The organism is Serratia sp. ID 25-353 (assembly GCF_054792795.1).
On sequence record NZ_CM139236.1, the window covers coordinates 4996066 to 5053141 of the forward strand.

General features: G+C 58.5%; 51 protein-coding genes, 1 tRNA gene and 3 rRNA genes (2 of these 55 running past the window's edge). 28 read left to right on the forward strand and 27 right to left on the reverse strand.

Annotated features, from left to right (window positions below):
- On the forward strand, positions 1-801 hold the 3' portion of the coding sequence (locus ACYF6X_RS23890; protein ID WP_130017767.1) for a glycosyltransferase. 300 nt of this gene lie to the left of the window's left edge; 801 of the gene's 1101 nt are visible here — the last part of the coding sequence; its start codon lies off the left edge, out of view; it ends in the stop codon at positions 799-801.
- 44 nt (positions 802-845) lie between these two features.
- On the opposite strand, the gene ACYF6X_RS23895 is transcribed toward ACYF6X_RS23890, so the two are convergent.
- The gene (locus ACYF6X_RS23895; protein WP_406880202.1) at positions 846-1859 is read right to left on the reverse strand and encodes a glycosyltransferase family 9 protein; all 1014 of its coding nucleotides are present in this window, start codon (positions 1857-1859) and stop codon (positions 846-848) included.
- A gap of 125 nt (positions 1860-1984) precedes the next feature.
- Here ACYF6X_RS23895 and waaA point away from each other — a divergent pair, with 125 nt between their 5' ends.
- Genes waaA through coaD form a run of 3 tightly spaced genes read left to right on the forward strand, consistent with a single transcriptional unit; the run spans position 1985 to position 4525 of the window.
- Positions 1985-3262 (forward strand): lipid IV(A) 3-deoxy-D-manno-octulosonic acid transferase, encoded by a 1278-nt coding sequence (gene waaA / locus ACYF6X_RS23900; protein ID WP_060453241.1) that lies wholly within the window; start codon positions 1985-1987, stop codon positions 3260-3262.
- Positions 3263-4036, forward strand: a complete 774-nt coding sequence (locus ACYF6X_RS23905) for a glycosyltransferase family 2 protein (RefSeq protein ID WP_063991296.1) — start codon at positions 3263-3265, stop codon at positions 4034-4036.
- 3 nt (positions 4037-4039) lie between these two features.
- Positions 4040-4525, forward strand: a complete 486-nt coding sequence (gene coaD, locus ACYF6X_RS23910; RefSeq protein WP_130017769.1) for a pantetheine-phosphate adenylyltransferase — start codon at positions 4040-4042, stop codon at positions 4523-4525.
- 3 nt (positions 4526-4528) lie between these two features.
- Here coaD and mutM read toward each other — a convergent pair whose 3' ends face one another.
- The 4 genes from mutM to radC all read right to left on the reverse strand — a co-directional run bounded on the left by mutM (position 4529) and on the right by radC (position 6787).
- On the reverse strand, positions 4529-5344 hold the full coding sequence (gene mutM / locus ACYF6X_RS23915) for a bifunctional DNA-formamidopyrimidine glycosylase/DNA-(apurinic or apyrimidinic site) lyase (RefSeq protein WP_063991294.1): 816 nt from the start codon (positions 5342-5344) through the stop codon (positions 4529-4531).
- Between the two features lie 81 nt (positions 5345-5425).
- A complete protein-coding gene (gene rpmG, locus ACYF6X_RS23920; protein ID WP_002442576.1) occupies positions 5426-5593 on the reverse strand; it encodes a 50S ribosomal protein L33 in 168 nt (55 codons plus the stop codon).
- 11 nt (positions 5594-5604) lie between these two features.
- Positions 5605-5841, reverse strand: a complete 237-nt coding sequence (gene rpmB, locus ACYF6X_RS23925; protein ID WP_004931195.1) for a 50S ribosomal protein L28 — start codon at positions 5839-5841, stop codon at positions 5605-5607.
- A gap of 262 nt (positions 5842-6103) precedes the next feature.
- The gene (gene radC / locus ACYF6X_RS23930; protein WP_025304698.1) at positions 6104-6787 is read right to left on the reverse strand and encodes a RadC family protein; all 684 of its coding nucleotides are present in this window, start codon (positions 6785-6787) and stop codon (positions 6104-6106) included.
- A 183-nt stretch (positions 6788-6970) separates the two neighbouring features.
- Between radC and coaBC the strand changes: the two genes are divergently transcribed.
- The 3 genes from coaBC (at position 6971) to slmA (ending at position 9472) form a co-directional block, all read left to right on the forward strand.
- Positions 6971-8188 carry a bifunctional phosphopantothenoylcysteine decarboxylase/phosphopantothenate--cysteine ligase CoaBC gene (coaBC, locus tag ACYF6X_RS23935; RefSeq protein WP_165384376.1) on the forward strand — a complete coding sequence of 406 codons (1218 nt, stop codon included), beginning with the start codon at positions 6971-6973 and terminating at the stop codon, positions 8186-8188.
- Positions 8166-8624: a dUTP diphosphatase gene (gene dut, locus ACYF6X_RS23940; RefSeq protein ID WP_016929680.1), complete on the forward strand. Its 459-nt coding sequence runs from the start codon at positions 8166-8168 to the stop codon at positions 8622-8624. Before coaBC ends, dut begins: the two co-directional genes overlap by 23 nt.
- A gap of 251 nt (positions 8625-8875) precedes the next feature.
- Positions 8876-9472, forward strand: a complete 597-nt coding sequence (gene slmA, locus ACYF6X_RS23945) for a nucleoid occlusion factor SlmA (protein ID WP_025304700.1) — start codon at positions 8876-8878, stop codon at positions 9470-9472.
- A gap of 31 nt (positions 9473-9503) precedes the next feature.
- Here slmA and pyrE read toward each other — a convergent pair whose 3' ends face one another.
- Together pyrE and rph are read right to left on the reverse strand one after the other, a co-directional pair.
- Positions 9504-10145 (reverse strand): orotate phosphoribosyltransferase, encoded by a 642-nt coding sequence (gene pyrE, locus ACYF6X_RS23950; RefSeq protein WP_004931204.1) that lies wholly within the window; start codon positions 10143-10145, stop codon positions 9504-9506.
- A 96-nt stretch (positions 10146-10241) separates the two neighbouring features.
- A complete protein-coding gene (gene rph, locus ACYF6X_RS23955; protein ID WP_025160305.1) occupies positions 10242-10958 on the reverse strand; it encodes a ribonuclease PH in 717 nt (238 codons plus the stop codon).
- A 126-nt stretch (positions 10959-11084) separates the two neighbouring features.
- Here rph and ACYF6X_RS23960 point away from each other — a divergent pair, with 126 nt between their 5' ends.
- Complete coding sequence (locus tag ACYF6X_RS23960) at positions 11085-11948, forward strand: YicC/YloC family endoribonuclease (RefSeq protein ID WP_063991293.1); 864 nt, start codon at positions 11085-11087, stop codon at positions 11946-11948.
- Between the two features lie 55 nt (positions 11949-12003).
- Here the strand turns inward: ACYF6X_RS23960 and ACYF6X_RS23965 are convergent, their stop codons facing one another.
- Complete coding sequence (locus ACYF6X_RS23965; protein ID WP_130017771.1) at positions 12004-12393, reverse strand: hypothetical protein; 390 nt, start codon at positions 12391-12393, stop codon at positions 12004-12006.
- Positions 12394-12754: 361 nt separating this feature from the next.
- On the opposite strand from ACYF6X_RS23965, the gene ACYF6X_RS23970 reads away from it, so the two are divergent.
- On the forward strand, positions 12755-13939 hold the full coding sequence (locus tag ACYF6X_RS23970; protein WP_130017772.1) for a NupC/NupG family nucleoside CNT transporter: 1185 nt from the start codon (positions 12755-12757) through the stop codon (positions 13937-13939).
- Positions 13940-13973: 34 nt separating this feature from the next.
- On the opposite strand, the gene ACYF6X_RS23975 is transcribed toward ACYF6X_RS23970, so the two are convergent.
- Positions 13974-14408 (reverse strand): DUF3574 domain-containing protein, encoded by a 435-nt coding sequence (locus ACYF6X_RS23975; protein ID WP_063991291.1) that lies wholly within the window; start codon positions 14406-14408, stop codon positions 13974-13976.
- Between the two features lie 253 nt (positions 14409-14661).
- Here ACYF6X_RS23975 and ACYF6X_RS23980 point away from each other — a divergent pair, with 253 nt between their 5' ends.
- Entirely contained in the window at positions 14662-15279 is a 618-nt protein-coding gene (locus ACYF6X_RS23980; protein WP_025304704.1) for a trimeric intracellular cation channel family protein, read from the forward strand.
- On the opposite strand, the gene ACYF6X_RS23985 is transcribed toward ACYF6X_RS23980, so the two are convergent.
- Positions 15273-16169, reverse strand: coding sequence for a LysR family transcriptional regulator (locus ACYF6X_RS23985; protein ID WP_130017773.1), 897 nt, complete (start codon positions 16167-16169; stop codon positions 15273-15275). The genes ACYF6X_RS23980 and ACYF6X_RS23985 overlap by 7 nt on opposite strands.
- Positions 16170-16284: 115 nt before the next feature.
- Between ACYF6X_RS23985 and ACYF6X_RS23990 the strand changes: the two genes are divergently transcribed.
- The 6 genes from ACYF6X_RS23990 (at position 16285) to recG (ending at position 23876) form a co-directional block, all read left to right on the forward strand.
- Entirely contained in the window at positions 16285-17808 is a 1524-nt protein-coding gene (locus tag ACYF6X_RS23990) for an MFS transporter (RefSeq protein ID WP_130017774.1), read from the forward strand.
- 205 nt (positions 17809-18013) lie between these two features.
- Positions 18014-18637, forward strand: coding sequence for a guanylate kinase (gene gmk, locus ACYF6X_RS23995; protein ID WP_004931218.1), 624 nt, complete (start codon positions 18014-18016; stop codon positions 18635-18637).
- Positions 18638-18691: 54 nt separating this feature from the next.
- The gene (rpoZ, locus tag ACYF6X_RS24000; protein WP_004931221.1) at positions 18692-18967 is read left to right on the forward strand and encodes a DNA-directed RNA polymerase subunit omega; all 276 of its coding nucleotides are present in this window, start codon (positions 18692-18694) and stop codon (positions 18965-18967) included.
- A gap of 18 nt (positions 18968-18985) precedes the next feature.
- Positions 18986-21097, forward strand: coding sequence for a bifunctional GTP diphosphokinase/guanosine-3',5'-bis pyrophosphate 3'-pyrophosphohydrolase (spoT, locus tag ACYF6X_RS24005; RefSeq protein WP_004931224.1), 2112 nt, complete (start codon positions 18986-18988; stop codon positions 21095-21097).
- A gap of 5 nt (positions 21098-21102) precedes the next feature.
- Complete coding sequence (gene trmH / locus ACYF6X_RS24010; protein WP_130017775.1) at positions 21103-21798, forward strand: tRNA (guanosine(18)-2'-O)-methyltransferase TrmH; 696 nt, start codon at positions 21103-21105, stop codon at positions 21796-21798.
- Positions 21795-23876 (forward strand): ATP-dependent DNA helicase RecG, encoded by a 2082-nt coding sequence (gene recG, locus ACYF6X_RS24015; RefSeq protein WP_130017776.1) that lies wholly within the window; start codon positions 21795-21797, stop codon positions 23874-23876. The genes trmH and recG overlap by 4 nt, the downstream gene beginning before the upstream one ends.
- Positions 23877-23920: 44 nt before the next feature.
- Here recG and gltS read toward each other — a convergent pair whose 3' ends face one another.
- Positions 23921-25132: a sodium/glutamate symporter gene (gene gltS / locus ACYF6X_RS24020; protein ID WP_033649747.1), complete on the reverse strand. Its 1212-nt coding sequence runs from the start codon at positions 25130-25132 to the stop codon at positions 23921-23923.
- Positions 25133-25372: 240 nt separating this feature from the next.
- On the opposite strand from gltS, the gene ACYF6X_RS24025 reads away from it, so the two are divergent.
- Together ACYF6X_RS24025 and ACYF6X_RS24030 are read left to right on the forward strand one after the other, a co-directional pair.
- Positions 25373-26773 (forward strand): nucleobase:cation symporter-2 family protein, encoded by a 1401-nt coding sequence (locus tag ACYF6X_RS24025; RefSeq protein WP_130017777.1) that lies wholly within the window; start codon positions 25373-25375, stop codon positions 26771-26773.
- Positions 26774-26901: 128 nt separating this feature from the next.
- Complete coding sequence (locus tag ACYF6X_RS24030; RefSeq protein ID WP_130017778.1) at positions 26902-28563, forward strand: AsmA family protein; 1662 nt, start codon at positions 26902-26904, stop codon at positions 28561-28563.
- A gap of 35 nt (positions 28564-28598) precedes the next feature.
- Here the strand turns inward: ACYF6X_RS24030 and fabY are convergent, their stop codons facing one another.
- The 5 genes from fabY to typA form a co-directional block, all read right to left on the reverse strand.
- Positions 28599-29546, reverse strand: coding sequence for a fatty acid biosynthesis protein FabY (fabY, locus tag ACYF6X_RS24035; RefSeq protein WP_063991286.1), 948 nt, complete (start codon positions 29544-29546; stop codon positions 28599-28601).
- Positions 29547-29567: 21 nt separating this feature from the next.
- Positions 29568-30005, reverse strand: coding sequence for a D-aminoacyl-tRNA deacylase (dtd, locus tag ACYF6X_RS24040; RefSeq protein ID WP_025304712.1), 438 nt, complete (start codon positions 30003-30005; stop codon positions 29568-29570).
- Positions 30002-30895 (reverse strand): virulence factor BrkB family protein, encoded by an 894-nt coding sequence (locus ACYF6X_RS24045; protein WP_049201866.1) that lies wholly within the window; start codon positions 30893-30895, stop codon positions 30002-30004. Before ACYF6X_RS24045 ends, dtd begins: the two co-directional genes overlap by 4 nt.
- A gap of 51 nt (positions 30896-30946) precedes the next feature.
- Positions 30947-31537, reverse strand: coding sequence for a glucose-1-phosphatase (yihX, locus tag ACYF6X_RS24050; protein WP_130017779.1), 591 nt, complete (start codon positions 31535-31537; stop codon positions 30947-30949).
- Positions 31538-31703: 166 nt separating this feature from the next.
- A complete protein-coding gene (gene typA, locus ACYF6X_RS24055; RefSeq protein ID WP_004931243.1) occupies positions 31704-33527 on the reverse strand; it encodes a ribosome-dependent GTPase TypA in 1824 nt (607 codons plus the stop codon).
- Between the two features lie 370 nt (positions 33528-33897).
- On the opposite strand from typA, the gene glnA reads away from it, so the two are divergent.
- The 4 genes from glnA to ACYF6X_RS24075 all read left to right on the forward strand — a co-directional run bounded on the left by glnA (position 33898) and on the right by ACYF6X_RS24075 (position 38207).
- Positions 33898-35307, forward strand: a complete 1410-nt coding sequence (glnA, locus tag ACYF6X_RS24060; RefSeq protein ID WP_019452181.1) for a glutamate--ammonia ligase — start codon at positions 33898-33900, stop codon at positions 35305-35307.
- Between the two features lie 193 nt (positions 35308-35500).
- Positions 35501-36550 carry a nitrogen regulation protein NR(II) gene (glnL, locus tag ACYF6X_RS24065; protein WP_004931246.1) on the forward strand — a complete coding sequence of 350 codons (1050 nt, stop codon included), beginning with the start codon at positions 35501-35503 and terminating at the stop codon, positions 36548-36550.
- Positions 36551-36558: 8 nt separating this feature from the next.
- Positions 36559-37971: a nitrogen regulation protein NR(I) gene (gene glnG, locus ACYF6X_RS24070; protein ID WP_015379452.1), complete on the forward strand. Its 1413-nt coding sequence runs from the start codon at positions 36559-36561 to the stop codon at positions 37969-37971.
- A gap of 113 nt (positions 37972-38084) precedes the next feature.
- Positions 38085-38207, forward strand: coding sequence for a YshB family small membrane protein (locus tag ACYF6X_RS24075; protein WP_015379453.1), 123 nt, complete (start codon positions 38085-38087; stop codon positions 38205-38207).
- Between the two features lie 35 nt (positions 38208-38242).
- Here ACYF6X_RS24075 and hemN read toward each other — a convergent pair whose 3' ends face one another.
- On the reverse strand, positions 38243-39616 hold the full coding sequence (hemN, locus tag ACYF6X_RS24080) for an oxygen-independent coproporphyrinogen III oxidase (RefSeq protein ID WP_197817156.1): 1374 nt from the start codon (positions 39614-39616) through the stop codon (positions 38243-38245).
- Between the two features lie 182 nt (positions 39617-39798).
- Complete coding sequence (yihI, locus tag ACYF6X_RS24085; RefSeq protein ID WP_130017783.1) at positions 39799-40338, reverse strand: Der GTPase-activating protein YihI; 540 nt, start codon at positions 40336-40338, stop codon at positions 39799-39801.
- Between the two features lie 734 nt (positions 40339-41072).
- Here yihI and yihA point away from each other — a divergent pair.
- Positions 41073-41717 (forward strand): ribosome biogenesis GTP-binding protein YihA/YsxC, encoded by a 645-nt coding sequence (yihA, locus tag ACYF6X_RS24090; RefSeq protein ID WP_025304719.1) that lies wholly within the window; start codon positions 41073-41075, stop codon positions 41715-41717.
- Between the two features lie 278 nt (positions 41718-41995).
- Here yihA and spfP read toward each other — a convergent pair whose 3' ends face one another.
- Together spfP and polA are read right to left on the reverse strand one after the other, a co-directional pair.
- Entirely contained in the window at positions 41996-42043 is a 48-nt protein-coding gene (spfP, locus tag ACYF6X_RS24095; protein ID WP_071892919.1) for a small protein SpfP, read from the reverse strand.
- Positions 42044-42234: 191 nt separating this feature from the next.
- Positions 42235-45033 (reverse strand): DNA polymerase I, encoded by a 2799-nt coding sequence (gene polA / locus ACYF6X_RS24100; RefSeq protein WP_130017784.1) that lies wholly within the window; start codon positions 45031-45033, stop codon positions 42235-42237.
- A 504-nt stretch (positions 45034-45537) separates the two neighbouring features.
- Between polA and ACYF6X_RS24105 the strand changes: the two genes are divergently transcribed.
- Complete coding sequence (locus tag ACYF6X_RS24105; protein WP_063991281.1) at positions 45538-46434, forward strand: acyltransferase; 897 nt, start codon at positions 45538-45540, stop codon at positions 46432-46434.
- A gap of 42 nt (positions 46435-46476) precedes the next feature.
- On the opposite strand, the gene dsbA is transcribed toward ACYF6X_RS24105, so the two are convergent.
- The 3 genes from dsbA to ACYF6X_RS24120 all read right to left on the reverse strand — a co-directional run bounded on the left by dsbA (position 46477) and on the right by ACYF6X_RS24120 (position 48484).
- A complete protein-coding gene (gene dsbA / locus ACYF6X_RS24110; protein WP_004931264.1) occupies positions 46477-47100 on the reverse strand; it encodes a thiol:disulfide interchange protein DsbA in 624 nt (207 codons plus the stop codon).
- Positions 47101-47129: 29 nt separating this feature from the next.
- Positions 47130-48116 carry a serine/threonine protein kinase gene (locus tag ACYF6X_RS24115; protein ID WP_130017785.1) on the reverse strand — a complete coding sequence of 329 codons (987 nt, stop codon included), beginning with the start codon at positions 48114-48116 and terminating at the stop codon, positions 47130-47132.
- A gap of 98 nt (positions 48117-48214) precedes the next feature.
- The gene (locus tag ACYF6X_RS24120; protein ID WP_004931268.1) at positions 48215-48484 is read right to left on the reverse strand and encodes a YihD family protein; all 270 of its coding nucleotides are present in this window, start codon (positions 48482-48484) and stop codon (positions 48215-48217) included.
- Positions 48485-48632: 148 nt separating this feature from the next.
- Between ACYF6X_RS24120 and mobA the strand changes: the two genes are divergently transcribed.
- Together mobA and mobB are read left to right on the forward strand one after the other, a co-directional pair.
- Positions 48633-49223 (forward strand): molybdenum cofactor guanylyltransferase MobA, encoded by a 591-nt coding sequence (mobA, locus tag ACYF6X_RS24125; protein WP_063991279.1) that lies wholly within the window; start codon positions 48633-48635, stop codon positions 49221-49223.
- Positions 49220-49738 (forward strand): molybdopterin-guanine dinucleotide biosynthesis protein MobB, encoded by a 519-nt coding sequence (mobB, locus tag ACYF6X_RS24130; protein ID WP_063991278.1) that lies wholly within the window; start codon positions 49220-49222, stop codon positions 49736-49738. Before mobA ends, mobB begins: the two co-directional genes overlap by 4 nt.
- Positions 49739-49810: 72 nt before the next feature.
- Here the strand turns inward: mobB and rrf are convergent.
- The 4 genes from rrf to ACYF6X_RS24150 all read right to left on the reverse strand — a co-directional run bounded on the left by rrf (position 49811) and on the right by ACYF6X_RS24150 (position 54931).
- A 5S ribosomal RNA gene (rrf, locus tag ACYF6X_RS24135) occupies positions 49811-49926 on the reverse strand.
- Positions 49927-50032: 106 nt separating this feature from the next.
- Positions 50033-52940: ribosomal RNA gene (locus tag ACYF6X_RS24140) — 23S ribosomal RNA — on the reverse strand.
- A gap of 234 nt (positions 52941-53174) precedes the next feature.
- A tRNA-Glu gene (locus tag ACYF6X_RS24145) sits at positions 53175-53250 on the reverse strand.
- Positions 53251-53389: 139 nt separating this feature from the next.
- Positions 53390-54931, reverse strand: a 16S ribosomal RNA gene (locus tag ACYF6X_RS24150).
- The 16S, 23S and 5S rRNA genes sit together here with 1 tRNA gene alongside, the layout of an rRNA operon.
- Positions 54932-55414: 483 nt before the next feature.
- Between ACYF6X_RS24150 and ACYF6X_RS24155 the strand changes: the two genes are divergently transcribed.
- Together ACYF6X_RS24155 and mdtD are read left to right on the forward strand one after the other, a co-directional pair.
- Positions 55415-56104 carry a FadR/GntR family transcriptional regulator gene (locus ACYF6X_RS24155; protein WP_130018599.1) on the forward strand — a complete coding sequence of 230 codons (690 nt, stop codon included), beginning with the start codon at positions 55415-55417 and terminating at the stop codon, positions 56102-56104.
- Positions 56105-56171: 67 nt separating this feature from the next.
- On the forward strand, positions 56172-57076 hold the 5' portion of the coding sequence (gene mdtD / locus ACYF6X_RS24160) for a multidrug transporter subunit MdtD (protein ID WP_063989193.1). The gene runs 511 nt beyond the window's last position; 905 of the gene's 1416 nt are visible here — the first part of the coding sequence; the start codon lies at positions 56172-56174; its stop codon lies beyond the right edge, outside the window.

The following is a 57076-nucleotide window of genomic DNA, read 5'->3' on the forward strand; positions in this document are numbered from 1 at the left end:
GATCGCATCGTCAGCCGCAGCAAGCGGTTGGCCGCGGATCGCCTGTGGTTCTGCATTCACGGCATTCTCTCCACCTCCTATCTCGGCCACCGCACGGGCCTGGACCGCTGGCTGAAGCAACGCAAAATCGCCAACGTTTACCAGGGGAGAAATATCGTCGCCGTTTCACGGGCGGTTGGCGACGATCTGCAGCAGAACTTGCCGATTCGCCCACGCCGGCTGGCGGTCATCAACAACCCGTTCGACATCGACGCCATCCAGCAACAGGCGGCGGCGCCTTGCGAACTGGCCGGCCAGGACTATCTGGTGCACGTCGGCCGCTTTCACACCACCAAGCGGCATGACCGTCTGCTGAAAGCCTATGCGCTCTCGGGCATTCAGGCACCGCTGGCCTTGATAGGCACCGGGGACGACGCCAGAGTCGCCGAGGTCAAACGTCTGGCGACAGAGCTGGGCATCGCAGAGCGCGTGCGATTTCTCGGCTTCCAGGCCAATCCCTACCCGTTTATTCGTCATGCCTCGCTGCTGGTGCTCAGCTCCGACAGCGAAGGGTTTGGCAACGTGCTGGTAGAATCGCTGCTGTGCGGCACGCCGGTGGTCAGCACCCGTTGCCCGGGCGGCCCTGCGGAAATTCTGGAAAAAGCCGGCATGGCTAACGCGCTGGCGGAATTAAATGAAGCGTCGCTGGCAGAAAAAATGACGGAAATTTACGCCAATCCGCCGCAGATAAATCAACAGCAATTGCTGAGTTATGGGCTGGAGCCTATTTGCCGTCAATATATTGAGCTGAAAGAAAAATAATAGAGAAATAAATAAGGCAGGGGATACCTGCCTTATTTTCCTCGTTAGCTGAGCGCCTGCATTTTCTGCCAAACCTCGTCGACAGAAACATCCTCACAGTGCCCCGACTCACTCTGCAAAATATGATGACGGCCGGTCCATGGATGCCAGGAGGCTTTATCGGTATCGCCAAAGAACACCACCATGTCCTTATTCAACGCGGCGGCAAGATGCATCTGCCCACCGTCGCTGCACAGCACCCGGTCGCATAAATCGAACCCGCCCAACAGCTCACGTACCGACGCCGTCGGATAAAGCGCGACGCGTTCGTTTTGACACAGCGCCAGCAGCTGCTCGGCGCGCTGCTGGTCACCGATGTCGTCCGGCGCCAGCGTGCCCTGCGGCGACCAGAAGATCAGCACGCCGGTGTGGGGATCGGCAACCAGACGGTTGATGATTTCGGCATAGCGTTCAACCGGCCAACGTCGTTTCGGGCTGCGGCTGCTGATGTGCACGGCGCATACGCGCTCGACCGGCGGCAGACGCTCCTGTAGCCGTTGCGCCGCCAATTGCCGCTCTTCAGGCGTCAGAAACACCCGCACCGGCGGGATCGGTATGGATTGGTCGGTTATCGCCGATAAATAGCTGTAGGTATGTTCGACCTGATGTTGACCGTGGAAATCGTCCTTGCGGAACGGGTGATGAATATCTTTCGTGCCCAAATCGGCGCCGATGATATGGGTGGCGCCGGCCATTTTCGCTAAACGCAAACTGTATTTGCAAGGCACCGGGTTGGCCAGAATGACCACATCGAACTTTATTTTTCGCAGCTTCAGGAAGATCATCAGGCGTTCGAAATAAACGCCCAACGTCGTTTCATTCTTCGCCTTGTGCTTGGCCTTTTTATAGACAAAAACTTTCTCGAGATGAGGATTGTTTTTAACGACATCCTGGCTGACTTTATTGATCAGCAGATAAACTTTAGCGTCCGGATAGGCAATTTTCACCCCTTCAATCAGAGGCGTGGTGCAAACAAGATCGCCGATGTTGTCGCGGCGAATAATTAAAATATTCTTCATTCCGAGCCTGTCGGCGAAATCGCTCGCCGGTTGTCTGAAACTGACACCCAAGGTTACCAAATTAGCGCCTTTCCCTTCCAGTTATGGTACTATTCCGAATAACCCATATAAATGAAATTGATAGAATGTTGCTGCGTTTATATCAGGTACTACTCTACCTCATCCAACCCCTGATCTGGCTCCGCTTACTGCTGCGCAGCCGCAAAGCTCCAGCCTACCGTAAACGCTGGGCGGAACGCTATGGCTTCTGCGCCGGGAAAGTCGTGCCAGGCGGCATCATGCTGCATTCCGTCTCCGTCGGCGAAACGCTGGCGGCCATCCCGTTGGTACGGGCGCTGCGCCACCGTTACCCCGCTTTGCCGATAACTGTGACCACAATGACCCCAACAGGTTCAGAACGCGTCCAGTCAGCTTTCGGCAAAGACGTACATCATGTCTATCTGCCCTACGATCTGCCCGGTTCCATGAACCGCTTCCTCGATCAGGTGAATCCCAAGCTGGTGATCATCATGGAAACCGAGCTGTGGCCTAACCTGATTAACGCGCTGCACCAGCGGCAAATCCCCCTGGTTATCGCCAATGCGCGTCTGTCGGCCCGCTCCGCCGCCGGCTATAAGAAAATTGGCGGGTTCATGCGCGATATGCTGCGCCGCATTACGCTGATCGCCGCACAGAACCAGGAAGACGGCGATCGGTTTATCGAACTGGGCCTGAAGCGCTCGCAGCTGGCCGTGACCGGCAGCCTGAAATTCGATATCTCCGTCACCCCGGAGCTGGCCGCCCGCGCCGTTACGCTGCGCCGCCAATGGGCACCGCGCCGCCCGGTGTGGATCGCCACCAGCACCCATGACGGTGAAGAAACCATCCTGCTGGAAGCACACCGCAAACTGCTGGAAACACACCCCGACCTGCTGCTGATCCTGGTGCCGCGTCATCCGGAACGCTTCCCGACCGCCAAGGAGCTGGTGCAGAAAGCCGGCTTCAGCTACACCCTGCGCAGTAGCGGCGAAATTCCGTCCGGCAGCACCCAGGTGGTGATCGGCGATACCATGGGCGAACTGATGCTGCTGTACGGCATCGCCGATCTGGCCTTTGTCGGCGGCAGCCTGGTGGAACGCGGCGGGCACAACCCGCTGGAAGCCGCCGCGCACGCCATCCCGGTGCTGATGGGCCCGCATACCTTCAACTTTAAAGACATCTGCGCCAAGCTCTCGCAGGCCGAAGGCCTGATCACCGTGACCGATGTGGATTCGCTGGTGAAGGAAGTGGAAACCCTGTTAACCGACGAAGACTACCGTCGTTACTACGGCCGCCATGCGGTGGAAGTGCTGTATCAGAATCAGGGAGCGTTGCAGCGCCTGCTGCAGCTGCTGGAACCGCACCTGCCGCCCCGGAGCCACTGAATGAGCAGCCGCAAAAGCCTGTCGGTAGTGATGATCGCCAAAAACGAAGCCGGGCTGTTGCCGGACTGTCTGCGTTCGGTCGAGTGGGCCGATGAAATCATCGTGCTGGACTCCGGCAGCGAGGACGACAGCGTCGCCGTCGCCGAAAGCCTGGGCGCCAAAGTCTTCACGCACACCGACTGGCAAGGGTTCGGCAAGCAGCGTCAGCTGGCGCAAAGCTACGCCAGCCATGACTACGTATTGATGATCGACGCCGACGAACGCGTCACGCCCGAGCTGCGGCAATCCATCGAGCGGGTGTTGAACGCGCCGGACGATGGCGCCGTCTACAGCTGTGCGCGGCGCAACCTGTTTCTAGGCCGCTTCATGCGCCACAGCGGCTGGTATCCCGACCGCGTCAACCGCCTGTACGCCAACCAACGCTATCGCTATAACGACGATCTGGTGCACGAATCGCTGAATATCGGCGACGCCAAGGTGATCCCCCTCAGCGGCGATATGCTGCACCTGACCTGCCGCGACTTCTTCGCCTTTCAGCGCAAACAGCTGCGTTACGCCGAAGAGTGGGCCACGCAGCGCCACCGGGCCGGCAAGCGTTGCGGCTACCTGTCTATTCTGACCCACACGCTCGGCGCCTTCGTCAAAACCTGGCTGCTGCGTGCCGGCTTCCTCGACGGTAAACAGGGGTTGCTGTTAGCGGTGGTCAACGCGCAATATACCTTCAATAAATATGCCGCATTATGGGCATTGGGCCGCAACTACTCAGAGAAGTGAATCATGACCAGCAAAGCCATCTATCCCGGGACCTTCGATCCCATGACCAACGGCCACCTGGATTTAGTGACACGCGCGTCACTGATGTTCGATCACGTGATTCTGGCCATCGCCGCCAGCCCGAGCAAAAAACCGCTGTTCAGTCTGGAGGAGCGCGTGGCGTTGGCGACGCAGGTCACCTCGCATCTGGACAATGTGGAAGTGCTGGGCTTCAGCGAGCTGATGGCGCACTTCGCCGCTCACCAGAATGCCAATATCCTGGTGCGCGGCCTGCGTGCGGTGTCTGACTTTGAATATGAATTGCAGCTGGCGAACATGAACCGCCATTTGATGCCGACGCTGGAAAGCGTGTTCCTGATGCCTTCCGAAGAGTGGTCGTTCATCTCCTCCTCGCTGGTGAAGGAGGTCGCCCGTCACGGCGGCGATATCGCGCCTTTCCTGCCTGATGTGGTCACCCAGGCGCTGATGGCGAAGCTCGCCGCCGAGTGATGCTCAGCGCTGGCAGCGGCGGCAAAAGAAGGTGCTGCGCTGCCCGTGCTTGGCGGATTCGATCGGCGTGCCGCACGCGCGGCACGGTTCTCCCGCCCGCCCGTAAACCTGCAGCTCCTGCGCGAAATACCCCGGTTTGCCGTCCGACTGCAAAAAGTCGCGCAATGTCGTGCCGCCCTGCTCGATAGAGCGCTGCAATACCGCCTTGATGGTCTTCACCAGCAGTTCCGCTTCGGTTTTGCTCAGCGATCCCGCCGGACGATCGGGCAAGATCCCGGCGCTGAACAGCGATTCGCTGGCGTAAATGTTACCGACCCCGACCACCAGCTTATTATCCATCAGCCACGGTTTGATCAGCGTGCGCTTATTACGTGATTTTTCATACAGGTAGTCGCCGTTGAACGCTTCACTCAGCGGTTCCGGCCCCAGATGCGCCAACACGCTGCTGGCCGCCAGGTCTTCGCACCACAGCCAGGCGCCGAAACGGCGCGGATCGGTATAGCGCAGGATCATGCCATTGCTGATCACCAGATCGACGTGGTCGTGTTTGCCGGCTTCATCTTCGTTTTCCTCGCGCAGTATGCGCAGGCTGCCCGACATGCCCAGGTGCACGATAATCCAACCGTTCTCCAGCTCGATCAGCAGGTATTTGGCCCGGCGCTGCACGCTGAGCACCGGCCGATCGCTCAGCGTCAGGATCTGCTCGGAAACCGGCCAGCGCAGGCGCGCGTTGCGCACCACCGCATACTGAATGCTGTGGCCGACAAGATAAGGCTCTATACCGCGTCTGCTCGTCTCAACTTCCGGTAATTCAGGCATCTGGCTTCCCCTCCGACGTTTTCTACCCTTTATAAAACAAAAAACCCGGCCAAGGCCGGGTTTTTCATTAATCCACTAAAATTATTTAATTTTAGCTTCTTTGTATACTACGTGCTGACGGACAACTGGATCGAATTTCTTCAGTTCCAATTTTTCCGGCTTAGTACGCTTGTTCTTCGTGGTGGTATAGAAGTGACCAGTACCAGCAGAAGAAACCAGCTTGATCTTCTCGCGAACACCTTTAGCCATGATTCAGTTCCTTAATACTTCTCACCACGGGCACGCAGATCGGCCAGAACCGTCTCAATACCCTTCTTATCGATAACACGCATACCTTTAGCAGATACACGCAGAGTTACAAAGCGCTTCTCAGCCTCAACCCAAAAACGGTGTGAGTGCAGGTTAGGCAGAAAACGGCGTTTGGTCGCGTTCATTGCGTGGGAACGGTTGTTACCGCTCACCGGGCGCTTGCCAGTAACTTGGCAGACTCGGGACATGTCTATTCTCCAAAAATCAAATCAGCTCGAGCTTCGTATAGGGTATGGCCGCCTCGTCAGGCTTTTAGAGCCCATCTCAGCAAACTTCATACTGAGGAGACTCTCGTCATCAGGTAGAAACCACACATCAGGTCAGAAACCTGCTGAGATAGGCTCTTGCGCCAAACCCAAGATTCTCAAAGGTGGCGTAGTATACGCTCTGAAGCGTAAGTGCTCAAGTCCCGAACAGCTAAAGATCCCACAAGGATCGCGAAAAAATCGCTTAAAGCCATCCGCGCTCGGCAAAAGAGACGCATTCACCCCGACCGATCACCAAATGATCAAGCACTCGGATCTCCAATAACTGACAGGCTTTCACCACCTGTTCCGTTATCAAACGGTCGGCATGACTGGGTTCAGCCTTACCCGAAGGGTGATTATGCGCGAGAATCAGCGCGGCGGCATTAGCCTTCAACGCTTCACGCACAATTTCTCTCGGGTAGACGACGACGCTGCTGATGGTACCAGCAAACATCTCCTGATGGCGAATAACCCGGTGCTGATTGTCTAAAAACAATACCAAAAAGACCTCTCGCTCGCGATGCGCCAGCAGGCTTTGCAGATAATGCTGGGTGACGCGCGGATTGAGCATGGCGTTTTCCTGCGACAAATGGCTGGAAAAGAAGCGCAGCGCCAGCTCGGCAATCGCCTGTAGCTGCGTATAGCTGGCGTCCCCCAGACCTTTTTGGCTGCAAAAAGCCTGATGGTCGGCCGACATCAGGTGATAAAGCGAGCCGAACCGACGCAGCAGCTGCTCCGCCAGCTGCATCACGTGCACGCCGGGCAACCCGGTACGCAAGAAAATGGCCAACAGCTCTGCGTCGGACAGCGCCGCCGCCCCCTGCATCAACAACTTTTCACGCGGCGCCAGCGCGCCCGGCCAGCACGCCACAATCGGGTTGCTCATCGTGTTCCTCCCTGAAAGGGCTACAGCATGCCATGTGCCACCCGGCGCGTTCGACAGGTGTTTGATAACATTGCGAAGTGTTTCGCAAAGCACAATGTAATACCCTGCAGCCATTGCGGAATCACTCACCTGAACGGCGGATATGCTAAAATGGCGCATCTTTCGGCTTTCAATCGGACAATGATGATGACGGGACTTTCCGGCAAACATATTGTGCTTGGCATCAGCGGCGGCATCGCCGCCTACAAATGCCCAGAGCTGGTGCGCCGCCTGCGCGACAGGGGCGCAGAAGTGCGCGTGGTGATGACCCACGCCGCCAAGGCGTTCATTACGCCGCTGACGCTGCAGGCCGTTTCCGGCCACCCGGTGTCCGACGATCTGTTGGATCCCGCCGCCGAAGCCGCCATGGGCCACATCGAACTCGGCAAATGGGCGGATCTGGTGATTCTGGCGCCGGCGACCGCCGATCTGCTGGCGCGCGTCGCCGCCGGCATGGCCAACGATCTGCTGACCACCGTCTGCCTGGCGACCGATGCCCCCATCGCCGCCGCCCCCGCCATGAACCAGCAGATGTATCGCGCCGCCGCCACGCAGGCCAACCTGCAAACGCTGCAGGCGCGCGGCATGATGCTCTGGGGGCCGGACAGCGGCAGCCAGGCCTGCGGCGACGTCGGTCCGGGCCGCATGCTGGATCCGCTGGACATCGTCGACCTGGCGAACGGTCATTTCTCCGCCCCGCAGGATCTGCAACATTTGCAGGTTATGATCACCGCCGGCCCGACGCGTGAAGCGCTGGATCCGGTACGTTTCATCAGCAACCACAGCTCCGGCAAAATGGGCTTCGCGATTGCCCGCGCCGCCGCCGCCCGCGGCGCGCAGGTGACGCTGATCGCCGGGCCGGTCAATCTGCCGACGCCGCCATCGGTCACCCGAGTGGACGTCACCAGTGCGCTGGAGATGGAGCAGGCGGTGCAACAGCGCGCCGCGCAGCAGCAGATTTTCATCTCCTGCGCCGCCGTGGCCGATTACCGCCCCGAGCAGATCGCCGATGAAAAAATAAAAAAACAGGGTGATGAAATCGTCCTCAAGATGGTAAAAAACCCCGATATCGTCGCCGGCGTGGCGGCGATGACCAAAAATCGACCGTTTGTCGTGGGGTTTGCCGCCGAAACCCAGAATGTGGAAGAATACGCGCGGCAAAAACTGGCGCGTAAGAAGCTGGATTTGATTTGCGCTAACGATGTATCGCTTGCAGAGCACGGGTTCAACAGCGACACCAATGCCCTGCACCTTTTTTGGCAGAATGGAGAAAAGCGCCTGGCGCTGAGCGACAAGGCACTCCTTGGCCAACGTTTAATAGACGAGATAGTCAGCCGTTATGATGAAAAAAATCGACGTTAAGATCCTCGACCCGCGCATCGGTCAGGATTTCCCGCTACCGACCTACGCCACGCCGGGCTCCGCCGGTCTCGACCTGCGCGCCTGCCTGGACAGCGCGGTGGAGCTGGCGCCGGGTGAAACCACGCTGCTGCCTACCGGCCTCGCGATCCACATCGCCGACGCCGGCCTGGCGGCGGTGATCCTGCCGCGCTCCGGCCTGGGCCACAAGCACGGCGTCGTGCTGGGCAACCTGGTCGGCCTGATCGACTCCGATTATCAGGGCCAGCTGATGGTGTCCGTTTGGAACCGCGGCCAGAAACACTTCACCATCGAGCCGGGCGAACGTATCGCGCAGATGGTCTTCGTGCCAGTGGTGCAGGCCGAATTCAACCTGGTGGAAGAATTCGACAGCAGCGAGCGCGGCGAAGGCGGCTTCGGCCACTCGGGGCGCCACTAAGCGCCATCCAAGGCACGATGGCCGGCAGGGAAACGTCGCCTGAACCTTGCCTTTCCGGGGAGAAGGATGTCTCTGCGGCAAAGTTTTACCGCGACAATTGCAGCGCACACCAGGCAGCGCGGAAAAAGGCCATTAAGGCCGCTGACCCCAGTATCGTAAAAAAGCTATCACATAAGCCGCACAGAGCCTGCTCTGCAGCGGCCGGTGCGCGGGTTTCCGTCAGTTAAGTTTTAGCAAGGGTCTAATCAGACATGGCAGAAAAAGAAAATACGAAAAGGAATCGGCGCGAGGAAATATTGCAGGCGTTAGCCCAGATGCTGGAGTCCAGCGACGGCAGCCAACGCATCACCACCGCCAAGCTCGCCGCGAACGTGGGTGTTTCTGAAGCTGCGCTGTACCGGCATTTCCCCAGCAAGACACGGATGTTCGACAGCCTGATCGAGTTTATCGAAGACAGTCTGATCACCCGCATCAACCTGATCTTGCAGGACGAGAAAGAGACGTTTAATCGTCTGCGCCTGATTTTACTGCTGATTCTGGGCTTTGCGGAACGCAACCCGGGGCTGACGCGCATCATGACCGGCCACGCGCTGATGTTTGAACAGGATCGCCTGCAGGGCCGCATCAACCAGCTGTTCGAACGCATCGAGGCGCAGCTGCGCCAGGTGTTGAAAGAGCGTAAATTGCGCGAAGGCAAAGGCTTTATCGTCGATGAAACGCTGCTGGCGAGCCAGCTGCTGGCCTTCTGCGAAGGCATGTTGTCGCGCTATGTGCGTTCGGAATTCCGCTATCGCCCAACGCAGGAATTCGACGCCCGCTGGCCGCTGTTGGCGGCCCAGCTGCAATAAAGATAACGCCGGGCATGCCCGGCGTTTTTACTTACACCCCGTACTGCTCGCGGTAAGCGCGCACCGCCGCCAGGTGGTCCGCCATTTCCGGCTTCTCTTCCAGATAAGCGATCAGGTCCTTCAGCGTCACGATCGAAATCACCTTGCAATGGTAGTCGCGTTCCACTTCCTGAATGGCGGAGATATCCGCGCGGCCGCGTTCCTGACGGTCGAGGGAGATCAGCACGCCCGCCAGCGAAGCGCCGCTGGCGCCGATGATTTCCATCGACTCGCGGATCGCGGTGCCGGCGGTGATCACATCGTCTACCAACATCACGCGCCCCTGCAGCGGGCTGCCGACCAGCGAACCGCCTTCGCCGTGGGTCTTGGCTTCCTTGCGGTTAAAACAGTAAGGCACGTCGCGCTCATGGTGTTCCGCCAGCGCCACCGCCGTGGTGGTGGCAATAGGAATGCCTTTATAGGCCGGGCCAAACAGCAGGTCGAAATCGATGCCGGAGTCCATCAGGGCTTCGGCGTAGAAGCGCCCCAACAGCGCAAGATCGCGCCCGGTATTAAACAGGCCGGCATTGAAGAAATACGGGCTGGTGCGGCCGGACTTCAGGGTGAACTCGCCGAATTTCAATACCTGCTTGTTAAGCGCGAACTCGATAAACTGGCGCTGATAGGCTTTCATTACTGCTTCTCCTCGTCTGAATCTGCTTGGGTCTTGTCATTACTGCCGCCCGATCGCCGGGCATAAAAAAGGCGACTTCTCAGTCGCCTTAAAAAATCAGTCCGCCAGCGCCGCTTTCTGCGCCTGGAAGATGGTTTCGATGCCCCCTCGGGCCAGCGCCAATAGCGCCAACAGCTCATCGTGGCTGAACGGCTCGCCTTCGGCGGTACCCTGCACTTCAATCATGCGGCCATCTTCCATCATCACTACGTTCATGTCGGTTTCCGCCGCGGAATCCTCCACATACTCCAGATCGCACAGCGCTTCGCCATTGACGATGCCGACGGAAACCGCCGCCACCATGCCCTTCATCGGGTTGGCTTTCAGCTTGCCGTTGGCCACCAGCGTGTTCAGCGCATCGGCCAGCGCCACGCAGGCGCCGGAGATGGAGGCGGTGCGGGTACCGCCGTCGGCCTGCAGTACGTCGCAGTCGAGGGTGATGGTGAATTCACCGAGCTTTTTCAGATCCACCGCGGCGCGCAGCGAGCGCGCGATCAGGCGCTGGATCTCCAGCGTGCGGCCACCCTGCTTGCCTTTGGCGGCTTCACGGGCATTGCGGCTGTGGGTAGAGCGCGGCAGCATGCCGTACTCGGCGGTGATCCAACCTTGCCCCTGGCCTTTCAGGAAGCGCGGAACGCCCTCTTCTACCGTGGCGGTGCACAAGACTTTGGTATCGCCAAACTCAACCAGCACTGAACCTTCAGCGTGTTTGGTATAGTGACGGGTCAGTGTCAGGGGGCGAACTTGCTGTGGTGCTCTGCCTGCAGGACGCATGGGCTCTCTCCGGCTTCAAATCAACGATTGGCTGCGCATTATACGGGCTTCGTGACGTAATGCCTATCCTGCCCGCAGCCGCGACGCTATAATCGCCCCATCTTTTCCTATTACGGGTACGCATCAATGATCCGCAGCATGACCGCCTACGCCCGGCGTGAAATCAAGGGTGAATGGGGCAGCGCAGCCTGGGAGCTGCGTTCCGTTAACCAGCGCTACTTAGAAACCTACATCCGCCTGCCGGAACAATTCCGCAGCCTGGAGCCGGTGATCCGTGAACGTATCCGTGGCCGCCTGACCCGCGGCAAAGTCGAATGCAACCTGCGTTTCGAACTGGATCCAAGCGCGCAAAGCTCGCTGATCCTGAACGAAAAACTGGCCAAACAGCTGGTCGAAGCCGCCAACTGGGTGAAAATGCAGAGCGACGAAGGGGAAATCAACCCGATCGACGTGCTGCGCTGGCCGGGCGTGATGTCCGCGCAGGAGCAGGATCTGGACGCCATCAGCGCCGAGCTGATGCAGTCGCTGGACGGTGCGCTGGATGACTTCATCGTCGCACGCGAAAGCGAAGGCGCCGCGCTGAAAACGCTGATCGAACAACGCCTCGACGGCGTCAGTGCCGAAGTGGTCAAAGTGCGCGCCCAGATGCCGAACATCCTGCAATGGCAGCGCGAGCGTCTGGTCAGCAAGCTGGAAGAGGCGCAGGTACAGCTGGAAAACACCCGCCTGGAGCAAGAGCTGGTGCTGATGGCGCAACGTATCGACGTCGCCGAAGAGCTGGACCGTCTGGAAGCGCACGTGAAAGAGACGCACAACATCCTGAAGAAGAAAGAAGCCGTCGGCCGCCGCCTCGACTTTATGATGCAGGAGTTCAACCGCGAATCGAACACCCTGGCCTCCAAGTCGATCAACGCCGACGTGACCGCTTCCGCTATCGAGCTGAAAGTGCTGATCGAGCAGATGCGCGAGCAGATCCAGAATATCGAGTGATCCCGCTCCGCACGCCACCAAGCCCGCGCCAAGCGGGCTTTTTTATGGCTACAGATCAGCGATAAGCGACCGCCTGCTCTTCACCCGTCAGCCCCATTTTCTGTAGCTGCACCGTAATGCTCCAGGTTGAGCGCTCGAACTCATCGCTCAGCGCTTCCAGCGTCGCCCCGGCCGCATGGCTCTCGCGCAGCCGCAGTTTTTCCTCTTCCGACCAGGGGAAGTAGGCATTGGCCGGCCGACCCTCGGTGCGATTTTTCTGCCGCTTCTCTTCCGGCGTCAGCCGGGCTTTTTCCTGCAGTTCGGACTCGCCATCGAACTCGTTGGCCAACGCGAACAGCAGGCGGATAGCCTCCGGCGCACAGGCCGCAGAAGCCGGTCTCAACAGCTCGCCGGTATCGGGATTAACGCCGTTGGCCAGCGCCCTGAGCAACGTACCGGTATTCATCGTTCGCCTCCTTGTCCGAGAAAATGCGCGCCGGTCACGGCACCTTTCCCAAACATGTTTCTCCGCCTCAGCCAAGAAAACCACGCTTTGCGTCGGGAAAATCACTCATTGCGATCCAGGTTCCAGGCGTTTGCACGCGAGTGCCGGCGATTGCATCAGGTTGCGAGCCGGCATGCCTCTGGGGAGAGGGCTCGCCGGGGAGCTTATGAAAAACTGTCGGACAGCGCGTGCGGATGACAATCGGCAAGATATCCCGCACGCCATAAGTATTTTGTTCTAATTATCACGCAAGGTAATGAAAGGACGGCGATGCTGTGGCTAAATGTGTTTTTTTCCTGCCCGTGAACCGTACGGACCGTTTATGCCACAAATTCTGCAATTTATTATGGCTCTGGTGGTGATCATCGCCCTGGCGCTGCTGGTCAGCAATAATCGCAAGAAAATCCGCCTGCGCTATATCATCCAGCTGCTGGTGATCGAAGGCGCGCTGGCCTATTTCTTCCTGCATTCCGCCAGCGGGCTCAGCGTGATCAAACACGTCGCCGGCTTCTTCGACACCCTGCTCGCCTACGCCGCCCAAGGATCGGAGTTCGTGTTCGGCGGCATGAACAAGGATGGCCTGGCGTTCATCTTCCTCGGCGTTTTGTGCCCTATCATCTTTATTTCCGCCCTGATCGGCATTTTGCAGCATTTCCGTATCCTGCCGCTGATCATCCGCCTGGTCGGCACCCTGCTGTCCAAGGTCAACGGCATGGGCAAGCTGGAGTCGTTCAACGCCGTCAGCACGCTGGTGCTGGGGCAGTCGGAGAACTTTATCGCCTACAAGGGCATCATCGGCGATATCTCGCCGCGCCGCATGTACACCATGGCCGCGACCGCCATGTCGACGGTTTCGCTCTCCATCGTCGGCGCCTACATGTCGATGATCGACGCGCAATACGTGGTGGCGGCCTTGATCCTTAATATGTTCAGCACCTTCATCATCCTGTCGATCATCAACCCGTATCAGGTCGAAGACGAGCCGGAGCTGAAGCTGAACAAACTGCATGAAGATCAGAGCTTCTTCGAAATGTTGGGTGAGTACATTCTGGCCGGCTTCAAAATTGCGATGATCATCGCGGCGATGCTGATCGGCTTTATCGCACTGATCTCCGCCGTCAATGCGCTGTTCTCCGCGGTGCTCGGCATCAGCTTCCAGCAGATCCTCGGCTATGTGTTCTATCCGCTGGCCTGGCTGATCGGCATCCCGGCGGAAGAGGCGCTGAAGGCGGGCAGCATCATGGCGACCAAACTGGTGGCCAACGAATTCGTGGCGATGATTGAGCTGAAGAAAATCGCGGCGGAGCTGTCGCCGCGCGGGCTGGGCATTCTGTCGGTGTTCCTGGTGTCGTTCGCCAACTTCGCCTCCATCGGCATCGTCGCCGGTGCCATCAAGGGGCTGAACGAGCAGCAAGGCAACGTGGTTTCCCGTTTTGGCCTGAAGCTGGTTTATGGCTCGACGCTGGTGAGCCTGCTGTCGGCGGCTATCGCCGGCCTGGTGCTGTAATCCCCACTCCCGGCCGCATGGCCGGGAGTTCGCTTTAAAACGCCACGCACACCGGTGCATCCACCCGCATCACCGAATCCTGCGCAAACTGCTGCTTATAGCCGCTGCGCAGCGCCTCGATATTCGCCTCGCTCTCTTTGCCCGGCGAATGGATCAACAGCAGCGCCTTGCTGTTCTCGCGCGCCAGCTTGCCGTCGTGGCCCAGCCACTGCCCTTTGGCATCAAAGACCGTCAGCCCGTCTTTAAAGCGGGGCGTCACCTGGCTGTCGACGAAGGTTTGCCACTCGGCCGCGGTGATCGTCGGCCCCGCCGGGCGATTCAGGCCGAAGTAGAGCGTTGTTTGCACCAGCGGATCGCCAGCACGGCAAGCCAGGGCGGATGGCACAGCCTGGTGGCCTGGTGCCACGCAGCCGCTCAGCAGCAGGGCGGCCACCACGGCGCCGGCGGCCAGTTTCGGGGAGTTTTTCATCTGCAGTCTCGGTTTCTCGGTTGAAGGGTTAGCTGCAAAAAGCATAGTCAGCGATGGAAACCAGCGCGAAATTTCTAATGCTTTCATCAACAGCCAGATGTTAAAAAAGGCTGGTTACCGGCAATAAAAACGGAGTTTGGATTAGCTAAATTAATCCGAAACGCCATCGGTGAAAAAAACTCAGTGGCGCGCGCCATCGGCGGCGATTACCCTGCCGGCCATCATTCTGACGCAAGTACGCTGTGAATCCCTTATGTTACTGAGCATCCTTTATATCATCGGCATCACCGCCGAAGCCATGACCGGCGCGCTGGCGGCCGGCCGCCGCCAAATGGACATGTTCGGCGTGATCATCATCGCTTCGGTCACGGCGATCGGCGGCGGATCGGTGCGCGATATGCTGCTCGGGCATTTTCCATTGGGCTGGGTCAAACACCCGGAATACATCGTCATCGTCGCGATAGCGGCGATCGTCACCACCTGGGTGGCTCCTCTGATGCGCCATCTGCGCCGCCTGTTCCTGGTGCTCGACGCCGTCGGCCTGATCGTCTTCTCCATCATCGGCGCACAGGTAGCCCTGGATATGGGGCATAGCGCCATTATCGCCGCCATCGCCGCAGTGATCACCGGCGTCTTCGGCGGGGTGCTGCGCGACATGTTCTGCAACCGCATCCCGCTGGTTTTCCAGAAAGAGATCTACGCCGGCATCTCCTTCAGCGCCGCCTGGCTGTATATCGGCCTGCAGCACCTCAGTCTGCCGCACAATCTGGTGGTGATCCTCACGTTGGTCGCCGGCCTGAGCGCGCGCCTGATCGCCCTGCGCTTCCGCCTCGGCCTGCCGGTGTTCAACTACCAGCATCCGGATCACTGATCGTCCGGCAGCATGTACCGTGCCAGATAATCCACGAACACCCGGACTTTCGGCAACATGTGCCGGTTAGAGGGCCACACGGCAGAAAACGCGCCGCGCTCGGGCGTGCTGTCTTGCAGCACCGCCGTCAGCTGCCCGCCGCGCAGAGCCTGGCTCAAAGTGAAATCCGGCAGGTAGGCGATGCCCAATCCCTGCTGCGCCGCATGGATTAGCGCCTCAACGCTGCTGAAACTCATCGTCACCGGCAAGCTTAACGACAGCGCCTCATCGTCGGCGCTCAGCCGCCACGCTTGCAACTGCTGCCCGCCCGGGAAGCGATAACGCAAACAAGCATGCTCGAGCAGATCCGCCGGTTTCAACGGCGTTCCGCGCCGGCGGAAGTAGTCCGGCGCGCCGACCAAAACCTGGCGAAACGGTCCAAGACGCCGCGCCATCAGGCGGGAATCAGCCAGCTCTCCGCCGCGAACCGCCACATCAACGCCCTCGGCGATCAGATCCGCGATGCGATCGTTGAAGTCCACATCCAACTCAATCTCAGGATAACGTGCGGTAAAATCAGCCAACAGCGGCACCAGCATGCGGTAACCGATGGCGGGCATGCTGACGCGCAGCTTGCCGCGCGGCGCCTCTGAAATACGTGCCATCTCGGCTTCAGCGTTCTCGATATCACTAACAATACGCCGGCAGCGTTCGTAAAATAGCGCCCCTTCCTCCGTCAAATTGATGCGCCGGGTGCTGCGGTTGAACAGCCTAACGCCCAACGACGCCTCCAGCCGCGCCACGCTTTTACCCACCGCCGAGGCTGACACCCCCAATCGCTCCCCAGCAGCGACAAAGCTGCACGATTCGGCAGCGCGAACAAACGCCAGCAGCCCGCTCAAACTTTCCATATGGCCCCCATTAGAGCGTTTTTGTCCTGAAAGTGTGGAATTTAGCCTTATTTTTAACCTATTCAGTCTTATTTATCATCCATACCCATCGAAACCACCGCATCAGGAATCGCCCATGAACGCTCATCCATCCCGGAATGCGCACCCGCAGCGCTGGCTCATACTCTTTTCCGTGTGTCTCGCAGGCCTGATCATGCCGTTGAGCTTTACCGGCCCCGCAGTCGCGCTCACCGCGATCGCCAAAGATTTGGGCGGCGGACTGGTCGCGCTCAGTTGGGTCACCAACGCGTTTATGCTGACCTTCGGCTGCAGCCTGATGCTCGCCGGAGCGCTCGCCGATCGTTTTGGCCGCAAGCGCGTATTTATTTGTGGATTGGCGGCGCTCGCGCTCAGCGCCCTGCTCATGAGCGCAGCGCAAGACATTATGTCCTTCGACGCGATACGCGCGCTGCAAGGCATCTCCGCCGCAGCCGCGCTGGCCGGCGGCACCGCAAGCCTGGCCCAGGTATTTAACGGGCCGGAGAGAAGCCAGGCCTTCAGCCTGCTGGGCACCACGTTCGGCATCGGGCTGGCATTCGGGCCGCTGCTGGCCGGCACGCTGACGCAGCTCTTCGGCTGGCGCGCGCTTTTTCTCTGCCTGGCGCTGCTCAGCGCCATTGCGTTGTTCAGCGGCCAGCGCGATATGCCCGAATCGCGCGATCCCGCCGCCTCTCGCCTCGATTGGCCCGGCGCCATCGTCTTTACGCTGGCGCTGTCGCTGTTGACTTACGCCGTGCTGCTGGCGCCCGACAGCGGCTGGAGCAGCACGCAAGTCATTAGGCCGCTGACCGGCGCGCTGCTGTTTATGCTGGCTTTTATCCTGATTGAACTCCGCACCGCTCGGCCGATGCTCGATCTGTCGCTGTTTCGCTACCCGCGCTTTGTCGGCGTACAGCTGTTGGCGGCAGCGCCGGCCTATTCGTACGTGGTGTTGCTGGTGCTACTTCCCCTCCGATTTATCGGCATCGAGGGTTACAGCACCGTGGAAACCGGCATGATGATGCTGACGTTGTCCGCACCAATGCTGGTGCTGCCGCTGCTGACCGGGGCATTCGCTCACCGCTTTTCCGCCGGCGCCGTTTCCAGCCTCGGCTTGTTGATTTGCGCCGCCGGGCTGGCATGGCTGGCGCACTATGCGCCGGGGCAATCGCTCGCGCGGTTACTGCTACCGATGCTGACCATCGGTTGCGGTATCAGCTTGCCCTGGGGATTGATGGACGGTTTAGCCGTCAGCGTCGTGCCGCGAGAGCGAGCGGGCATGGCGACCGGCATTTTCAGCACCGTTCGCGTCGCGGGGGAAGGCATTGCATTGGCGATCGTCGGTGCCCTGTTGGCTTTGTTGGTTGGGCGCCATCTCGCTCCCCCAACCGCAAACGCCGCCGGCGCGCACGCCCTGGCCATGGGGGATATGCCGCGGGCGACCGCCCTGCTCAATGCGGACGCCGCACGGCTGAAGCACGCCTACGAACTGGCTTTCCAGAATCTGCTGTACCTACTCGCCCTGACGACGCTGGCGTCCGCCGTCATTATCTTTCTCTTTCTCCGCCACCCCGCACGGGAAACCCCTTCGTCCGCCCCCCACATTACCGACGCGCCGTAATCTGACATGGCCTCGCCGCCGAGGCCAAAACTGCTGAAATGTTGCCCTTCGACGCGCAAATTCGCTCATTCGCCGCTTTTTCCGCGCAAAGCGGCGGGCAAAATGCGAGCTAACGCTGCACCCGGCGCGTTAGCCGTGTATACTGTGCGGAGAAAATACACATCCGCTGTTATTGGCATATCAACCGTTATCAACGAACATCATCATGGCTCAAGGCACGCTTTATATTGTCTCTGCTCCCAGTGGCGCAGGTAAATCAAGTCTGATTCAGGCTTTGTTAAAGACGCAACCGCTGTACGACACGCAGGTTTCGGTTTCGCACACCACGCGCGACAGCCGCCCAGGTGAAAATCACGGCGAACACTATTTCTTCGTCTCGAAAGACGAATTCCGCCGGATGATCGAGCAGGACGCGTTTCTTGAGCACGCCGAAGTGTTCGGCAACTATTACGGCACCTCGCGCGCCGCCATCGAACAAGTGTTGGCAACCGGCGTAGACGTGTTTCTGGATATCGACTGGCAGGGCGCACAGCAAATCCGCGCCAAAATGCCGCAGGCGCGCAGCATCTTCATTCTGCCGCCGTCGAAGGAAGAACTGGGCCGCCGCCTTCGCGGGCGCGGGCAGGATTCCGAAGAGGTGATCGCCAAGCGCATGGCTCAGGCCGTGGCGGAAATGACGCATTACGCGGAGTACGATTACCTGATCGTGAACGATGATTTCGATCTGGCGCTGTCCGATCTGAAGACCATCATTCGCGCCGAACGCCTGCGTTTGGGCCGCCAGTTGCTGCGGCATGACGCTTTAATCAGCAAACTATTGGCAGACTGAAGGCAGTTTCAGTATCATGCCCAGTCTTTTCGTCACCTGTGGAGTAGCACAAATATGGCACGCGTAACTGTTCAAGACGCTGTAGAGAAAATTGGTAACCGTTTTGACCTGGTGTTGGTCGCTGCTCGTCGGGCGCGTCAGATCCAGACCGGCGGCAAAGATGCACTGGTTCCGGAAGAGAACGACAAGTACACCGTTATCGCCCTGCGCGAAATCGAAGAAGGCCTGATCACCAGCCAGATCCTCGACGTGCGTGAGCGCCAGGAACAGCAAGAGCAGGAAGCCGCAGAGATTCAAGCGGTTACCGCGATTGCTGAAGGTCGTCGTTAATTAGACTGCGAGTCCGCCTTGTACCTGTTTGAAAGCCTGAATCTGCTGATTCAACGTTACCTGCCCGAGGAGCAGATTAAGCGCCTCAAACAGGCATACCTCGTCGCGCGCGACGCGCACGAGGGCCAGACACGCTCCAGCGGTGAGCCTTACATTACTCACCCGGTCGCCGTGGCCTGCATCCTGGCGGAAATGCGTCTCGATCACGAGACGCTGATGGCGGCATTGCTGCACGACGTCATCGAAGACACCCCAGCCACCTATCAGGATATGGAACAGCTGTTCGGCAAGAGCGTCGCCGAACTGGTTGAGGGCGTCTCCAAGCTCGACAAGCTGAAGTTCCAGGACAAGAAAGAAGCGCAGGCGGAAAACTTCCGCAAGATGATCATGGCGATGGTGCAGGATATCCGCGTCGTGCTGATCAAGCTGGCCGACCGTACGCACAACATGCGCACCCTTGGTTCGCTGCGCCCCGACAAACGCCGGCGCATCGCGCGTGAAACCCTGGAAATCTACAGCCCCCTCGCCCACCGTCTGGGTATTCATCACCTGAAAACCGAGCTGGAAGAACTGGGTTTCGAGGCGCTGTATCCGAACCGCTATCGCGTGATCAAGGAAGTGGTGAAGGCCGCGCGCGGCAACCGCAAAGAGATGATTCAAAAAATCCTCTCCGAGATCGAAGGGCGGCTGACCGAAGCCGGCATCGCCTGTCGCGTCAGCGGGCGGGAAAAACACCTCTACTCCATCTACCTCAAGATGCACCTCAAAGAACAGCGTTTCCATTCCATCATGGATATCTACGCGTTCCGGGTGATCGTGAAAGAGGTCGATACCTGCTACCGCGTGCTCGGCCAGGTGCATAGCCTGTACAAACCGCGCCCGGGGCGAGTAAAAGATTACATCGCCATTCCCAAGGCCAACGGCTATCAATCGCTGCATACCTCGCTGATCGGCCCGCACGGCGTGCCGGTCGAAGTGCAGATCCGCACCGAAGATATGGATCAGATGGCTGAGATGGGGGTGGCCGCGCACTGGGCTTACAAGGAAAGAGAACAGGGCGAAACCGGCACCACGGCGCAGATCCGCGCCCAGCGCTGGATGCAAAGCCTGCTGGAGCTGCAGCAAAGTGCCGGCAGTTCGTTTGAATTTATCGAGAGCGTCAAATCCGATCTGTTCCCGGATGAGATTTACGTTTTCACCCCGGAAGGCCGCATCGTCGAGCTGCCCGCCGGCGCCACGCCGGTCGACTTCGCCTATGCGGTGCATACCGATATCGGCCATGCCTGCGTCGGCGCACGCGTCGATCGTCAGCCGTACCCGCTGTCGCAGTCGCTGACCAGCGGCCAAACCGTCGAGATCATCACCGCACCGGGCGCACGGCCCAACGCCGCCTGGCTGAACTTCGTGGTCAGCTCGAAAGCACGCGCCAAAATCCGCCAGATGTTGAAGAACCTCAAGCGTGACGACTCCGTTGGCCTCGGCCGCCGTCTGCTCAACCATGCGTTGGGCGGCAGCCGCAAGCTGGCCGAAATCCCGCAGGAAAACATTCAGCACGAGCTGGACCGCATGAAGCTGGCGACGCTGGACGATCTGCTGGCGGAAATCGGCCTGGGCAACGCCATGAGCGTGGTGGTAGCGAAGAACCTGCAGGGCGATCAGTCCAGCCTGGGCACCTCCTCCGGCGTGCGTAACCTGGCCATCAAGGGCGCCGACGGGGTGTTGATCACCTTCGCCAAGTGCTGCCGTCCGATTCCGGGCGACCCGATTATCGCTCACGTCAGCCCGGGCAAAGGGCTGGTGATCCACCATGAATCCTGCCGCAATATTCGCGGCTATCAGAAAGAGCCTGAGAAGTTCATGGCGGTCGAGTGGGATAAAGAGACCGAGCAGGAGTTCATCGCCGAGATCAAGGTGGACATGTTCAACCACCAGGGCGCGCTGGCCAACCTGACGGCGGCGATCAACGCGGCCGAGTCCAATATTCAGAGCCTGAACACCGAAGAGAAAGACGGTCGGGTTTATAGCGCCTTTATCCGCTTGACCACCCGCGATCGCATCCATTTGGCAAACATTATGCGTAAAATCCGTATCATGCCGGATGTGATCAAAGTTAACCGCAACCGAAACTAGCGCTTATGAGTCCTGAACGCTATGCGCGGATTTGTGAAATGCTCGCGACCCGGCAGCCGGATTTGACGGTCTGCCTGGAGCAAGTGCACAAGCCGCATAACGTCTCCGCCATTATCCGCACCGCCGACGCCGTCGGCGTGCATCAGGTCCACGCCGTGTGGCCCACCACCCGTATGCGCACCCTGGTTTCCTCCGCCGCCGGCAGCAACAGCTGGGTCAGCGTTAAAACCCATCCCACCATCGGCGACGCGGTCGGTCACCTGAAAGCGCAGGGCATGCAAATTCTGGCCACCAACCTGTCTGCGCGCGCGGTCGATTTCCGCGAGGTGGACTACACCCGGCCCACCTGCGTGCTGCTCGGCCAGGAAAAAACCGGCATCACCGAAGAAGCGCTGGCGCTGGCCGATCAGGACATCGTCATTCCGATGATCGGCATGGTGCAATCGCTCAACGTCTCTGTGGCCTCGGCACTGATCCTGTATGAAGCGCAGCGCCAGCGGCAGAACGCCGGCCTGTATCGCCGTGACAACAGCATGCTGGACAAAGAAGAGCAGCAGCGTCTGCTGTTCGAAGGCGGCTACCCGGTGCTGGCCAACGTGGCCAAGCGCAAAGGGCTGCCGCGCCCGCAGATTGACGAGCAGGGCCAGGTGGTCGCCAGCGCCGAATGGTGGGCGGCCATGCAGGCGACGGTGCGCAAATGAAAGGCCGCCTGCTGGATGCTATCCCACTCACCACGCTTTCCGGGGTTGGCGCCAGCCAGGCGGGCAAACTGGCCAAAATTGGCCTCGAGACCATTCAGGATCTGCTGCTGCACCTGCCGCTGCGCTACGAAGACCGCACTCGCCTCTACCCGATCAACGATCTGCTGCCCGGCATCTACGCCACGGTAGAAGGGGAAGTGCTGCGCAGCGACATCAGCTTCGGCCGCCGCCGCATGTTAACCTGCCAGATCAGCGACGGCACCGGCATCCTCACCATGCGGTTCTTCAACTTCAACGCCGCAATGAAGAACAGCCTGGCCACCGGCCGCCGCGTGACCGCCTATGGCGAGATCAAGCGCGGCAACCACGGCGCGGAAATCATCCATCCGGAATACCGCATTCAGGGCGAAGCCAGCGAGGTCGAGCTGCAGGAGTCGCTGACGCCGGTTTACCCCACCACCGAAGGGGTGCGGCAGGCCACGCTGCGCAAGCTGACCGACCAGGCGCTGGAGCTGCTGGATACCTGCGCCATCGCCGAGCTGCTGCCGCCGGAGCTGAGCGGCGGCCTGATGAGCCTGCCGCAGGCGCTGCACACCCTGCATCGCCCGCCGCCGGACATCCAGTTGGCGGATCTGGAGCTGGGCAAACACCCGGCGCAAAAACGCCTGATCCTCGAAGAACTGCTGGCGCATAACCTCAGCATGCTGGCGGTGCGCGCCGGCGCGCAGAGTTATCAGGCGCAGCCGCTGCTGCCGGACGATCGGCTCAAAAACCGTTTTCTCGCCCAGTTGCCGTTCTCGCCGACCGGCGCGCAAACGCGCGTGGTGGCCGACATCGAAGCCGATATGCAAAAAGACTTCCCGATGATGCGGCTGGTGCAGGGCGACGTCGGCTCAGGCAAAACGCTGGTGGCGGCGCTGGCGGCACTGCGCGCCATCGCGCACGGCAAGCAGGTGGCGCTGATGGCGCCGACCGAGCTGCTGGCCGAGCAGCACGCCAACAATTTCCGTCAGTGGTTCGAGCCGCTGGGGCTTGAGGTCGGCTGGCTGGCCGGCAAACAGAAAGGCAAGGCGCGCATCGCGCAGCAGGAAGCCATCGCCAGCGGCCAGGTGTCGATGGTGGTCGGCACCCACGCCATCTTCCAGGAGCAGGTGCAGTTCAACGGGCTGGCGCTGGTGATCATCGATGAGCAGCACCGCTTCGGGGTGCATCAGCGGCTGGCGCTGTGGGAGAAAGGCGAAGAGCAAGGCTTCCACGCCCATCAGCTGATCATGACCGCCACGCCGATCCCGCGCACGCTGGCAATGACCGCCTATGCCGATCTCGATACCTCGGTCATCGACGAGCTGCCGCCGGGCCGCACGCCGGTGACCACCGTCGCCATCCCCGATACCCGCCGCGCCGACATCATTCAACGGGTGAAGAGCGCCTGTCTGGAAGAGGGGCGGCAGGCTTACTGGGTGTGTACGCTGATCGAAGAGTCCGAACTGCTGGAAGCACAGGCGGCGGAAGCCACCTGGGAAGAATTGAAAACCGCGCTGCCGGAGCTGAAGGTGGCGCTGGTGCACGGCCGCATGAAAGCGCAGGAAAAGCAGGCGGTGATGCAGGCGTTTAAACAGGGCGAGCTGCAGCTGCTGGTCGCCACTACGGTGATCGAAGTCGGCGTCGACGTGCCGAACGCCAGCCTGATGATCATCGAAAACCCGGAGCGGCTGGGCCTGGCGCAGCTGCACCAGCTGCGCGGCCGCGTAGGACGCGGCGCCGTGGCCTCACACTGCGTGCTGCTGTACAAAACGCCGCTGAGCAAGACTGCGCAAACGCGCCTGCAGGTGCTGCGCGACAGCAACGATGGCTTCGTCATCGCGCAGCGCGATCTGGAGATCCGCGGCCCGGGCGAGCTGCTGGGCACCCGCCAGACCGGCAGCGCCGAATTCAAGGTGGCGGATCTGCTGCGCGATCAGGCGATGATCCCCGAAGTGCAGCGCGTCGCTCGCCATCTCCATCAGCATTATCCGGAGCACGCCCAGGCGCTGATTGAACGCTGGCTGCCGGAGAAGGCGCGTTATTCCAACGCATAAAAAAGGGCGCCGCAGGCGCCCTCTTTCCGTGATGACTCGCGATATCACCCCACCGCCGGGAACACCGGCAGCAGCAGATACAGCTTGATGACGATGGCATTGGCGATATCGATAAAGAATGCCCCCACCATCGGCACCACCAAAAACGCCACGTGCGACGGACCGAAGCGATCGGTGATCGCCTGCATGTTGGCGATCGCCGTCGGCGTGGCGCCCATGCCGAAGCCGCAGTGGCCAGCGGCCAGCACCGCCGCATCGTAGTTTTTACCCATCACCCGGTAGGTAACGAAGATCGCGTACAGCGCCATGACCAGCGTCTGCACCGCCAGGATCGCCAGCATCGGCAGCGCCAGCGAGGCCAGCTCCCACAGGCGCAGGCTCATCAGTGCCATCGCCAGGAACAGCGACAGGCTCACGTTGCCCAGCACCGATACCGCGCGCTCGAACACGGTATAGAAACCGGTGAAGGCCAGCGTGTTGCTGAGGATCACCCCGACGAACAGCACGCAAACAAAGTTCGGCAGTTCAAACACCGTGCCGCTCAGCAGGCCGGCAATCAGTTGCCCCAGACTCAGACAGATGGCGATCATGGCGATGGTTTCGATCATCACCAACGAGGTGATCAGGCGGCCGCTTTCAGGCTTCTCGAAGCCGCTCGGCTGCACGCTGTCATCCGGGGTGCCTTCCGGCGTGGAGGAGTGTTTGACCAGATAGCGCGCCACCGGGCCGCCGATCAGGCCGCCCAGCACCAGGCCGAAGGTGGCACAGGCCATGGCAACTTCCGTCGCGTTTTCAAAACCGTAGCGCTCGATGAACAGCTTGCTCCAGGCGGCCCCGGTACCATGGCCGCCCGACAGGGTGATCGACCCGGCGATCAGGCCCATCAGCGGATCCAGCCCCAGCATTTTCGCCATGCCGATGCCGATGGCGTTCTGCACGATAAGCAGCCCCAGCACCACGAACAGGAATACCACCAGCACCTTGCCACCGGCGCGCAAACGCGCCAGGTTGGCGTTCAGACCGATGGTAGCGAAGAAGGCCAGCATCAGCGGGTCCTTCAGCGACATGTCAAAACTGATTTCCCAGTTGACGAGCTTTTTCAGGGCTAACAGCAGAAGGGCCACCAGCAAACCGCCGGCGACGGGAGCAGGAATGGTATATTTTCGCAGCAGAGGAATGGTTCTGACGCACTTGCCCCCGAGGAGCAAAACCAGCGTCGCCGCGACTAACGTGCCATAAGTATCAAGATGAAACATCCAGGTACTCCATGTAAGGGAAAAGATCCAAATAAAAATAATAAGTTATAGAAAACCACTTAGTTTTTAAACTTGATGAGTGCGGGATTAGAAGTAAAAAACGCTGAGATGACAAGAAAAAATGAATGAAAATGCGACATAAACGAGAAAGTCGGCAGCATAATATTTACGCGCAACCGTTTGCTTTTGCGGGGAGGAGCATTAAAATGCCTGCTTTGCCGTATCTGGAAACGCCACACCATGAGCATGTCATCCTCCGAGCTTGATGCCGCACGCCAAGCCGCCTCAGAACCCCGCGCCAGTGAACTGATTTATCGCCTGGAAGATCGCCCGCCGCTGCCGCAAACGCTGTTTGCCGCCGGCCAGCATCTGTTGGCGATGTTCGTCGCGGTGATCACTCCGGCCCTGCTGATCTGCCAGGCGCTAGGCCTGCCGGCACAGGATACCCAGCACATCATCAGCATGTCGCTGTTCGCCTCCGGTCTGGCTTCCATTCTGCAAATCAAAACCTGGGGGCCGGTGGGTTCCGGGCTGCTGTCGATTCAGGGCACCAGCTTCAACTTCGTTTCGCCGCTGATCATGGGCGGTCTGGCGCTGAAAAACGGCGGCGCCGATGTGCCGACCATGATGGCCGCGCTGTTCGGCACCCTGATGGTCGCCTCCTGCACCGAAATTTTGCTGTCGCGCGTGCTGCATCTGGCTCGCCGCATCATCACCCCGCTGGTTTCCGGCATCGTGGTGATGATCATCGGCCTGTCGCTGATTCAGGTAGGCCTGACCTCGATCGGCGGCGGCTACGTCGCGATGAACGATCATAGCTTCGGCTCGCCGAAAAACCTGCTGCTGGCCGGCGCGGTGCTGGCCGTGATCATCCTGCTGAACCGCCAGCGCAATCCTTACCTGCGCGTGGCTTCGCTGGTGATCGCCATGGCGGTCGGCTATCTGTTGGCCTGGGCGATGGACATGCTGCCCGCCGATGCCCCTGCGGCCCCCACGGCGGCAATCACTATCCCCACGCCGCTCTATTACGGCCTGGGCTTCGACTGGAACCTGCTGCTGCCGCTGATGCTGATCTTTATGGTCACCTCGCTGGAGACCATCGGCGACATCACCGCTACCTCCGACGTCTCCGAACAGCCGGTCAGCGGGCCGCTGTATATGAAGCGCCTGAAGGGCGGCGTGCTGGCCAACGGCCTGAACTCGATGCTGTCGGCGGTGTTCAACACCTTCCCTAACTCCTGCTTCGGCCAGAACAACGGCGTGATCCAGCTGACCGGCGTCGCCAGCCGCTACGTCGGCTTCGTGGTGGCGCTGATGCTGATCGCGCTAGGGCTGTTCCCGGCGGTGGCCGGCTTCGTGCAGCACATTCCCGAGCCGGTCCTGGGCGGCGCGACCATCGTGATGTTCGGCACCATCGCCGCCTCCGGCGTGCGCATCGTGTCGCGCGAGCGTCTGAACCGCCGTGCCATCATGATCATGGCGCTGTCGCTGGCCGTCGGCATGGGCGTCTCCCAGCAGCCGCTGATCCTGCAGTTCGCGCCGGACTGGCTGAAAACCCTGCTCTCTTCCGGCATCGCCGCCGGCGGCATTACCGCCATCGTGCTGAACCTGGTGTTCCCGCAGGAACACGAGAAGAAGTAACCCGCCCATTGACGTTCAAACGGCCGCTTGCGGCCGTTTTTTATTGTCTATCAGACCATTGCCCTTGAGATGCCCGGCCAATTGCGGCATAAACAGGGTATCTTTTTTGACCGATGCGGATGTAGACGATGAAATTTATCGGAAAGCTGTTGCTGACGTTGCTGCTGCTGATCGTGCTGGCGGTAGTGGTGCTGTACCTGGTGGGGCAAACCCGCTGGGCGGCAGGCCGCCTGAGCGCCTGGATCAGCGACAACAGCGAATACCGCCTGTCGATAGGAAAAATAACCCATTCGTGGAGCCAGCCGGACCAGATCGGTCTGGAAGACGTCCAGCTGGCGCGTAACGGCCAGCCGCAGGCGCTGGTCGCCAAACGCGTCGATCTGGGCCTCAGCCTGCGCCAAATCACCGAGCCGCGCTATTTCCACAGCGTCACGCTGCGCGACGGCACGCTGAACGTGCAGCCACAGGCGGCGGCGCTGCCTGTGCAGGCCGACGTACTGCAGCTGAGCAACATGGCGTTGCAGTCCAACGATAACGAGTGGCAGCTCAACGCGCAGCAGGTCACTGCCGGCATCACGCCGTGGCGCCCGCTGGCCGGCCATCTGCTGGGGGACAACAACCAGTTTCAGTTCAGCGCCGGTTCGATGACGCTGAACGGCATCCCCGCCTCGAAGGTGTTGGTGCAAGGGGAGCAAAAGCAGGGCCAGCTGCTGTTGAACAACTTCGGCGCCGATCTGGCGCAGGGCGACCTGACCGGCGTGGCCAGCCGTGCCGTCGACGGCAGCTGGCAGGTGGATCGCCTGCGGCTGAGCGGCGTGCGCCTGCAAACCCCGTTGACGCTGGTGGAATTCATGCAGCGCTTTACTACCCTGCCGCCGGTCACCCTCAAGCGTTTCGATCTGATCGACGCGCGCCTGGAAGGCAAGGCGTGGGCGTTTAACGATCTCGATCTGTCGCTGCAAAACGTCAGCATGGAAAAAGGCGACTGGCGCAGCGAAGACGGCTCGCTCAACGTCAACGCCAGCGATGTGATCAACGGCAGTTTCCACCTGATCGATCCGATCGCCACCCTGCGGCTCTCCTCCGCCGGCATCGCCATTCAGCAATTCACCACCCGCTGGGAAGGCGGGCTGCTGCGCACCTCCGGCAACTGGCTGCGCGCGGGCAAACGCCTGCAGCTGGACGAAGTGGCCATGGCGGCGCTGGAGTACACCCTGCCGATCGACTGGCGCGAGCTGTGGCTGAAACCGCTGCCGGACTGGCTGGCGGAGGTGTACGTCACCAAGCTGACCACCAACCGCAATCTGATCATCGATATCAACCCGGCCTTCCCGTTCCAGATCACCGCGCTGGACGGCTATGGCAGCAACCTGCTGCTGGCGCGCGATCGCCAGTGGGGCATCTGGTCCGGCTCGCTGAACCTGAACGGCAGCGAGGCGACCTTCAACAAGATAGACGTGCGGCGCCCTTCGCTGGCGCTGAACGCCGACGCCAATCAGATTAACGTCACCGAGCTCAGCGCCTTTATGCCTAATGGGTTGCTTGAGGCCAAAGCGACCGTCGATCAGCTGCCGGGCAAACCGTTCCAACTGACGCTGCACGGCCGTTCGGTACCGATCAACACCTTGCAGCAATGGGGATGGCAGCCGGTACCGCTGACGGGCGATGGCAACCTTGAACTGCAGTTGAAAGGGTTGCTGAACAGCGACGGGCCGTTCAAAGCCTCGTTGAAAGGCAATCTGCAGGCCACCGCCGGCGACGGCCAAGCGGTGAACCAACAACTGCCGTAATGCACTACGCGGCCCGCCCTTAAGGCAGGGCCGCCTTACTCTTCCAGCGCTTCAGAGCCGCCCTGATCCAGCGGCACATCCGGTTCGGCCGGCAACACCATGTAGGTGCCTTCGAACACCGCTCCCTTATCCTCGTCGCCGAACAGATGCACTTCGGCCTGCACGCGCGCGCGGCGGCCACGTGCCAGACGCGCCAAATCGCCGCTCAGCGAGCCGAGATCCGCCACCGCTCGCGGCCTGCCGGTGATCGGTTTGCTGTAGCGAATGTGCGCGTCCGCCAGAATGATGGTGCCGCCGAGATGGCGCTCGCGCAGCAGCAGCCAAATCAGCCCCCAGGCGGTCAGCGTCGCCAGCGAGAACAGGCTGCCGGCGAACAGCGTGTGGTGCGGATTCTGGTTGCCGATTTCCGGCATGGTGGTGACAAAGCGCTGGCCGGTGTATTGGCTGATGCGCACGCCCATCTTTTCGCTCAGCGGGATATGTTCATACCAGGCCTGCTGCAATTGGCCGCACCAGTCGGGGCGATGCAGGATATCGTCCAGCGTCGCTACCGGTTTGATCATCAAAAAGTGGCGGATCGGGGTGGTCTGCGGCGCAGTGATCTCCCCCTGATTGACGAACCCCAGCTTGGCGAAGAAATCCACCGCGTCCTCACGGGCGCTACACACCACCCGCTTTACACCTTCCTGCCGCGCAACGGACTCCAACGTCATCGCCACCAGCGTCCCCAGCCCTTTATCCTGCAGCGTCGGGTCTACCGCCAGAAAACGGATCGCCGCCTCGTTGTCGGCATTAATGTACAGCCGCCCGATGGCGACGATTTTACCGGCCTCGTCCACCACCATTTGGTGATGGGCCATGGCGTCATAGGCATCCTTTTCCGAACCCACCGGCTGGTGCAGCGGCTTGCGCAGCATTTCCCAGCGAAACTGGTAATACTCCTTCAGTTCTTGCTCTGTTACGGGTACTCGTAGGTGATACATAGACGCCTGTTCTCCGAATGCTTAGACCTGTAGCCAGAATGTCACCGGACCATCGTTGACCAGCGCCACCTGCATGTCGGCGGCGAATTCGCCGGTCTGGGTCTCTACGCCGCGTTCGCGGCACTGGCCAACAAAATATTGATACAACCGATCGGCTTCCTGCGGCGCAGCGCCGCGCGAGAAGCTGGGCCGCATGCCCTTTTGGGTGTCCGCCGCCAGGGTGAACTGCGAAACGACCAGCACGCTGCCCCCGGCCTGCTGGACGTTGAGATTCATCTTGTCGTTCTCGTCGCCGAAAATGCGGTATCCCAACACGCGTTCGCACAGGCGCTGCGCTTTTTGCTCGTTATCGCCCTGCTCTACGCCCAATAACACTAACAAACCGGGGCCAATCTTGCCTACCGTCTCGCCACCCACCGTGACGCTGGCGTTTAACACCCGTTGAATCAACGCAATCATTCCTGCTGCCCTTCTGGTTTTTGTTCCTGTTGCTCCGCCTTCTGCCGGCGGTAGTCGCGGTATTCGCCGATGGTCACGGTGATTTCCGCGCCGAGTAACACGATACACCAGCTCCAGTAGACCCACAGGAATAAAATCGGGATCACCGCCAGCACGCCGTAAATCAGCTGATAGGAGGGGAACATGGTGACGTACAGCGCAAATCCCTTCTTGCCCAGCTCGAACAGCAATCCGGCCACCACCGCGCCAATCAGCGCATCCTTCGGCGGCACCCGCACCGTCGGCACGATGCAATACAGCAGCCAGAAGGAGATGCACGACAAAATCAGCGGGAAGATACGCAGCACCTGATCCACCAAACCGTTGACGCCGGTCTGCGCCAACCAGTTGAGCGACAGCAGGTAGGAGCTGATGGCCATGCTGGCGCCCACCAGCAGTGGCCCCAGCGTTAGCACCATCCAGTACACGGCGAAGGAAAAGACGATCGGCCGCTTGTTCTTGCTGCGCCAAATGGTGTTCAGCACGCTGTCCACCGAGGAGATCAACAGCAACGCGGTGACGATCAGCCCGCAGGTGCCGACGGCGGTCATCTTGTTGGAGTTGGCGACGAACTGTTCCAGGTAGTTCTGTATGACGTTGCCGGCGGCCGGCACGAAATTGGAAAAGATGAAGCTCTTCAGCTGTTCGCTGATGTCGGAAAACATCGGGAAAGCGGCGAACAGCGCGAACACCACGGTGACCAGCGGGACCAGCGACAGCAGGGAAACATAGGCGAGATGGCCCGCCAACATCGTCAGGCCATCGTGATCGATACGCTGGTACAGCAACCGTCCGAAGGTGACGCCGGGCTTAATCGCAGAGGGCAGCTTCTTGCGGCGGAAAAACGACATGGTCACTCCTTGATGTCAGTTGATACGCCTTAAGCTTAACGCGCTCCGCACTCATTGAGCAAAATAGGCCGGCACCACGTCGCGATCGGTGACATGCACCGTCTTGATCCCCAACGCCTGCGCGGCGAGGACATTCGCCGGGTGATCGTCGAAGAACACCGCGTCAGCGGCGGCGGTGTTTTCCGCAGCCAGCACATGCTGATAAATGTTGGCTTCCGGCTTGCGCATGCCGAGATCTTGCGACAGATAGAGATGATCGGCGGCGGCGGCCACTTCAGGATAGTGCTGCGGCCAGTAGTTGCAGTGCAGACGGTTGGTGTTCGACAGTACCACCACCCGGTTACCCTCGTTGCGCAGGCGCTGCATGATGTCGATCACCTCCGGGCGAAGCGCGACGAATACCGCCTGCCAGCCGGTGGCGAATTGCTCGAAGCTGAGCGCGATGCCCATTTCATCGCACAGCTTGCCGGCGAAGTCTTCGTCGCTGATTTCACCGCGTTCATGTTGCTGGAACACCTCACCCATGGCGAAACGATCGGACAGCACCGCCAACGGCGTGCCGCTCAAATTGCTCCACACGCCCAGCACACGCTTGAAATCGATATCGACGATCACATTACCTAAATCAAAGATATACAGCATAGTCCTCTCCTGATGGGCCGGTGAGATTTCACTGTAGCGGGAAAAGGAACAGCTGAACAGGGAGCGAACGGAAAAGCGCATAGCGCGCCGCACAAACGGGGAACAACAGAGGAAAACACTCAGGGCGCGAGAACCGCGCCCTAAGCATGAGACACTCAATCAGCGATTAAGCGTCTTTAGGACCACGGCTGGCACGCTTACGATCGTTTTCCGTCAGGTGACGCTTACGGATACGGATCGAGGTTGGCGTCACTTCTACCAGTTCGTCGTCATCGATGAACTCCAGAGCTTGCTCCAGGGTCATTTTGATGGCCGGAACCAGGGTAGTCGCTTCGTCAGTACCGGAAGCACGCATGTTGGTCAGCTTCTTACCGGTCAGGCAGTTTACGGTCAGGTCGTTAGAACGTGAGTGAATACCGATGATCTGGCCTTCATACACTTCTGCGCCGTGGCCCAGGAACAGCTTGCCGCGATCCTGCAGGCCGAACAGCGCGAACGCTACCGCTTTGCCCTGGCCGTTGGAGATCAGCACGCCGTTCTGGCGCTGACCCACTTCGCCCGGACGCACGTCGTCGTAGTGGCTGAAGGTGGAGTACAGCAGGCCGGTACCCGAAGTCATGGTCATGAATTCGTTACGGAAGCCGATCAGACCGCGGCTTGGGATCACGTAGTCGAGACGCACGCGGCCCTTACCGTCCGGATCCATGTTTTTCAGGTCGGCTTTACGCTCACCCATCGCCTGCATCACGGAACCCTGATGCTGCTCTTCGATATCCAGCGTCACGTTCTCGAATGGCTCCTGCTTGCGGCCATCGATTTCGCGGAAGATAACTTTCGGACGGGATACCGCCAGCTCGAAACCTTCGCGACGCATGTTTTCGATCAGCACCGACAGGTGCAGCTCGCCACGACCGGAGACGCGGAAGGCGTCCGCATCGTCGGTTTCTTCAACGCGCAGCGCCACGTTGTGCACCAGCTCTTTGTTCAGACGGTCAAGGATCTGACGCGACGTCACGTACTTGCCTTCTTTACCGCAGAACGGCGAGGTGTTGACGTTGAAGAACATGGTTACGGTCGGTTCGTCGACGGACAGCGCCGGCAGCGCTTCTACGGCGTTGGTGTCGCAGATGGTGTCGGAGATGTTCAGCTCGCCCAGGCCGGTGATGGCGATGATGTCGCCCGCTTCCGCCAGGGTGCTGTCGATACGCTCCAGACCCAGGTGACCCAGCACTTTGCCCACTTTACCGTTGCGAGTTTTACCTTCGCTGTCGATGATGGTGACCTGCTGGTTCGGCTTCACTTTACCGCGCTTGATGCGGCCGATGCCGATAACGCCCAGGTAGTTGTTGTAGTCCAACTGGGAGATCTGCATCTGGAATGGCGCTTCCAGCTCAACCTGCGGCGCAGACACGTGGTCGACGATCGCCTGATACAGCGGGGTCATGTCTTCCGCCATGTCGGTGTGGTCGACGCCGGCGATGCCGTTCAGCGCAGAAGCGTAGATGATCGGGAAGTCGAGCTGCTCGTCGGTCGCGTCGAGATTCACGAACAGGTCGAACACCTGATCCACAACCCAGTCAGGGCGCGCGCCAGGACGGTCAACCTTGTTGATGACCACGATCGGCTTCAGACCGTTGGCGAAGGCCTTCTTAGTCACGAAGCGGGTTTGCGGCATAGGGCCATCCATTGCATCCACAACCAGCAGCACCGAGTCAACCATCGACATCACGCGCTCTACCTCGCCGCCGAAGTCGGCGTGTCCTGGGGTATCCACGATGTTGATACGGTAACCGTTCCAATTAATGGCGGTGTTTTTTGCGAGGATGGTAATCCCACGCTCTTTCTCCAAATCGTTGGAGTCCATTACGCGTTCGGTCGCTTCCGCACGCTCTCCGAAAGTACCGGATTGTTGCAGCAGCTTGTCAACCAGGGTGGTTTTACCATGGTCAACGTGGGCAATAATGGCGATGTTACGCAAATTTTCGATCACAGCTTTGCCTCGGGCATTAGAAATAGCGCGCTATTGTACACGTATTAAGCGAGGGACTAAACAAGATCACAACCATCTCTTATAAACAACCGCGTACCGGTCAGTTTGTGATCCCTTTCACGGTGCAAAAAGCCGCAATCGTTGCACTTTTGCACCATTTCAGTGCCCACGCTCACCCTTATTGCACCATAACAGTGCAAATTATCGTTGGTGGTGCATACTGTGGCTGGGTAAAACCCGCGCAGAAAGGCGATGAACGCCTTTTTAAAAAGTTGGCACGCTTTTCGCTTTAGTCTTTTCAAGGCGAAAAAAAGCCAGTTCCACAGATTCGTTCCACGACGACGACAATGATAAACCGGGAGAGTTAAGTATGTCCGCTGAACACGTTTTGACGATGCTGAATGAGCATGAAGTGAAATTCGTAGACCTGCGTTTCACTGACACCAAGGGTAAGGAACAGCACGTGACGATCCCGGCTCACCAGGTAAACGCCGACTTCTTCGAAGAAGGTAAAATGTTTGACGGCTCCTCTATCGGTGGTTGGAAGGGCATCAACGAATCTGACATGGTGCTGATGCCGGACGCCAGCACGGCGGTTCTGGATCCGTTCTTCGAAGAACCAACGCTGATCATTCGCTGCGACATTCTCGAGCCGGGCACCATGCAAGGCTACGATCGCGACCCGCGCTCCATCTCCAAACGCGCCGAAGACTTTCTGCGCTCCTCCGGCATCGCGGATACCGTGCTGTTCGGGCCAGAGCCTGAGTTCTTCCTGTTCGACGATATCCGCTTCGGCAGCAGCATCCGCGGGTCCCACGTGGCCATCGACGACATCGAAGGCGCCTGGAACTCCGGTACAAAATACGACGGCGGCAACAAAGGCCACCGTCCGGCGGTGAAAGGCGGTTACTTCCCGGTTCCACCGGTCGACTCTTCGCAGGATCTGCGTTCCACCATGTGTCTGACCATGGAAGAGATGGGCCTGGTGGTTGAAGCGCACCACCACGAAGTGGCGACCGCCGGTCAGAACGAAGTGGCAACCCGCTTCAACACCATGACCAAGAAAGCCGACGAAATTCAGATCTACAAATATGTGGTGCACAACGTGGCGCACGCCTTCGGCAAAACCGCGACCTTCATGCCGAAGCCCATGTTCGGCGACAACGGTTCCGGCATGCACTGCCACATGTCGCTCTCCAAGAACGGCACCAACCTGTTCGCCGGCGATAAATACGGCGGCCTGTCTGAAACCGCGCTGTTCTACATCGGCGGCATCATCAAGCACGCCAAGGCGATCAATGCGCTGGCCAACCCGACCACCAACTCGTACAAGCGTCTGGTGCCAGGCTACGAAGCGCCGGTGATGCTGGCTTACTCCGCCCGTAACCGCTCTGCGTCCATCCGCATCCCGGTGGTCTCCAGCCCGAAAGCGCGCCGCATCGAAGCCCGCTTCCCGGATCCGGCGGCTAACCCATACCTGTGCTTCGCCGCGCTGCTGATGGCCGGCCTGGACGGCATCATCAACAAGATCCACCCTGGCGACGCCATGGACAAAAACCTGTACGACCTGCCGCCGGAAGAAGAAGCCGAGATCCCAAAAGTGGCCGGCTCACTGGACGAGGCAATGGCCGCACTGAACGAAGACCGCGAGTTCCTGACCCGTGGCGGCGTGTTCACCGACGATGCAATCGATGCCTACATCGAACTGCGCAAAGAAGAGATGGACCGCGTTCGCATGACGCCACACCCGGTTGAGTTCGAACTGTACTACAGCGTCTAAGCCCTACCCGCGCCGTCTGCACAGGCGGACGGCGCCCACATTTTTGTTATCGCTTTTTTGTTGCCGTGGAAACTTTCAGCCCATCTTCGGATGGGTTTTTTTCTCCACCGTATTTTCTGCAAAACTATTCCATACCGCGCCGATCCCGGATGGAGTAGGATAGATGCACTAAAAAGGTGCAGGAGTCTGCTGTATGGCAACTGGCAAGCTGCCCGATGCTGGGCAGATCCTCAATTCACTCATCAACAGCATCCTGCTGTTGGATGACTCACTGGCGGTTCACTACGCCAACCCGGCGGCACAGCAACTGCTGGCGCAAAGCTCCCGCAAGCTGTTCGGTACGCCGCTGCCCGATTTGCTCGGTTATTTTTCGCTGAACGTCTCTTTGATGCGCGAAAGCCTGCGCGCCGGTCAGGGCTTTACCGACAACGAAGTGACCCTGGTGGTCGACGGACGCGCGCACATCCTTTCTCTGACCGCTCAGGCGCTGCCGGAAGGCTATATCCTGGTCGAGCTGGCGCCGATGGACAATCAGCGCCGCCTGAGCCAGGAACAGCTGCAGCATGCTCAACAGGTGGCGGCCCGCGATCTGGTACGCGGTTTGGCGCACGAGATTAAAAATCCGCTGGGCGGCCTGCGCGGCGCGGCGCAGCTGTTGGCCAAGGCGCTGCCCGATCCGGCGCTGACCGAATACACCAAGGTGATCATCGAGCAGGCCGATCGGCTGCGCAATCTGGTGGATCGCCTGCTCGGCCCGCAGCGGCCCGGTCAGCACATTACCCAGAGCATTCATCAGGTCGCGGAGCGCGTCTGCCAGCTGGTGTCGCTGGAAATGCCGGATAACGTCACGCTGGTGCGCGACTACGATCCGAGCCTGCCGGAAATGGCCCACGACCCGGATCAGATTGAACAGGTGCTGCTGAACATCACCCGCAATGCGCTGCAGGCGCTGGGCGAGGCGGGCGGCACCATCACGCTGCGCACCCGCACCGCGTTTCAGATTACGTTGCACGGCACCCGCTACCGCCTGGCGGCGCGCATCGACGTCGAAGACGACGGCCCCGGCGTGCCGGCGCAGCTGCAGGACACGCTGTTCTACCCGATGGTCAGCGGCCGTGAGGGCGGTACCGGCCTGGGATTATCCATCGCCCGCAATCTTATCGATCAGCATTGCGGAAAAATTGAATTCAACAGTTGGCCAGGTCATACCGAATTCTCGGTCTACCTGCCCATTCGTCAGTGAGGTTTGCTATGCAACGAGGGATAGTCTGGATCGTCGATGACGATAGCTCCATCCGCTGGGTGCTTGAGCGCGCGCTCACCGGCGCGGGCCTGAGCTGCGCCACCTTCGAAGGCGGCAATGACGTGCTGGAAGCCTTGGCCACGCAAACCCCCGACGTGCTACTGTCCGATATCCGCATGCCGGGTATAGACGGCCTGGCGCTGCTCAAGCAGATCAAACAGCGCCACCCAATGCTGCCGGTGATCATCATGACCGCGCATTCGGATTTGGACGCCGCCGTCAGCGCCTATCAGCAAGGGGCCTTCGACTACCTGCCGAAGCCCTTCGACATCGACGAAGCGGTGGCGCTGGTCGAGCGCGCCATCAGCCATTATCAGGAACAGCAGCAGCCGGTGCGCAGCCAGCCGGCCAGCGATCCGGCGGCGGACATCATCGGCGAAGCGCCGGCGATGCAGGACGTGTTTCGCATCATCGGTCGGCTCTCGCGTTCGTCGATCAGCGTGTTGATCAACGGCGAATCCGGCACCGGCAAGGAGCTGGTGGCGCATGCGCTGCACCGCCACAGCCCGCGCGCCAAGTCGCCGTTCATCGCCCTGAACATGGCCGCCATCCCCAAAGATCTGATCGAGTCCGAGCTGTTCGGCCACGAGAAAGGCGCCTTCACCGGCGCGAATCAAATTCGTCAGGGCCGCTTTGAACAGGCCGACGGCGGCACGCTGTTCCTCGACGAGATCGGCGATATGCCGCTCGACGTGCAAACGCGCCTGCTGCGGGTGCTGGCGGATGGCCAGTTCTACCGGGTCGGCGGCTATGCGCCGGTGAAGGTCGACGTGCGCATCATCGCCGCCACGCACCAGAACCTGGAGCTGCGGGTGCAGGAAGGCAAATTCCGCGAGGATCTGTTCCACCGCTTGAACGTGATCCGCGTACACCTGCCGCCGCTGCGCGAGCGCCGTGAAGACATCCCGCGGCTGGCGCGCCACTTCCTGCAGATCGCCGCCAAAGAGTTAGGCGTTGAGGCCAAGAACCTGCACCCGGAAACCGAAACCGCGCTGACCCGCCTGCCCTGGCCGGGCAACGTGCGCCAGTTGGAGAACACCTGCCGCTGGCTGACGGTGATGGCCGCCGGGCAGGAAGTGCTGATTCAGGATCTGCCGGGTGAACTGTTCGAAACCGCCGCGCCGGAAAGCCCCAGCCACAGTTTGCCGGACAGCTGGGCCACGCTGCTGGCGCAGTGGGCCGATCGCGCGCTGCGTTCCGGTCATCAAAACCTGCTGTCGGAAGCACAGCCGGAAATGGAGCGCACGCTGCTCACCACCGCGCTGCGCCACACCCAAGGGCACAAACAGGAAGCCGCGCGCCTGCTGGGCTGGGGGCGAAATACCCTGACCCGCAAGCTTAAAGAGCTGGGCATGGAATAGGAACGGGGATGGATGATGAAAAACGCAGTCCGGCGCACAAAAAAACGCCAACCGCAGGCTTTACAGCCGGTGCGGGCGCAGTATGATCGTGTCGCACACTCTGGAGGTTGACGATGCTGGACTCATTCATCGTATTCATTTCTCAGGGCGCGGAGCTGGGCTCCGCCGCCAGCCACACCCCGCAGGCGGCGGTTGCCGCGGTGTTGTGCGCCGCGCTGATTAACTTCTTCAGTTAAAAAAAACAGCCGCTGATGCGGCTGTTTTTTCATCCTCAGATCACCCGTGAGAATTGCTGGCTGCGCGCCTGTTGCCGCAGATAGCGGTCGAAACACATGCAGATATTGCGGATCAGCAAGCGCCCGCGCGGCGTGACGCGAATGCCCTGCTCGTCGCGCTCCACCAGCCCATCGCGTTCAAACGGCGCCAGCAGCTGCAGGTCTTCGGCGAAGTAGGCGGTGAAATCGATGCCGTATTGCCGTTCGAGCGGCTGATATGCCAACCGGAAGTTGCAGATCAGGGTTTTGATCAGATCGCGCCGCAGACAATCGTCATCCGTCAGCGCCAGCCCACGCCACAGCGCATTACCCTGCGCCTGTACGCTGTCATAGTAACGCTTCAGCTCTTTCTGGTTCTGCGCATAGCTGTCGCCAAGCATGCTGATGGCCGACACGCCCAGCCCCAGCAGATCGCTGTCGCCCTGGGTGGTATAGCCCTGGAAGTTTCGATGCAGCTTACCTTCGCGTTGGGCGATTGCCAGCTCGTCGTCCGGGCGCGCAAAGTGATCCATGCCGATGAACTGATAGCCGGCGCCGGTCAGGAAAGCGATGCTCTGCTGCAGGATATCCAGCTTCTGCTGCGCGCCCGGCAGATCGGCGTCTTTGATTTTGCGCTGGGCGGCGAACAAGTTCGGCATATGCGCGTAGTTGAACACGCTGAGGCGATCGGGATTCAGTTCAGCCACCCGCTGTAGCGTGAAAGCGAAGCTTTCCGGCGTCTGTTTCGGCAGGCCGTAGATCAGATCGATATTGGTCGAGCGGAAGCCCAGCGCTTTGGCCCGCTCGATCAGGGCGAAGATAAAGGCTTCGTCCTGCTCGCGGTTGACCAACTGCTGCACCTGCTTATTGAAATCCTGCACCCCCATGCTCAGACGGTTAAAGCCTTCGGCGCGTAAATGGTCGAGCACATCCAGCTCTATCTCGCGCGGATCGACCTCGATCGACATCTCCGCATCGGTAAGGAAATCAAAGTGTTCGCGCAGCAATGCCACCAGCCGGCTGATTTGCGCTTTGTCCAGGTAGGTTGGCGTACCGCCACCCCAGTGCATCTGGCCGACCTTGCGGCCGGCGAACAGCGGCGCACGGCTGGCGATCTCTTGCGCCAAAACGTTCAGGTATTCGTCGGCCTTGTGGGTCTGGCGCGTCACCAGCTTGTTGCAGCCGCAGAAGTAGCACAGCTTATGGCAGAAAGGGATATGCACGTACAGCGACAGCGGCCGCTCAGGGTAGCGCGCAGCGGCGCGTTGAAACGCCGCTTCGTCGTAGCGCTGGTTAAACTCCAGCGCCGTGGGGTATGAAGTATAACGCGGCCCTGAGTAGTTATATTTTTGGATCAGGGCTAAATCCCAGACAATCGTCTGCTCTGACATGCTCACTCCTTCCGATATCTTTTTCTACCGGGCCTGGAGAGAGGCGGTTGTCTGCACTGTCTGGCCACGGAAGCGCTGCGAAAACGCGCTTTGCGCTTAGACAGCCGCCATAGTTTACCGAATAACCACAGCAGATAACACATCAAGAGTAGGGCTATTGCCGGAATTAGCCACATGGCGCGTTAAAAGGCGTCTTTCGGGTTGCCGCCTTTCAGCAGCTTCAGAATATCTTCCTGCTTCTCTTCTTCTTCGTCGTCGTCTTCACCCAGTTCGATGCCCAACACGTCCATCAGCACATCGATGCGATCCAACGTTTTGTCGACATAAGTCTGCTCTTCCGCGTTCAGCGTTTCACCGTCGTCGATGCGATCCAGCAGCGCGTTCAGACGTTCGTCATTTTCCAGCTTCGCCAACTCTTCTTCCGGCGACAGGCGCGGTTTCGCTTCGACCTTCGGCTTCGTCTGCGGTTTGGCCTTCACTTTGGTTTCGTCGACCACCAGCGCAACCGGCACTTTACTGCCGATACGGGGATCTTTGGCTTCTGCCGCCGATTTGTTCTTCTGGCTACCGGACTCGACTTGGGTGCGCGAACCGGAAGCGAGGCCACGGCGCTTTTTCAGGCGTTTGCGCTCACGCGCTTCCTGATCGAGCTCCATACGGCTTTTCTTTTTCGTTTTTGACTTCGCCGCGCTGCCGCGAGGTGCTTTTGATGGCTGGTTCATAGCGTGTGCTCTTAGGTATGTAGATTCAGTATAGAATTGCGGCGGAATCTAGCAGAAAGCGGGCAAAGAAAAAAGGCGGCAGGTTAAACCTGCCGCCTATTTCGCACCTTCTTGCGAAGGGTATTCCTGTTACGCACTCCTTGCGTACATGCAACATCCCGGTTTTTCCCTCTGCTATAACCGCATTCCCTGCCACTATGTCCTTCATCCTGAAAGAAAAATCGTCCATGGCGCAATCCATTCGCATCCGCTCTTCCCGAGCGTGCTTCCTGCGGGCATCCAAATTGCCGATACTTCACCATCCGATGTGCCTGCCGCCTATTCCGGTGCGAAAGGGTCACTTCCTTTTGCGTTCATCCTGGCACTCATTGCACGCCCTGTGCGTTCCTTGAGATTTGTCATCCTTCCCGGATGTTCCCTAATCCTGCGCAACCCTGCGTTAACGACTACTTTACGTTATTGTTGCGAAGGCTCAAGGCACCTGACGTCGATTTGGGCGACATTTCCCTACAACGAAAAAATAACATGTTGTTTTTAAAACAAAAACAAAAATATCACTTTCGAATAAAGCGACATTACCCGCGATTCGAATGGCAAATGTCTCACAACGTACGCGCGGCATAACTGTCGTTTTATCGCGTCCCGCCGCTTAAAAACCGAGAAACACGCCATTTTTACCGCTGATGCAGTTATAATCGCCAACCAGTTAGCCATCCTCACGGAGACGAAAAACTTTGACCAGCAAGAACTACAACTATCATGTGACCCATTTCGTCACCAGCGCACCCGATATTCGCCATCTGCCGGGGGATGCAGGAATTGAAGTCGCCTTTGCCGGCCGTTCCAACGCCGGGAAATCCAGCGCGCTGAATACGCTGACCAACCAAAAAAGCCTGGCGCGCACCAGTAAGACGCCGGGGCGCACCCAGCTGATCAACCTGTTCGAAGTGGAAGACGGCATCCGCCTGGTCGACCTGCCGGGTTACGGCTACGCCGAAGTGCCGGAAGAGATGAAGCGCAAATGGCAGCGCGCGTTGGGCGAATACCTGCAGATGCGCAACAGCCTGAAAGGCCTGGTGGTGCTGATGGATATCCGCCATCCGCTGAAAGATCTCGACCAGCAGATGATCCAGTGGGCGGTCGACGTCGGCACGCCGGTGCTGGTACTGCTGACCAAGGCCGACAAGCTGGCCTCCGGCGCACGCAAGGCGCAGCTCAATATGGTGCGTGAAGCGGTGCTGCCGTTTATGGGGGATATCCAGGTTGAAGCCTTCTCGTCGCTGAAGAAGATCGGCGTCGACAAGCTGCGCCAGAAGCTGGATACCTGGTTTAACGAGATCCCGCCGGAAGTGCTGCCGGAAGATGAAACCGGCGAATAAGCTCAGGCCGAACGCCAGAGCCGATGCCTCACCGCATCGGCTTTTTTATGCCCGCAGTTCAGCCGCAGGCGGAATTTTTTGTTATCTAATTACAGTTCTGAAATAAATCCATCATAAAAACTTATCGCCAGGGCTGGCTTATCTCGCCGGATTACGCGAGTCGAGAGGGTGGAGGCAGGAACGAAAAGCGGTGCGGAGTGATAGGAAAAACGTATGGTTTATCGCTGTTTTTACAATAAAAAACGCCCCAGTCAATACTGACTGGGGCGGCTAAATATTCAGCCAAATCCGATTACGTGAAGTAAAAGGTCTGAAAGATAGAACATCTTACCTCTGTACCCTACGCCTGTAACTCTACATCATTTTTTCACAGGGCAAAAGAATTTTTTGTAGTTTACTTACACAATTTGCGGCGCAAGAACGGCGAAGTTGGGGAAACTATCGCCGCATCTTGTAGTTTAATTACGAAAAGTGCTTAGGTTATCGCCAGTTAGCGCATCCGGCGATAACCCGGCGATCAGTGCGCCTCATCCCAGTTCATGCCGACGCCCACGTCAACCTTCAGCGGCACCGCCAGGGCCATGCTGCCTTCCATCAATTGGCGGATACGTTGGCTGGCTTCTTCGATCACCGACTCGTGCACCTCAAACACCAATTCATCGTGCACCTGCATGATTGCGCGCACCAACGGCTTCTCCTGCCCTTGCAGCCAGGCGTCGACCTCGATCATCGCACGCTTGATGATATCGGCCGCCGTGCCCTGCATCGGGGCGTTGATGGCGGCGCGCTCGGCCGCCTTGCGGCGCATGCCGTTGCTGGAGCGGACGTCCGGCAGGTACAGACGGCGACCGTCCAGCGTGCTGACATAGCCCTGTTCGGCGGCCTGCTGACGGGTGCGCTCCATGTAATCCAGCACGCCCGGGTAACGCTCGAAGTACAGATCCATATAGCGCTGAGCTTCCCCTCGCGGGATCCCCAGCTGGCGCGCCAGGCCGAAGGCGCTCATGCCGTAAATCAGGCCAAAGTTAATCGCCTTGGCGCTGCGGCGCTGCTCGCCGGTCACTTTATCCAACGGCACGCCGAAGACTTCCGACGCCGTGGCGCGGTGAATGTCTTTCCCTTCGGCGAAGGCCTTCAGCAGCCCTTCATCCTGTGACAGATGCGCCATGATGCGCAGCTCGATCTGGGAGTAGTCGGCCGCGACGATGCGGTAGCCCTCCGGCGCGATAAAGGCCTGGCGAATGCGTCGCCCTTCATCGTTGCGCACCGGGATGTTCTGCAGGTTCGGATCGCTCGAGGAGAGACGGCCGGTGGCGGTCACCGCCTGATGGTACGAGGTATGCACCCGGCCGCTGACCGGATTGATCATCAGCGGCAGCTTGTCGGTATAGGTGGTCTTCAGCTTCGCCAGGCCGCGATATTCCAGAATCACCTTCGGCAGCGGGTAGTCGAGCGCCAACTCAGCCAGCACCTCTTCATTGGTAGAAGGCGCTCCGCCTGGGGTTTTCTTCAGCACCGGCAGCTTTTGTTTTTCGTACAGGATCGCCTGCAGCTGCTTGGTCGACGCCAGGTTGAATGGCTCTTCCGCCAGCTCGTGGGCCTGCGCCTCCAGTTCCGCCAGACGCTTGGCCAGCTCCTGGGAGTGGGCCGACAAAATGGCCGGATCGATCAGCACCCCCGTGCGCTCGATATGCGACAGCACCGGCAACAGCGGCATTTCAATCTCGTTGAACACCGTCAGCAGCTCCGCGCTCTGTTTCAGCTGCGGCCACATCGCCAGATGCAGCTGCAGCGTGACATCCGCGTCTTCGGCGGCGTAAAGCGCCGCCTGCTCCAGCGCGATCTGGTTGAACGTCAGCTGGTTCTTGCCCTTGCCGGCGATCTCTTCGAAGGTGATGGTTTTGTGGCCCAGATAACGATCGGCCAGGCTGTCCATATCATGACGGCCGCCGACGCTGTCCAGTACATAGGACTCCAGCATGGTGTCGTAGGCGATGCCGCGCATCTCAATGCCGTAGCGCGCCAGCAGGCTCATGTCGAACTTCAGGTTTTGCCCGACCTTCAGTGCGTTATCTTCCTCCAGCAGCGGCTTGAGCGCTTCCAGCACGTAGGCGCGATCCAGCTGTACCGGGGCATCCAGATAATCGTGCGCTACCGGCAAATAAGCCGCTTCGCCCGGTGCGATCGCGAAGGACAGGCCGATCAGATTGGCGGTCAGCGTATCCAGACCGTCGGTTTCAGTATCGAAGGCAAACACGTCGGCCTTTTTCAGCCGCGCCAGCCAGTCGGTAAAGGTCGCTTCATCCAGAATGGTGACATACCCGTCCTGAGACAGCTTGGCCTCCGCCAGCGCTTTCGGCGCTTCTGCGGCGACGGCCGGTTTGGCGGCACCGGCAGCTTTCGCACCCGCGCCTTTCTTGTTTTCCAGCCATACGCCGGCTTCCACGTCCGCCAGCCAGCGTTTGAACTCGTATTGTTTGAACAGCTGTTGCAGCGTATCGACATCCGGCTCGGACACCGTCAGCTCAGCGCAGGTCAGATCCAGCTCGACGTCGGTTTTGATCGTCGCCAGCTTATAGGAGAGGTACGCGACCTCTTTGTTCTGCTCCAGCTTGGCCGCCATGGTTTTGGCGCCGCGGAAGCTCAGCGTGGCGATGCTCTCCAGATTGCCGTACAGCGCATCCAGCCCGCCGATGCCCTGCAGCAACGCCTGGGCGGTTTTCTCGCCCACGCCCGGCACGCCGGGAATGTTGTCCGATGAATCGCCCATCAGCGCCAGGAAGTCGATGATCAGCTCCGGCGGAATACCGTACTTGTCGCACACTTCCTGCGGGCCGAGGATGGTGTTGTTCATGGTGTTGATCAGGGTGACGTTCGGCGTCACCAACTGCGCCATGTCTTTGTCGCCGGTGCTGATCAGCACCGCGTGGCCGGCCTTTTCGGCCTCCAGCGCCAGCGTACCGATGACGTCATCCGCCTCGACGCCAGGCGTCACCAGCAGCGGCAGGCCCATCGCCTTGACCATGCTGTGCAGCGGCTCAATCTGCGCACGCAGATCGTCCGGCATCGGTGGCCGGTGTGACTTGTATTCAGCGAAGAGATCATCGCGAAAGGTCTTCCCTTTGGCATCAAACACCACGGCAACGTGGCTCGGTTGATACTGCAGCAGCAGGCTGCGCAGCATATTCAGCACGCCGTACATCGCGCCGGTCGGCTCGCCCGCCGAGTTGGTCAGCGGCGGGAAGGCGTGATAAGCACGGTAGAGGTAGGAGGAACCGTCAACCAGGATTAGTGGGTTTTCTGCAATCTGGGCCATAGCGTTTCTTTATCGTGATCGGACATAGGGGTAAGGGGTAAGCATGCCATAGCTGGCCGCCGGAGACGAACCTTAGCGTGCATTGCGGACGAAAATGATGAGATTGTGCGCGAGGATCCGCAAGATCTTACCTGTGGATAACTTTGTGCATAGAAAAGAGACCGAATTATAACGTTGTGATTATCGTTATAACGGCGAATAAAATTCCTATTTAAATCACCGCGTTAAAAGAACGAATTCCGGCGACGCTTTATTACTGGCTTTTATTGAATTTGTGGATATAACTTTCGCCGGATTTTAATCGCACTATTAATCAAATTCGGCGCCTCAATTACCATAGCACAAGCTGAACAAGTTGCACAAAAACTCGGCAAATGGTTATCCGGCGAGGCGAAAAACAGTGATTTTTAGCGACGCTTTACCCCGACGATCTCTGTTAAAATAGGCTTTTGTTCATGCGCTTCGGCATGCAACGATGTTCCCAACAACCGTCAGCCCATAACCATGCCAAGATTGTTAACGCCTGTTATCTTTATCATTTCCATCATACTCACCATTCTGGTGACGGTGTTGTGTTCTATCCCCATCACGCTGGCCGGCATCGTGAAACTCCTGGTGCCCATTCCCGCCGTCTGGCGATATATCTCGGCTTTCGCCGATTTCATGATGTGGTGTTGGTGTCAGGGGCTGGCGCTGTTATTGCGCATTAACGGGCAATTGCGTTGGGATATTGAAGGACTGGAAGGGCTGGATCGCAAAAACTGGTATCTACTAATCAGTAATCACGAAAGCTGGTCGGACATTGTCGTGTTGTGCGTGCTGTTCAGAAATCATATTCCAATGAATAAGTATTTCCTCAAGCAACAGCTCGCCTGGGTGCCTTTTGTCGGCCTGGCCTGCTGGGCGCTGGATATGCCATTCATGAAGCGTTACTCCCGCGCCTATTTGCTCAAGCATCCGGAGAAGCGCGGCAAGGATATCGAAACCACGCGCCGTTCCTGCGAAAAATTCCGCCAGCGCCCAACCACCATCGTCAACTTCGTCGAAGGTTCACGCTTCACCGAAGCCAAGAAAATTAAAAGCAATTCGCCGTATCGCAATTTGCTGGCACCCAAAGCCGCCGGCATTGCGTTTACGCTCAGCGCACTGGGCAATCAGTTCGACAAAGTGCTGAACGTGACCCTGCTCTATCCGGAAAATAACCAACGGCCCTTTATGGATATGCTGTGCGGGCGGCTGACGCGTATCGTGGTGAGAATAGAAACGCTGCCGATCGATGAAACCCTGCACGGGGACTACTTCAACGACAAGCAGTTCAAACGGCGATTCCAGCTGTGGCTGAATACGCTGTGGCAGGAAAAAGATCGGTTGCTGGATAAATTGAAGCGGCAATATGGATAAAAAAACGCCGGCAATGCCGGCGTTTTTCATGTTGAGTCTGGCTTATTTCTGCTGGCTGAGGAATTTAACCACGTCGGCGAACTGCTTCACGTAAGCGTCCATCGAGCTGGTATCCAGGCCATCGTTTTTCACCATGTATTTGCCGTTCACGAATACCGCCGGCACGCCGCGCAGCTGCAGATCTTCAGCGGCTTTCTCCTGTTGAACCACCAGAGATTTCACCACGAAGCTGTTCCAGGCCGCGTCATAATCTGCGGCGGTCACGCCCGCTTTCACAAAGACGTTACGGATATCGTCCGGCGTTTGCACGGTCTGGGTTTTCTGCACCGCTTCAAACATCAGCGGGCTGACTTTGTCTTCCACGCCCAGCGCCATCGCTACCGCCCATGCCTGAGTCAGCTGTTTGCCCAACGGCCCCAGGAACTCCACATGGTACTTGGTCATTTTGGTGCCGGCAGGCAGCGCCTTCTTCACGTTCTCGGACACGTGATAGACCTGTTCGAACTGGTAGCAGTGCGGGCAGTAGAAGGAGAAGAACTCCAGCACCTGCGGCTCGCCGGTCACCGGCTTGTCCAGGGTCACGTACTGAGCGCCATCGCTAAACTGTGCCGCCGAGGCACTGAATGCCATCACCATGCCAACGAGCGCCAACCATATTTTTTTCATAAGACTAAACTCTCCATTGTGTTAAAGCTTCAATACATTGGCGTCAGCTGCAGAGGAGGCTCCTGCAACAGCTTAACCTGTTCGGTGAAGGCCGCAGTCTGAGACAACCAGAAATCAGACTCCGCCATCCACGGAAAACTCTTAGGAAAGGCCGGATCCTGCCAACGGCGGGCGACCCAGGCCAGGTAATACACCATGCGCATCGCCCGCAGCGGCTCGATCAACGCCAGCTCGCGTTGGTCGAACTCGGCAAATTCGCCGTACGCTTCCAGCAAGACGTCCAGCTGCATCAATTGATCGCGCCGTTCGCCATGCAGCAGCATCCACAAGTCCTGCACCGCCGGGCCATTACGCGCGTCATCAAGATCGACAAACAGCGGACCGTCGCGCCACAGAATATTGCCCGGATGGCAATCACCGTGCAAACGGCGCGGCTGCCAGTTCAGATGCCAGTGCGGCTTGATCGCCGCGATCAGGTTATCCGTCGCCTGCAGAAACGCATCACGCTGCGCTGCCGGCAACAGCTCGCAACCGGCCAGCGCCTGACGCGGGGCGGTGAGATACTCTTCAACCCCCATCGTCGGCCGCTCGGTGAACAAACGCTCACCGCCGACCTGATGGATGCGCCCGAGGAAACGGCCCACCCATTCCAACTGATCCAGGTTGTCTATCTCGTACTGCCGCCCGCCCACGCTGGGGAACAGGGTAAAGAAGAACCCAGCGTGCGTATGCAGCGTAGCGCCTTGCAACGCCAACGGTGCTACCGCCGGGATCTCCGCCTTCGCCAGATCCAGAGCGAACTGGTGCTCCTCACCGATCTGCGCGGCGCTCCAGCGCTCCGGGCGGTAAAACTTCACCACGTAGCGTTGGCGATCTTCGTCCATAAACTGATAGACGCGGTTCTCATAGCTGTTCAGCGCCGTCAGACCGGAGTCGACGCGCAGGCCAATCCCTTCTAGCGCGTCCATAATCAAATCGGGCGACAGGGTGTCGAAATTAAAAGCAGAGTTATTCATAACGTTCGTTTGATCGCTGACAGCACGGTGCCGGGAATGAGAAATAGTAGCATTAATGGCGCATTTCACGCGCTATGCTTTCTCGCACTGCACGAGGATCAGTCCTTGATAACGCCGCGAGCGCGCAACAGCGCCGTTTTAAAATCTTCTTCGTAATCTTTCTTCAGGCCCGGGATCTGATCCGTGCCGGCGCTGCCGCGCATTTTCAGGTGGTAAATAAGAATATCGTCGCTCAGCTCGGACAACTCGCCCTGGAAGCCCGCTTCCTTCGCCAGCTTTTGCAAAAACTGCATCAAATTGAGATCGGGATCTTCCTGCCAGGCCGGGTGCAACAGCTCGATCAACTCGTTTACGCGATGCGTTTTCATCTCAATATCGTCCAATAGCATGAATAAACTCACAAAGTAACAGGCTTACCCACGCAGTGAAAGAACCGGCTTGTCAATAAAGGTAAATCCTGATGTCGCGCCGACTTTAGCGCTACAATCAGCGCATCGACAAGGCGAGATAAACGAGATGCATAAAGAAATCAGCGGCGTCATTTTGGCCGGCGGACGGGCCACGCGCATGGGCGGTGAAGACAAAGGCCTGGTGTCGATTGGCGGTATAGCACTCTATCAACACGTACTGGCTCGGTTACGCCCGCAGGTGGCCTCCGTGGCCATCAGCGCCAATCGCAATCAGGCACGTTACCAGGCGAGCGGTTTGCCGGTGATTGGCGATCTGACGCCCGATTTCGCCGGGCCGTTGGCCGGGATGCTCGCCGGGCTCAAGCAATCTCCCAGCGAGTGGGTGGCATTCGTCCCTTGTGACGTCCCCGACTTTCCCGCCGACTTAGTCGCACAACTCTGGCGGCAAAAAGGCGCTGCGCCAGCGGCCTTTGCCAGCGATGGCGAACGGGATCACCCTACGCTGGCGTTATTGCATATCCAAATAGCGCCGCTGCTGACCGGCTATCTGGCGCGCGGTGAACGCAAGCTGATGCTGTTCTTGCATCAGATTAACGCACAACGCGTGGTGTTCAGCGGGCAACAAGCGGCATTTCATAACCTGAATACGCCGGAAGACTGCCGGAACTGGCAGCAAGCACGAGAGCTAAAGAAATGAATCGTTCGTTGCCCCCTTTACTGGCCATCGGCGCTTACAGCGGTACGGGAAAAACTACCCTGCTCAAGCTATTGATCCCGATGCTTAAACAGCGCCAGGTGCGGGTTGGGCTGATAAAGCATACCCATCATGACATGGATGTGGATACGCCGGGTAAAGACAGCTACGAGCTGCGCAAAGCGGGTGCCGACCAAACGCTGGTCGCCAGCGATCGCCGTTGGGCATTGATGACCGAAACGCCGGAACAACAACCTTTGGACCTGCGCTACCTGGCGGAACGTTTTGATGCCGATAAGGTCGATTTGATTCTGGTGGAAGGGTTCAAACATGAGCCGGTCAGCAAGATCCTGCTTTATCGGGCCGAGATCGGCAGACCGCTGGAAGACATGCTGGATCAGTTTGTCGTGGCGGTAGCCAGCGACCGGCCGCTATCCATCGCGGCTAAGCAGTTGGATCTCAATCAACCGGAAAGCATCGCCGACTTTATTGTCGAGTGGTTGAAAGGCGCAGCGTAGCTGCGCTTTTTTGCGTTTTACGCATAGCAAAAAGCCCTGAACGTCAGTTCAGGGCTTTCGGCTTGGTTTGATGCCTGGCAGTGTCCTACTCTCGCATGGGGAGACCCCACACTACCATCGGCGCTACGGCGTTTCACTTCTGAGTTCGGCATGGGGTCAGGTGGGACCACCGCGCTATTGCCGCCAGGCAAATTCTGTTTCATTCCAACCGCTTCACTCTCGTGTCGCCATCAGAACCAATCTGTAAACAAGCTGAATATTGTCTCGGTCTCACCAAAACACCTTCGGTGTTGTAAGGTTAAGCCTCACGGATCATTAGTACTGGTTAGCTCAATGCATCGCTGCACTTACACACCCAGCCTATCAACGTCTTAGTCTTAAACGTTCCTTCAGAGGCCTTAAAGGCCCAGGGAAGACTCATCTTGAGGCAAGTTTCGCGCTTAGATGCTTTCAGCGCTTATCTTTTCCGCACTTAGCTACCGGGCAATGCCATTGGCATGACAACCCGAACACCAGTGGTGCGTTCACTCCGGTCCTCTCGTACTAGGAGCAACCCCTCTCAATCTTCCAACGCCCACGGCAGATAGGGACCGAACTGTCTCACGACGTTCTAAACCCAGCTCGCGTACCACTTTAAATGGCGAACAGCCATACCCTTGGGACCTACTTCAGCCCCAGGATGTGATGAGCCGACATCGAGGTGCCAAACACCGCCGTCGATATGAACTCTTGGGCGGTATCAGCCTGTTATCCCCGGAGTACCTTTTATCCGTTGAGCGATGGCCCTTCCATTCAGAACCACCGGATCACTAAGACCTACTTTCGTACCTGCTCGAGCCGTCACTCTCGCAGTCAAGCTAGCTTATGCCTTTGCACTAACCTCACGATGTCCGACCGTGATTAGCTAACCTTCGTGCTCCTCCGTTACTCTTTGGGAGGAGACCGCCCCAGTCAAACTACCCACCAGACACTGTCCTCACCCCGGATCACGGGGCCGAGTTAGAACATCAAACATTAAAGGGTGGTATTTCAAGGATGGCTCCACGCAGACTGGCGTCCACGCTTCAAAGCCTCCCACCTATCCTACACATCAAGGCTCAATGTTCAGTGTCAAGCTATAGTAAAGGTTCACGGGGTCTTTCCGTCTTGCCGCGGGTACACTGCATCTTCACAGCGAGTTCAATTTCACTGAGTCTCGGGTGGAGACAGCCTGGCCATCATTACGCCATTCGTGCAGGTCGGAACTTACCCGACAAGGAATTTCGCTACCTTAGGACCGTTATAGTTACGGCCGCCGTTTACTGGGGCTTCGATCAAGAGCTTCGCCTTGCGGCTGACCCCATCAATTAACCTTCCAGCACCGGGCAGGCGTCACACCGTATACGTCCACTTTCGTGTTTGCACAGTGCTGTGTTTTTATTAAACAGTTGCAGCCAGCTGGTATCTTCGACTGGCTTCAGCTCCATCCGCAAGGGACTTCACCTACATGCCAGCGTGCCTTCTCCCGAAGTTACGGCACCATTTTGCCTAGTTCCTTCACCCGAGTTCTCTCAAGCGCCTTGGTATTCTCTACCTGACCACCTGTGTCGGTTTGGGGTACGATTTAATGTTACCTGATGCTTAGAGGCTTTTCCTGGAAGCAGGGCATCAACTACTTCTGCACCGTAGTGCATCGTCATCACGCCTCAGGGTTAGTATGCAACCGGATTTACCAGGTCACACCCCCTACACGCTTAAACCGGGACAACCGTCGCCCGGCTAGCCTAGCCTTCTCCGTCCCCCCTTCGCAGTAACACCAAGTACAGGAATATTAACCTGTTTCCCATCGACTACGCTTTTCAGCCTCGCCTTAGGGGTCGACTCACCCTGCCCCGATTAACGTTGGACAGGAACCCTTGGTCTTCCGGCGAGCGGGCTTTTCACCCGCTTTATCGTTACTTATGTCAGCATTCGCACTTCTGATACCTCCAGCAACCCTCACAGGCCACCTTCAACGGCTTACAGAACGCTCCCCTACCCAACAACGCCTAAGCGTCGCTGCCGCAGCTTCGGTGCATGGTTTAGCCCCGTTACATCTTCCGCGCAGGCCGACTCGACCAGTGAGCTATTACGCTTTCTTTAAATGATGGCTGCTTCTAAGCCAACATCCTGGCTGTCTATGCCTTCCCACATCGTTTCCCACTTAACCATGACTTTGGGACCTTAGCTGGCGGTCTGGGTTGTTTCCCTCTTCACGACGGACGTTAGCACCCGCCGTGTGTCTCCCGTGATAACATTCTTCGGTATTCGGAGTTTGCATCGGTTTGGTAAGCCGGGATGGCCCCCTAGCCGAAACAGTGCTCTACCCCCGAAGATGAGTTCACGAGGCGCTACCTAAATAGCTTTCGGGGAGAACCAGCTATCTCCCGGTTTGATTGGCCTTTCACCCCCAGCCACAAGTCATCCGCTAATTTTTCAACATTAGTCGGTTCGGTCCTCCAGTTAGTGTTACCCAACCTTCAACCTGCCCATGGCTAGATCACCGGGTTTCGGGTCTATACCTTGCAACTATTCGCCCAGTTAAGACTCGGTTTCCCTACGGCTCCCCTATACGGTTAACCTTGCTACAAAATATAAGTCGCTGACCCATTATACAAAAGGTACGCAGTCACACCACGAAGGTGCTCCCACTGCTTGTACGTACACGGTTTCAGGTTCTATTTCACTCCCCTCGCCGGGGTTCTTTTCGCCTTTCCCTCACGGTACTGGTTCACTATCGGTCAGTCAGGAGTATTTAGCCTTGGAGGATGGTCCCCCCATATTCAGACAGGATGTCACGTGTCCCGCCCTACTCATCGAACTCACGACCTGTGCATTTTAGTGTACGGGGCTATCACCCTTTGCTGCGCGACTTTCCAGACGCTTCCACTAACACACAAGCCGATTCAGGTTCTGGGCTCCTCCCCGTTCGCTCGCCGCTACTGGGGGAATCTCGGTTGATTTCTTTTCCTCGGGGTACTTAGATGTTTCAGTTCCCCCGGTTCGCCTCATGCCACTATGTATTCATGACATGATAGTGTGTCGAAACACACTGGGTTTCCCCATTCGGGTATCGCCGGTTGTAACGGTTCATATCACCTTACCGACGCTTTTCGCAGATTAGCACGCCCTTCATCGCCTCTGACTGCCTAGGCATCCACCGTGTACGCTTAGTCACTTAACCTCACAACCCGAAGATGTTTCCATCGTTCGTGCTGCAAACATTTGAGAGACTCTATGACAGGTTACTCTTTATCCCAATACATCTACGGAGGGATAAATTTCAGCCGTCATGTTTCAATTTTCAGCTTGTTCCAGATTGTTAAAGAGCAATATCTTAAACATGACTCGCAAGTCATCTTTAAGATTTTTTCGGTTATCGCTAACCGGTGATAATGTCTTTCACTCATTATCGGAATGGCGTCCCCAAGGGGATTCGAACCCCTGTTACAGCCGTGAAAGGGCAGTGTCCTAGGCCTCTAGACGATGGGGACACGAAAATCCGATTAAACTGAATAACTTAATCGGTTCGTATCAGCATGAATGACTCATGGCATCAACAGGTAGCGCTTTGCTCGTTACTTTTCATCAGACAATCTGTGTGAGCACGCCACTCGAACTAATATCTTTAGGTAAGGAGGTGATCCAACCGCAGGTTCCCCTACGGTTACCTTGTTACGACTTCACCCCAGTCATGAATCACAAAGTGGTAAGCGCCCTCCCGAAGGTTAAGCTACCTACTTCTTTTGCAACCCACTCCCATGGTGTGACGGGCGGTGTGTACAAGGCCCGGGAACGTATTCACCGTAGCATTCTGATCTACGATTACTAGCGATTCCGACTTCATGGAGTCGAGTTGCAGACTCCAATCCGGACTACGACATACTTTATGAGGTCCGCTTGCTCTCGCGAGGTCGCTTCTCTTTGTATATGCCATTGTAGCACGTGTGTAGCCCTACTCGTAAGGGCCATGATGACTTGACGTCATCCCCACCTTCCTCCAGTTTATCACTGGCAGTCTCCTTTGAGTTCCCGGCCGAACCGCTGGCAACAAAGGATAAGGGTTGCGCTCGTTGCGGGACTTAACCCAACATTTCACAACACGAGCTGACGACAGCCATGCAGCACCTGTCTCAGAGTTCCCGAAGGCACCAATCCATCTCTGGAAAGTTCTCTGGATGTCAAGAGTAGGTAAGGTTCTTCGCGTTGCATCGAATTAAACCACATGCTCCACCGCTTGTGCGGGCCCCCGTCAATTCATTTGAGTTTTAACCTTGCGGCCGTACTCCCCAGGCGGTCGATTTAACGCGTTAGCTCCGGAAGCCACGCCTCAAGGGCACAACCTCCAAATCGACATCGTTTACAGCGTGGACTACCAGGGTATCTAATCCTGTTTGCTCCCCACGCTTTCGCACCTGAGCGTCAGTCTTCGTCCAGGGGGCCGCCTTCGCCACCGGTATTCCTCCAGATCTCTACGCATTTCACCGCTACACCTGGAATTCTACCCCCCTCTACGAGACTCTAGCTTGCCAGTTTCAAATGCAGTTCCCAGGTTGAGCCCGGGGATTTCACATCTGACTTAACAAACCGCCTGCGTGCGCTTTACGCCCAGTAATTCCGATTAACGCTTGCACCCTCCGTATTACCGCGGCTGCTGGCACGGAGTTAGCCGGTGCTTCTTCTGCGAGTAACGTCAATTGATGAGCGTATTAAGCTCACCACCTTCCTCCTCGCTGAAAGTGCTTTACAACCCGAAGGCCTTCTTCACACACGCGGCATGGCTGCATCAGGCTTGCGCCCATTGTGCAATATTCCCCACTGCTGCCTCCCGTAGGAGTCTGGACCGTGTCTCAGTTCCAGTGTGGCTGGTCATCCTCTCAGACCAGCTAGGGATCGTCGCCTAGGTGAGCCATTACCCCACCTACTAGCTAATCCCATCTGGGCACATCTGATGGCAAGAGGCCCGAAGGTCCCCCTCTTTGGTCTTGCGACGTTATGCGGTATTAGCTACCGTTTCCAGTAGTTATCCCCCTCCATCAGGCAGTTTCCCAGACATTACTCACCCGTCCGCCGCTCGTCACCCAGAGAGCAAGCTCTCTTGTGCTACCGCTCGACTTGCATGTGTTAAGCCTGCCGCCAGCGTTCAATCTGAGCCATGATCAAACTCTTCAATTAAAAGCTTGATTTGCTTCCACTCGAGAAGCGATGCTCAAAGATTTACTGCATGAATTTTACTTCAGTTAGTCACTCTTCAAGACTTGATATTTTTTTGCATCCGAAGATGCTGGATATCGTCTTGTGGAGTGCCCACACAGATTGTCTGATAAATTGTTAAAGAGCAGTGAGTTAGGCGCTTTCGCTTGCTAACTCGAGGTGGCGTATATTACGCTTTTCACCCGGAGAGTCAAGCGTTTATTTCGCTTTCCTCTCGCTGACCCGGCGGCTTGTCAGTCGTTGTTCCCGGTCAGTGGAGGCGCATTATAGGGAGTTCTCGGCGGGCCGCAACCCCTAAATGCAAAAAACTTTTCAAGCGCGGTTTTTTTCGGCAAAAGGGCGAAAAAGCGGCGAATTTATGTCACTTTTTCAGGCAAACAGCCATAAAAGCTGGCGATCACTGGAGTAAAATAGAAATAACGATGTCAGTAAGGACCCGCAGCCATGCCGTTAAATGCACAACAACAGGCCGCCCAACGCAATCTTTCTTATCTGCTTGCAGAGAAACTCGGCCAACAAATTCTGGCGGGCAATTATCAGGCCGGCAGCATCCTGCCCGGTGAAATGGAACTGGGCGAGCAATTCGGCGTCAGTCGCACCGCAGTACGCGAAGCGGTAAAAATGTTAGCCGCCAAAGGCATGTTGCTACCGCGCCCGCGCATCGGCACCCGCGTGATGCCGCAGAGCCAATGGAATTTCCTCGATCAGGATTTATTGACCTGGTGGATGACGCGGGAAAACTTCGATCAGGTAATGCAACACTTCCTTATCCTGCGCACCTCGCTGGAGCCGCAAGCCTGCGCATTGGCGGCAAACCACGCCAGCCCGCAGCAAACCAAGCTGCTGGCGGAGCTGATGGCGGAAATGCGCGCACTGCATACCCAGTTTGACCGCGAGCGTTGGATCCAGGTCGATACCCAATTCCACCAGCTCATCTACGAGGCCAGCGGCAACCCGTTCCTGACCTCATTCGCCAACCTGTTCAGTTCGGTGTACCAAAGCTACTTCCGCGCCATCACCGGTAATGAAGTGATCAAGCTGCGCCATCATCAGGCTATCGTCGATGCGATACTCGCCGGAGACAGCACCGGCGCGCTCGTCGCCTGCCAGGTGCTGCTGAAAGAGAAAGACTAGACACGCTCCCCGCTTATATATAGAAGAAAGAGACGAGGGACAGACGACCATTTAACCAGGACCGACCATGACCCAATCCGCGCGCAGTATGGCAGGACTACCGTGGATCGCCGCAATGGCGTTCTTTATGCAGGCGCTGGACGCCACTATCCTCAACACCGCGCTGCCGGCGATCGCCCAAAGCCTCGGGCGTTCGCCGTTGGCGATGCAATCGGCCGTCATCAGCTACACGCTGACGGTGGCAATGCTGATCCCGGTCAGCGGCTGGCTGGCAGACCGCTTCGGCACCCGGCGCGTGTTCATCTTCGCCGTCACGTTATTCACCCTCGGCTCGCTGCTGTGCGCCCTGTCCCCTACGTTGAGCGTGCTGGTTGCCTCTCGCGTGCTGCAGGGCATCGGCGGCGCGATGATGATGCCGGTCGCGCGGTTGGCACTGCTGCGCGCCTACCCGCGCAGCGAACTGCTGCCGGTGCTGAACTTCGTCACCATGCCCGGCTTGGTCGGGCCGATTCTGGGGCCGCTGCTGGGCGGGTGGCTGGTCACCTACGCCACCTGGCACTGGATTTTCCTGATCAATATCCCTATCGGCCTGCTCGGCATCTTCTATGCGCGCAAATACATGCCGGACTTCACCACGCCCAAACGCCGCTTCGATTTCCTTGGCTTTATGCTGTTCGGCCTGAGCCTGGTGCTGATATCCACCGGGCTGGAGCTGTTTGGCGAGCGAGTACTGGCGAGCTATGTTTCGCTGGGTATTCTGCTCAGCGGCTTCGTGATGCTGTTCGGTTACATCGCGCACGCCCGCCGCCATACTCAGCCTCTGATCGGTCTCGACCTGTTCAAAACCCGCACCTTCTCGGTCGGCATCGCCGGCAACGTCGCCTCCAGGCTGGGCACCGGCTGCGTACCGTTTTTAATGCCGCTCATGCTGCAGGTGGGATTCGGCTACACGGCGATCGTCGCCGGCTGCAT

Excerpts from the sequence above, each read along its gene's own strand:
- coaD (WP_130017769.1), top strand. The coding sequence starts at position 4,040 with ATGACCAGCAAAGCCATCTATCCCGGGACCTTCGATCCCATGACCAAC.
- ACYF6X_RS24155 (WP_130018599.1), top strand. The coding sequence starts at position 55,415 with ATGCCGTTAAATGCACAACAACAGGCCGCCCAACGCAATCTTTCTTAT.
- dut (WP_016929680.1), top strand. The coding sequence starts at position 8,166 with ATGATGAAAAAAATCGACGTTAAGATCCTCGACCCGCGCATCGGTCAG.
- ACYF6X_RS24105 (WP_063991281.1), top strand. The coding sequence starts at position 45,538 with ATGCCAAGATTGTTAACGCCTGTTATCTTTATCATTTCCATCATACTC.
- dsbA (WP_004931264.1), bottom strand. The coding sequence starts at position 47,100 with ATGAAAAAAATATGGTTGGCGCTCGTTGGCATGGTGATGGCATTCAGT.
- slmA (WP_025304700.1), top strand. The coding sequence starts at position 8,876 with ATGGCAGAAAAAGAAAATACGAAAAGGAATCGGCGCGAGGAAATATTG.
- ACYF6X_RS23895 (WP_406880202.1), bottom strand. The coding sequence starts at position 1,859 with ATGAAGAATATTTTAATTATTCGCCGCGACAACATCGGCGATCTTGTT.
- ACYF6X_RS24115 (WP_130017785.1), bottom strand. The coding sequence starts at position 48,116 with ATGAATAACTCTGCTTTTAATTTCGACACCCTGTCGCCCGATTTGATT.
- ACYF6X_RS24120 (WP_004931268.1), bottom strand. The coding sequence starts at position 48,484 with ATGAAAACGCATCGCGTAAACGAGTTGATCGAGCTGTTGCACCCGGCC.
- gmk (WP_004931218.1), top strand. The coding sequence starts at position 18,014 with ATGGCTCAAGGCACGCTTTATATTGTCTCTGCTCCCAGTGGCGCAGGT.
- radC (WP_025304698.1), bottom strand. The coding sequence starts at position 6,787 with ATGAGCAACCCGATTGTGGCGTGCTGGCCGGGCGCGCTGGCGCCGCGT.
- polA (WP_130017784.1), bottom strand. The coding sequence starts at position 45,033 with ATGGCCCAGATTGCAGAAAACCCACTAATCCTGGTTGACGGTTCCTCC.
- ACYF6X_RS23960 (WP_063991293.1), top strand. The coding sequence starts at position 11,085 with ATGATCCGCAGCATGACCGCCTACGCCCGGCGTGAAATCAAGGGTGAA.
- ACYF6X_RS24025 (WP_130017777.1), top strand. The coding sequence starts at position 25,373 with ATGAGCATGTCATCCTCCGAGCTTGATGCCGCACGCCAAGCCGCCTCA.
- glnG (WP_015379452.1), top strand. The coding sequence starts at position 36,559 with ATGCAACGAGGGATAGTCTGGATCGTCGATGACGATAGCTCCATCCGC.
- mobB (WP_063991278.1), top strand. The coding sequence starts at position 49,220 with ATGAATCGTTCGTTGCCCCCTTTACTGGCCATCGGCGCTTACAGCGGT.
- ACYF6X_RS23905 (WP_063991296.1), top strand. The coding sequence starts at position 3,263 with ATGAGCAGCCGCAAAAGCCTGTCGGTAGTGATGATCGCCAAAAACGAA.
- yihI (WP_130017783.1), bottom strand. The coding sequence starts at position 40,338 with ATGAACCAGCCATCAAAAGCACCTCGCGGCAGCGCGGCGAAGTCAAAA.
- ACYF6X_RS24075 (WP_015379453.1), top strand. The coding sequence starts at position 38,085 with ATGCTGGACTCATTCATCGTATTCATTTCTCAGGGCGCGGAGCTGGGC.
- mobA (WP_063991279.1), top strand. The coding sequence starts at position 48,633 with ATGCATAAAGAAATCAGCGGCGTCATTTTGGCCGGCGGACGGGCCACG.
- ACYF6X_RS23985 (WP_130017773.1), bottom strand. The coding sequence starts at position 16,169 with ATGGAAAGTTTGAGCGGGCTGCTGGCGTTTGTTCGCGCTGCCGAATCG.
- waaA (WP_060453241.1), top strand. The coding sequence starts at position 1,985 with ATGTTGCTGCGTTTATATCAGGTACTACTCTACCTCATCCAACCCCTG.
- glnA (WP_019452181.1), top strand. The coding sequence starts at position 33,898 with ATGTCCGCTGAACACGTTTTGACGATGCTGAATGAGCATGAAGTGAAA.
- rph (WP_025160305.1), bottom strand. The coding sequence starts at position 10,958 with ATGCGTCCTGCAGGCAGAGCACCACAGCAAGTTCGCCCCCTGACACTG.
- recG (WP_130017776.1), top strand. The coding sequence starts at position 21,795 with ATGAAAGGCCGCCTGCTGGATGCTATCCCACTCACCACGCTTTCCGGG.
- ACYF6X_RS23965 (WP_130017771.1), bottom strand. The coding sequence starts at position 12,393 with ATGAATACCGGTACGTTGCTCAGGGCGCTGGCCAACGGCGTTAATCCC.
- trmH (WP_130017775.1), top strand. The coding sequence starts at position 21,103 with ATGAGTCCTGAACGCTATGCGCGGATTTGTGAAATGCTCGCGACCCGG.
- yihX (WP_130017779.1), bottom strand. The coding sequence starts at position 31,537 with ATGCTGTATATCTTTGATTTAGGTAATGTGATCGTCGATATCGATTTC.
- ACYF6X_RS24045 (WP_049201866.1), bottom strand. The coding sequence starts at position 30,895 with ATGTCGTTTTTCCGCCGCAAGAAGCTGCCCTCTGCGATTAAGCCCGGC.
- pyrE (WP_004931204.1), bottom strand. The coding sequence starts at position 10,145 with ATGAAAGCCTATCAGCGCCAGTTTATCGAGTTCGCGCTTAACAAGCAG.
- rpmB (WP_004931195.1), bottom strand. The coding sequence starts at position 5,841 with ATGTCCCGAGTCTGCCAAGTTACTGGCAAGCGCCCGGTGAGCGGTAAC.
- fabY (WP_063991286.1), bottom strand. The coding sequence starts at position 29,546 with ATGTATCACCTACGAGTACCCGTAACAGAGCAAGAACTGAAGGAGTAT.
- ACYF6X_RS23990 (WP_130017774.1), top strand. The coding sequence starts at position 16,285 with ATGAACGCTCATCCATCCCGGAATGCGCACCCGCAGCGCTGGCTCATA.
- coaBC (WP_165384376.1), top strand. The coding sequence starts at position 6,971 with ATGATGACGGGACTTTCCGGCAAACATATTGTGCTTGGCATCAGCGGC.
- ACYF6X_RS23975 (WP_063991291.1), bottom strand. The coding sequence starts at position 14,408 with ATGAAAAACTCCCCGAAACTGGCCGCCGGCGCCGTGGTGGCCGCCCTG.
- ACYF6X_RS23980 (WP_025304704.1), top strand. The coding sequence starts at position 14,662 with ATGTTACTGAGCATCCTTTATATCATCGGCATCACCGCCGAAGCCATG.
- rpoZ (WP_004931221.1), top strand. The coding sequence starts at position 18,692 with ATGGCACGCGTAACTGTTCAAGACGCTGTAGAGAAAATTGGTAACCGT.
- dtd (WP_025304712.1), bottom strand. The coding sequence starts at position 30,005 with ATGATTGCGTTGATTCAACGGGTGTTAAACGCCAGCGTCACGGTGGGT.
- rpmG (WP_002442576.1), bottom strand. The coding sequence starts at position 5,593 with ATGGCTAAAGGTGTTCGCGAGAAGATCAAGCTGGTTTCTTCTGCTGGT.
- mutM (WP_063991294.1), bottom strand. The coding sequence starts at position 5,344 with ATGCCTGAATTACCGGAAGTTGAGACGAGCAGACGCGGTATAGAGCCT.
- hemN (WP_197817156.1), bottom strand. The coding sequence starts at position 39,616 with ATGTCAGAGCAGACGATTGTCTGGGATTTAGCCCTGATCCAAAAATAT.
- ACYF6X_RS23970 (WP_130017772.1), top strand. The coding sequence starts at position 12,755 with ATGCCACAAATTCTGCAATTTATTATGGCTCTGGTGGTGATCATCGCC.
- glnL (WP_004931246.1), top strand. The coding sequence starts at position 35,501 with ATGGCAACTGGCAAGCTGCCCGATGCTGGGCAGATCCTCAATTCACTC.
- ACYF6X_RS24030 (WP_130017778.1), top strand. The coding sequence starts at position 26,902 with ATGAAATTTATCGGAAAGCTGTTGCTGACGTTGCTGCTGCTGATCGTG.
- gltS (WP_033649747.1), bottom strand. The coding sequence starts at position 25,132 with ATGTTTCATCTTGATACTTATGGCACGTTAGTCGCGGCGACGCTGGTT.